Source organism: Flagellimonas lutimaris (assembly GCF_003581615.1).
GTDB lineage: Bacteria > Bacteroidota > Bacteroidia > Flavobacteriales > Flavobacteriaceae > Flagellimonas > Flagellimonas lutimaris.
The window spans coordinates 980415-1023214 of sequence record NZ_QXFH01000070.1 but is presented as its reverse complement, the minus strand read 5'-3'; the positions used below and the strand labels follow the sequence as shown (position 1 = coordinate 1023214).

Here is a 42800-nt window from a genome sequence, read left to right as displayed (position 1 = left end):
CCGATGTCTCGTTCCCCGTGCCGATTGGGTCCTGGTCGATCGTCACACTGTAGCCCGAAGGGGCCTGCCCAAATCCTAATCCAATCCCAAAAAGAAAGAAAAGAACAAAGAAAATGTTTCCGCGACCAGAAGTGGTCTGCGTTCGATTTGAGGGATTTTTAAATAAGGTCGACATCACCAATATAAATAGTTTCAGTTGGGTTAAACGCAAAGCTAAAGTAGGTGACTTGGGAGCCTCCAATATTACAAAAAAGGCAAGGAAGTTCCTTGCCAATTAGTTTAAATCTCTATTTATTCGGATAAACTGTTTTTCTTTTTTAAGAAACTACAGCAGAACTGGTTTCGGCCTCGCGGTGGATTTTTTTCACCAAACCTTGCAACACCTTGCCCGGCCCTACTTCCACAAAGGATGTTGCCCCGTCTTTTACCATTTGCTGTACGCTTTGCGTCCACTTTACGGGGGCGGTCAATTGCAGGATCAAATTCTTTTTTATTTCCTCGGCATCGGACACCGCCGTGGTGGTCACATTTTGGTATATGGGACAACTCGGTGTCTTAAACTCCGTGGATTCTATGGCCGCGGCCAATTCTTCACGAGCAGGCTCCATTAATGGAGAATGGAAAGCTCCTCCTACGGGCAACAACAATGCTCGTCTGGCTCCGGCTTCCTTCATTTTTTCACAGGCTATGTTCACAGCATCAACGTCACCAGAAATAACCAATTGCCCTGGGCAGTTATAGTTCGCTGGAACCACAATACCTTCAACCTCAGCACAGATTTTTTCAACTACCTCATCTTCCAGACCTAAAACGGCAGCCATAGTGCTAGGCTGGATTTCACAGGCCTTTTGCATAGCAAGTGCACGTTGTGAAACCAATTTTAAACCGTCTTCAAAATTCAAGGTTCCATTGGCAACCAATGCAGAGAATTCACCCAAAGAATGGCCAGCAACCATGTCTGGTTTAAACGTATCTCCCAATACCTTGCTCAAAATTACAGAGTGTAAAAAGATAGCTGGCTGGGTCACCTTGGTCTGCTTTAGATCTTCAGCGGTTCCTTCGAACATGATATCCGTAATGGAAAACCCAAGAATTTCATTGGCTCTTTCAAAAAGTTCCTGTGCTTCGGAATGGTTTTCGTAAAGGTCCAAGCCCATACCCACAAATTGAGCTCCTTGTCCTGGAAAAATATATGCGTTCATAATTGTCGAGTTTTTTTGAGTGGGACAAAAATAGGGAATATTCTTCGATAGCTTTTTGGATGGTTGGATTGTTGGATTGTTGGATTGTTGGATTGTTGGATTGTTGGATTGTTGGAATATTAAATTATTTGAATTCCTCACAACCTCAAATCCATTACTCTTCTTTGAACCAACTGGAATATTTCACATAATTGTTGGCAATCCTATCTATTTCCCCAGATGATAGTTCGGGACTGATGTCCTTTATTTTCTTAGCGGGCATACCGGCATAAATACTCCCGGCCTCTACATGGGTTCCCGTAGTAACCACAGCTCCAGCAGCGATAATGGAGTTGCTTTCCACCACACAACCATCCATAATAATGCTTCCCATACCCACCAATACATTGTCTTTTAGGGTGCAACCATGCACTATGGCATTATGACCTATGGAAACATTATTGCCAATAGTAGTCGGAGACTTCTGATAAGTACCATGAATTACCGCACCGTCCTGTACATTGACCTTGTTGCCCATTTTAATAAAATGGACATCGCCACGCACCACGGCGTTAAACCATACACTACATTGGTCGCCCATGCTCACCTCGCCTACGATGGTGGCATTTTCGGCAATAAAACAATCTTTTCCTATTTGTGGAGCTTTGCCCCTCACGGGTTTGATAATCATTCTAATGTATTTTGAGGTTTTTGTAAAATCGCACTCGACCTTGGTCAATGTGACAATTTATTGAAAATACGACAATAGATCGGCTTTTTTGGAAGCAGAAACGGAAAGTTCCTTGCCATTGGACAGCACCACGCTGCCACCCTTCCCTTTTTTATACTTTACCACTTCGGTTACATTCACCAAATAGGATTTATGGATACGGGCAAAGGAATAGGGCTGTAATACCTCCTCAAAATATTTTAAGGTCTTGCTTACCACTATTTTTTTCTTTTCCAGATAGATTTCTGTGTAGTTGTCATCTGCCTTGCAGAAATAGATATCCGATACATCCAACACTTGGAAACCATCTTGTTGGGGCAGTGTTATTTTTCCTTCTGCCCCCATATGTCTGGCTTGGAGCACTTGCCCTTCCAGAGCATTTTCTTTTTCTTTGATGGCCCGAACATAATCCACTGCTTTGATCAATTCATCAATATTGATGGGTTTCATTAAATAATAGGCAGCATGATGGTTCAAAGCATCCATCGCATATTGATTATAAGCCGTCACAAAAATAGTTTCGAAGGTTCGGCCCGGTATTTTATCCAACAGGTCAAAAGCATTGCCAAAAGGCATTTCCACATCCAAAAGCACCAAATCTGGTTGATGCTTTTTGATTTCCTTCAAACCCTCTTCAATGGTTGCTCCTTCACCAAGCAAGGTGATGTTTTCACAATATTTCGCCAAATAGTTTCGAAGGATTTCCCGACTATTGGCTTCATCTTCCACAATGACCGCTTTTAGTTCCATCATTGTTTTTTAAGTTTTAGGGATACTTTGGTTCCTGTTTTGTCCTCCTTTAGGTCAGCAATGGATACTTCCACTCTATTCTTATACATATCGTTCAAGATTTGGATTCGCTTTTGAATATTGCCTATTCCCTTGGATTTTTGTTTACGCTGATTAGTAGTTTTTAACTCAGCTGACTTTTTCCTTCCAATACCATTGTCCTCAATACAGATTTCAAGCATATCGTTTGTCACTTGCCGGACCTTTATTTTTAAAAATCCTTTTCCCTCTTTATAACGCAGGCCGTGCCAAATGGCATTTTCAATATAAGGTTGCAGCAGCATCGGTGGGATTTGGAAGGCATCAATATCGATTTTACCGTCCACATCAATTTCATAATCAAACTTGTCGGAGAATCTGGAATGTTCGAGTTTCACGTAGAGCTCCAATAGTTCCAATTCTTTGGCCAGCGGTATAAAATCCTCTTCGGAATTCTCGAGTACGCTTCGCATCAACACCGAGAACTCGCTCAAAAAACGGTTGGCACTCCGCTCGTCGCTTTTGGCGATATAATTGTTTACGGAATTGAGGGCATTAAAAATAAAATGAGGATTCATTTGAGTACGCAGCGACTTCAATGCCAGAAGATTGTTGGCCAGTTTTTGCTGTTTGTTACTTCTATAATAAAGAAATGCAGTTAGGGCCATCAATGCTATTCCAAAAATGAGCGAATAGATGATCCATTTTTGACGTTTACTGGTCTCTTCGTACAGCTGCTGTTCGGTTACCGCCAAACTATACTTACTCTGGCTGAGTTCTCTTTCCTGCTCCAAACTTGAGATACGGTTTTGGGTATTCGCAATCTCACGATTAAAACGGGCCGCTCTAGATATTTCTTGCTCTTTTCGCACATACAAACTATCTACCACGGCCACATAATCTTGGTAGGACTCCAAAGCTTTGGTATAGTCGCCCTTGTTGCGATACACTTCGGATAATTTTCGGGTCGCATCCTTTTGCACCACCAAATCATCGTCTTTATCGGCCTCAACAATACTTTTTTCCAGGTAAGGAATGGCCTCGTCCAATTTATCCTGGGCGATATAGGCATTGGCTATTTTATAGTTGATGCGCTGTGAGGTTACCGTATCCCTAGTGGAAATGCCTTGCCTGGCCGAGGCCACAGCATTTCTAGATAATTGTTTCAACTCGTCCAAATTCTTTTTACGCAGTTGGATTTCATCGTCATAGCGATTCTTTTGGTTATAAAAATCCGCCACCTTTTCACTTTCCTGAATCAATCTTTCCGGCGCCACTTTTTTGGAAAGGTTCAATGAATTCTGATAAAAGCCTTCTGCCTCAATTACTCGGTCCTCACTAGCAAAGGCATCAGCTATTTTAGAACTTAAATCTATTTCCTTTGGAGATATCTGATTTTTTTCTGCGATAAAAAGCCCCTCTTGATAATAGTGTTGTGCTTCTTTAAGATTCGACAATACTCTATTGGCGTCGCCCAGTGTTTCGTAAAGTTCCACTCGTTGGTAAGGCACCATGTTTTTTACTTCAACCAATGGCTCCAAAATGGAAATCCCGCTTTCATAATTGCCATTCCGTACATACGCAGTACCCAACAGCAATTTGGTCCTGTTGGATTCTTGAGCGGCCAGGGCATCCTTGAAATTGGTGATAGCCAAATCATACTGTTCATGGTACATATAAATTTCACCAAGGGTTCGGAGCGAGGATGACAGTTCTCGCTTGTTTCCTGTACTTCCGAGAGGCTCCATGGAACGGGCGATAAAATCAATGCTTTTCTCGAAATCCGTTTTTTTATAAAAGTTGGCCGAATCCAAAAAGCGCTGGTGATCCATCAGTGCACTTCTTGAACTGGAAGCTTCACGCTTTTGCTTTTGGACAGATCTGGAACTACCATAACCTTCAACCAATACATCCACATCTTCATCTGATTTGATTCGGTAACGCACCGTTTCCAGTTCCGGCCCCTCAACAATTAGCATATCACCTATGGACGCCTTAATGGTGAATTCCCCTAGACCGTTGGTTCTGGTATATTGTCCCTTATCGGTAGAAACCTGAACCCCGGAAATGGGGACATGGCTTTCCTTTCCCTTAACGGAACCCTTGATTTCCATTTGCCCTTGCGCATTTCCAACCTGCGCCCATGTGCTCAGGGAGGTCATCAATACCAATACTATTATGTAGGCCTTGTGAATCATAACTTAGGTAAACATACTGCTTCCCAAGCATTTTAAAAAATAGGACGTTGCCTAATCACCTTGAAAAACAGCATGATTTTACCTCCTTACGAAGTAATCGGGCAAGGTTACTCATTTAAAGCACCGTGTTGCTCATTCTAGGTTTTTATTGATCAAAGTTGCAGATACATTTACCTCAACATTAAAAATTATTGCATCATGAAACATATGAATTACATATTCGGTACAGCGCTCCTATTATTTATAACAGGAACAAGCTATGGTTGCAACCTAAAGGCCCACACCAAAGAGAAAACAACATTAACAACCACCTATGCCGGCAAGAAACCAGCAGAGCAATACGTTAAAATCGCCTTGCTCTTGGACACAAGCAACAGTATGGACGGTCTCATCAATCAGGCCAAAACACAATTATGGGATATTGTAAATGAATTTACCCATGCGAAATGTGGTACCAATATTAGACCTTCCCTTCAAATTGCACTTTATGAGTACGGGAACGACAACCTTTCATCACACGAAGGGTATATTAGACAGGTTTTGGGTTTCAGTAATGACTTGGATGAGATTTCCGAGAAACTTTTTTCCTTGACTACCAATGGCGGTGAAGAATATTGCGGACAAGTAATCCATACTTCATTAAAACAATTGGATTGGGGCAAAAATGCCGATGACCTTAAAATGATTTTTATTGCAGGCAATGAACCTTTTACCCAAGGAAAATTGGATTATAAAGATGCTGCCACCAATGCACAAGAAAAAGATGTAATCGTAAATACCATTTTTTGTGGCAATTACGACCAAGGCATCTCTACCATGTGGAAAAAAGGCGCTATGCTTACCGGAGGTGAGTACATGGCCATTGATCACAACAGGCAAGTGGTTCATATCAACACGCCTTATGACGATATCATTATTCAATTAAATTCTAAATTGAACAACACCTATATCTCTTATGGTTCTATTGGAAGGCAAAAGAAAGCGCTTCAATCCATGCAAGACGCCAATGCCGCTGAATTGGAAGAGGTTGTAGTCGTAAAACGTGCTGTTAGCAAAAGCTCCAGACTGTATAAAAATTCTCAATGGGATTTGGTGGATGCAGCAGAGGACGACGAATCCATTATTTCAGAATTGAAGGAAAAAGAACTACCTGAGGAACTTCAAGGGAAATCCGAAAACGAGATCAAGGTCTACGTAAAAGAAAAGAAAGCAGAGCGCCAAAAAATCCAAAAAAAGATACAGGAACTCAATGCCAAACGCGAGGTTTACATTGCCGAGCATCAAAAAGAAGAAACAGGAGAGCTTGAAAATGCCATGCTATCGGCCATAAAGACCCAGGCTTCAAAGAAAAACTTTACTTGGGATTAGGTTTATTTTAAACAGCTAATGCTACATGGTCCATCATTAAAGGTGGGCCATTTTAATTATTGGCCGCCGGGCAATAACAATCGTAGCGCTTACCTTGATCACTCTGTCCAAATTCGTAACCCAAGGTAATTTGATGAAAACCGCCATTATCAAAACGAATATCCCCTGATTGGTAGGAATAGTTATAAGAGAACAAGAATCTATTCACATTCACCCCTATTATCGGAGTAAACAACTGTAATCGTTGTTCTCCAAACTGGCCATTGGATTGAAATTGTGCCCCGTCAAAACTACGTCGGTATGACAATCCGGCCCAAACGGTACCAAAACTCACATCGCGATATACTTTTGCATTCAAATCCACTGTTTTCTCTTTGGTAAAATCCGTCATCTGGAACAAAATGGAAGGCTCTATTCTTGTTTCTCTACCAAAAACGTATCCTACGGAAAACAAATAACGTCTTAAGTTATCAAACTCAGCAGCAGTATATAAATCACGGCCACTGCCCAAAACATTTAAAATGGCGGCATGGGCGTAAAATTCAAATAAGTTATAAGATACTCCAAGGTCTACATTAAAATAGCTTGTGGTGTTTTTCACTCCGGTTACCACGGGATCAGGAATTACCGATACAAATTCACTTTCATCCAAACTGCTCAAAATGACACCTGCGCTCAAACCAAAGGACAACTGATTAAGGGTTCTAAAATCTCCTCCCAATTGCAAATGATGCGCATAGGTTGCTTTAAATCCTGTTTGTGAGTGGTAGCCGTTGGAGTCGTTAAAAAGTATGCCCCCTATTCCACTACGCTCACCAACCCTGGAATTAATGTTCAAGGTTTGCAAGCTTGGTGCCTCGTCCACATTAAACCATTGTTTCCTAGCCGTAAGACGAATTTTGGTGCCCTCCGAAATCCCTGCCATGGACGGGTAAACCAAATAATAGTTATCCGCCAAGTAGTCAAAGTATACTGGAATACCTTCTTGTGCCTTGGCCATGGACCCAAAAAACAAGGTTATAATAATCGAGGTTAAGATACGTCTCATGTGACGATTGGGGCTAATGGTTATTGAATACAATAAAACAATAACATAACGGAAACCACAATACATTATTATAATATTTTGCTACGCATCTTAACTATTGGTATTTTTGCAGCAAAGATTCAATGATGAAAGAGTTCCATATTACGGTTGTTCCCACCAACAACACCAAGATCATTAAGTTCGAGACCAACCATTTTTTGGTCAAAGGCAACTACGAATATAAAAATATAGATGAGGCCAAAGAATCCCCTTTGGCACAACAACTTTTTTATCTGCCCTTTGTCAAAACCGTTTATATTGCCAGTAATTTTGTGGCTTTGGAACGTTTTGACATTGTGGAATGGGACGATGTAAAAGACGAGGTCGCCCAGCAACTGGTCGAATACCTCAACGCTGGGGAACCGATTGTAAATGAGACCGACATTAAAAAGAAGCAACCCATTACGGTATATGCAGAGGTGACTCCCAATCCTGCGGTAATGAAATTCGTTTCGAACAAAAAAATCGTTCCCAACACCTATGAGTTCAAAAATATTGATGAAGCCAAGGACTCTCCTTTAGCTATTGAACTCTTTCACCTACCTTTTGTAAAAGAGGTTTTTATGGACGAAAACTATGTTTCCGTTACCAAATACGAGGTTGCTGATTGGGAAGAGATCAACATGCAATTGCGTGAATTCATCAGAGATTATTTGGCTGACGGGAAAGATGTAGTGACAGCGGAAGCCATACAAAAAAGCAAAGAAACTGTTGAGCAGAAAACCACTGGCACGGATTACGATGACACATCGCTTCAGATTATTGACATTTTGGAAGAATATGTAAAACCAGCCGTTGCCGGAGATGGAGGAAACATTCTATTTCAATCTTATGAAGAGGAAAGCGGAACTGTAAGCGTTATTCTTCAAGGAGCCTGTAGTGGCTGTCCATCGTCCACCTTTACCCTTAAAAATGGTATAGAAACCATGCTTAAAAACATGATGGGCGAAAAAATCAAGGAAGTCGTTGCTCTAAACGGATAATTAACGCTGTTTTACTGCCGAATTCCCATCAAAATTTGTTAAATTGAAAGGAATCATAAAAACATTGACCATGGCAGTTTTAAAAGTTATTGAAGTATTGGCGAATTCCAGCAAAAGCTGGGAAGATGCAACCAACAAAGCGTTGGAGCAAGCCTCAAAATCTGTAAAGAACATTCGTTCCATCTATATCAACGAGCAAAGCGCCACGGTAAAAGATGGAAAGATTGACGACTACAGGGTGAACGTAAAGATTACCTTTGAAGTTCATTAAAAAATTAATGAAATGAAGATGCGTCCCAAAATGGACGCATTTTTTTATGCGCAAAAATGCTCTCCTGATGAAAAAAGTGCTTTTCTATTTATTAATTGCCGCAGCGGTCCTAAGCTGCAACCAAAAACCTAAAGAAGTGACCCACGAATATACCAATGCCCTAATAGAGGAAACCAGCCCTTATCTGCTACAACATGCCCACAACCCCGTAAATTGGGAAGCATGGCGCCCAGATGTACTCGAAAGGGCCCAAAAGGAGGATAAACTTTTACTCATTAGTATTGGGTATGCCGCCTGCCATTGGTGCCACGTTATGGAAAAAGAGTGTTTTGAAGATGAGGAAGTAGCCCGATTAATGAATGAGAATTTCATAAACATTAAAATTGATAGAGAGGAACGTCCCGATGTGGACCAAATTTATATGGATGCCATCCAGATGATCAATGGGAATGGTGGGTGGCCACTAAATATTGTCGCCTTACCAGACGGGAGACCTTTTTGGGGCGCTACTTATGTTCCAAAGGACAATTGGATAAAATCATTGGAGCAGCTTGCCACCCTTTATAAAGAAGATAAACCCCGAGTAACAAAATACGCCTCGGATTTAGCGGATGGACTCCAAGCTATCAACCTTGTAGAAAATGATGAGGACAGCGACCTCTATTCTTTGGAGCAATTGGATGCATCTGTACAAAATTGGACCCAATATTTTGATACGTTTTTGGGCGGGCATAAACGTGCTCCAAAATTTATGATGCCCAACAATTGGGACTTTTTATTACACTATGCCACATCGACCGACAATGCCGAAATTATGGAATTTGTGGACACCACGCTCACCCGAATGGCATATGGTGGCGTTTACGACCATGTAGGCGGTGGATTTTCCCGATATGCCGTGGATACCAAATGGCATGTACCCCATTTTGAAAAAATGCTGTACGACAATGGGCAACTGATAAGCTTATACGCCAAGGCCTACGCGGTAACCAAAAATGAATTGTACAAAAATGTGGTGACGGAGACCATTGATTTTACCGAAGAAGAACTTTTGGATGAAAGCGGTGGATTTTATTCCTCCTTGGATGCAGATAGCCTTGATGACAACGGCAATCTGGAGGAGGGCGCCTATTACGTTTGGACAAAAGAGGAACTCACCCAACTATTGGGTGATGATTATGAGGTTTTTCAGGACTATTTCAATATTAATTCCTATGGACATTGGGAGGAAGAAAACTATGTCTTGATTAGGGATAAAAGCAATCAAGATGTTGCTAAAAAGTTCAATATTTCGATACCTGAACTGAAGATCAAAATAAACAAGAGCCTCACCATACTCAAAGAAGAAAGAAGCAAACGTCCCAAACCACGATTGGACGACAAAATACTAACTTCTTGGAACGGTTTAATGTTGAAAGGGCTTGTAGATGCGTATCGCTATTTTGGCGAAAAAAGATACTTGACTTTAGCCATTAAAAACGCAGAGTTTATTGAACGTGAAATGATGAAACAGGATGGTTCGCTCTACAGAAACCACAAAGAAGGTAGAAGCACCATCAATGCCTTTTTAGATGATTATACCACTGTGATCGATGCTTACCTTTCACTCTACGAGGTTACTTTTGATGAAAAATGGCTCAATTTGGCCAAAAACCTGCTCGAATATTCCAAAAAACACTTTTTGGATGAAGAATCAGGTATGTTTTTTTATACTTCGGATGAAGACCAATCCTTGATCAGAAGAACCATAGAAGTTGATGATAATGTGATCTCATCTTCCAACTCTATGATGGCCATCAATCTATATAAATTTCATAAACTGTATCCAGATGAAACCTATGGGGAAACCGCCAAACAAATGCTCAAAAACGTTCAAAAGGATTTTGACCGAAGGGCCCAAGGATTTTCGAACTGGCTGCATTTGGCGCTATACCTTAACCAAAACTTTTACGAAATAGCCATAGTTGGCAAAGACTACAAATCCATAGGACAAGAAATCAGTAAAGTCTATGTTCCCAATAGCATTTTGGTGGGCACCCAAAAAGATGCAAACATTGAACTATTAGAAAACAGGGACGTGCCCGGAGAAACACTTGCCTATGTATGCATTGAAGGCGCCTGCAAACTACCCGTATCAAACGCTGAAGAAGTTCTAAAACAGCTAGCCAATTAACATTTGTTTAAAAACCTTTTTTTTTATTTCATTTGAATATTAATTACGTTGCTATTTAAACTAAAAACCATTATGGAAGAATTAGAAAATTATCAAGATTACATAGACCAAGCTGTAGAATGGTCCTTTAGTATATTGCCCAATCTTATTACGGCCATCATTACTTTTTTTGTGGGTGTTTGGGTAATCCGATTGATCAATAAAATGGTGCGCCGATTTTTTGCTAAAAAGGATTACGATGAAACCCTGGAATCATTTTTACAGAGTTTTATAAGTGTTATCCTTAAAGCTCTAGTATTTGTTTTGGTAGTAACGCAATTGGGCGTCAAAACCTCATCATTGGTTGCCTTGGTCGGTGCCGCCGGTCTTGCCATTGGTTTGGCCCTACAAGGATCCTTGGCCAATTTTGCCGGAGGGGTACTCATTTTAATCTTTAAACCTTTTAAGGTGGGTGATTTTATCTCTGCCCAAGGAGTGGACGGAACCGTAAAGGAGATTTCCATTTTCAATACAAAACTGAGCACGTTTGGCAACCAAATTGCCATTATCCCAAATGGACAGCTTTCCAATGGGAACGTAATCAATTATAATATGGAGAATACCCGAAGGGATAAATTTGATGTAGGGATTGGATATGGATCCAATATTAAAGAAGCCAAAGAAATTCTTTTAAAGATATGTGCCGAAAATCCCAGCATCAATACCGAACCTGCTCCAGAAGTATATGTGGGCGAATTGGGTGATAGTTCCGTAAATCTTACACTCCGCTTTTGGGCCAATAACGATGTTTTTTGGCCAGCGCATTTTTATGTAATAGAGCAAACCAAACTACGTTTTGACGCCGCAGGAATTGAGATTCCATTCCCACAACGGGTGATGCACAAAGCTGTAATGGATTAATTTTTTTTCTTCTTTTGTTGAAGAACAAAATCTTTGAGGTAATAAGGTTCAAAATAGGCCACATCCTCAAATTGTTTCGACTCAAACTTTTCAAAAGCCATCGAAACCATATCCTCGGCTGAAGGAACAACAGATTCATCGAAAATAAAATTGGGGTGTTGCAAGACACCCCTACATTTTTCTGCCCCACTACCTACTACATACACCTCGTTCTCGCCAAGGTATTCAACAAAGGATTCCTCATTAATTATCTCCGCACGAGTTTCCCGTACTTCTTGATAGTTGTTATTATAAACACAAGAATACACCTCCATACGTCGGGCATCGAGCGCTGGAATCACCAACTCCCCAGGTTTTAAATCCACCTGACGTGCCATACTCTGTAAAGTGGGTATCGAAATCAACGGTATATCCAAGGAAAAACAAATTCCTTTTGCCGCTGACACCCCAATACGGAGTCCCGTATAGGAACCTGGACCTTTGCTTATAGCAACGGCATCCAAGTCCGAAAATGACAAAGAAGCCTCTTTCAAGGCTTCTTTTATAAATACGTGCAATTGTTCCGAGTGCGAATAACTCGCTGCGTTATTCTCTTTTAGGACAACGATTTCATCATCCTTTGAGATGCTCACAGAGCAATTGGTTGTTGCAGTTTCTAAATGTAGTATTATGGTCATAGCGGCCACAAAGATACTAGTTTAAAGCAATGGGTATACCAAAGTAGAACTCCAATATTTTTAATCGGAAAATGTAGTTGTACTTGGTCCTAATTACATCGGCCTGGGCATTTTCCAGCCTAGCTTGTGCTTGACTGTATTCGAAGGCATTCATTAAACCAACATCGTAACGATCCTTGGCATACTCGTAGGACAAACGTCTAGCTTCCAGTGTTTTTACTGCAGCTTCATAGGCCTTTTCAAATGTATTTACGTTTACATAGGCTTGCTGAATAGTACTTTCTAAAGCCAACTTATCCTGCTCCAGCTGCAATTTGGCTTTTTCCAAACTGATTTTAGATCGCATAACGTTGTTGCGCGTACTCCATCCATTAAAAATGGGAATGTTCAACTGGGCCCCATAACTAATACCATCAAAAATCCATAATTGATCGGTAAAATTAGGAGTATATGGAACTCCGTTTCCATCAGGTATCTGGGTAACATCGGAATACCGTGTACCGTATTGGAAGAACCCCGACAAAGTCGGCAAGTAAGCCCCCTTGGCAATCTTAAGATCTTGCTCGGCCAACTCTACATTGGTTTCAGAGAATTTAATGTCATTTCTAAAACCTAATGCTTTATCAAAAATAACCTTTGGTGAGTTTTTAAGAATATCGGAAGGTGGTATAGAGAATTCCTCTTCTGCTATATCAAAGTTTTCGTAATCGGTTATCTGTAGCAATTGTGCTAGACTTACTCTTGATATAATTACAAGACTTTCACCATTGATTATCTGCTGTTCTTGATTGGCTGCGGTAGCCTCAATTTCCAAAAGATCACCTCTTGGCACAACCCCGGATTCCACCAATTCCTTGGTTCTTTTCAGGTCTTGTTCCGTAACGGCATATTGCGCTTTAAAGGTTTTAAGCTGTTCTTTATTGGAAACCACATCCAAGTAAGCGTTTGCTACGTTCAACCGAATATCGTCCTTTAAATTATCCAAACGGTATTGACTGGCAATAGCACTCATTTTTGCGCGGTGCAGCCGGTTTATGTTCCTCAACCCATCAAATAGGGTTACGTTGGAACTTACCCCTCCACTTACGTTAAACGCAGTGCTATTCGTTGGTAAGTTGTTTGTTGGATTGATGGAAAAACCTGTATTACTTGAGGCCGAGGCGGACCCGTTTAAGCTAGGAAGAAGATTTCCTATGGCATCGGATTTATCAATTTGAGCATTCTCCAAATCCAGTTCAAATTGTTCTACGGTCAAGTTGTTATCTACTGCATATTCCACACATTCCTGAAGTGTCCATTTGCGCATTTGTGCGCTGGAAAAGGTAACGGCGAACAACAGTAATACTATCGTTATGCTATTTTTCATTCGTTTTTTGATTTTGGTTGTTAAAATGATGGTCAGCATGGCTTAATCTTCATCAGATTTTTTCTCAAGCTTGTTCCAAACTTTGATTTTATCGTCTTCACCAATACCTGAAACTATTTCGACATCTATACCGTCACTTACACCCAACTCAAGATCTCTACGCTCAAACTCGTTCTCTCCCACTTCAACCTCTACGTAAGGCTTTTCCGTTTCTTTGTCAAATTGAAGCAAGGCTTCTTTTAAGGAAAGTACATCTTTCTTCTCCTCTAAAACAATGGAGGCATTGGCACTGTAACCTGCTCGAACATATGAAGTACTATCGGTATCCTTAACAGCTAAATCACCTTCGATTTTAAACTGAACAGCCCCTTCTTCCTCTACACCTTTTGGTGCAATAAACTTAAGATTGGCATCAAATTTTTGTGCTTCCAAAGCTCCCAAACTAATTTCCAAAGGCATTCCAACATGTAGTTTTCCAACCTCGGCTTCGTCCACTTCTCCTTCAAATATCATTTTGGACATATCAGCGATAGTGGCAATAGTGGTACCCTCGTTAAAGTTGTTACTTTGGATTACCTGGTCCCCCTCTTTTACAGGAATCTCCAAGATAGTTCCGGAAACAGTGGCCCTAATATTGGTATTTGCACTCGCTGAACCTCCAGCAGAACCTTTTCTAATAATCTGATAATCGGCCTGTGCATTTTTCAACTCTTGCAAAGCTTGTTCGTAGGTCAATTTCAAGTTGTTGAAATCTTGGTTTGAAATCACCCCTTTTTCAAACAATGTTTTGTTTCTATCGTACTCCAACTTGGCATTGCTCAACGCCAATTCGGCATTGCGAACCCTACCTGCGGCCTGGTTCATGGATTGCTCATTGGGAACTACTTTAATTACCGCAATAAGGTCTCCTGATTGTACTCTCACCCCTTCTTCCAAAAGGATTTTATCAATAATCCCAGATATTTGAGGTTTGATATTAATTTCATCTTCAGGAATAACCTTTCCGGTAACAATTACCTTATTTACTATATCCTTCCGTTCAGCTGTTTCGGTTTTATACAGCTCTACAGGAGTACTGTTCTGCTTTAAAAAGTAGACTACCGCGGCCAAAATACCTATGACCACTACCCCTATCAATCCGTATTTTACATACTTGTTCATTCTTGCTTATTTGATTTCGTTATTTAAATTGTATTGATGATTATTCTTCTCTTAATGCATCTATGGGTTTAATTCTTACAGCTCGGTTGGCTGGCAATAATCCTATGAGTACGCTCAGCCCTACCATTAAAACAAATGATACGATGAATTGCGATACACTAATCATTGGTTTTACGAATGGGAAATCATCCCCACTACCAAACATAGCGTCCAAAATGGACAATATCCCTACCGCAATGGCAAAACCTACTAGGCCAGCAAACGCCGTCAACACTATGGCTTCCAAAACAATCTGACGTTTTACTATCTTGGGTGTTGCACCCAAAGCTCTTCTTACCCCTATTTCTTGTGTACGTTCCTTTACAGTAATCAAAAGGATATTACTTATGGCAATTACACCGGCCAATAGCGTAAAGATTCCAACGAAAAATGAAAATCCTTTCAGAACCGTTGTAAATGCAGTAATATTATTGAATATTTCAGACAGATCAAAACTACCTATGGCACGCTCGTCATCCGGATGAATATCGTATTTAAGCTTTAGAATATCCTTTATTTGTTTTTCAACGACTGGTACCGGAGTTCTTTCTTCCACGGCTATTGCCATCCATCCCATTCTATCCCCAGAATTAAATGCTTTTTGAAAGGTGGTAAAGGGAATAAAAACTGCATTTTCTCCATCAATATTGATGTTATTGTTTGGTTTATAAATTCCAACAACCGAGAAATAAATACCGTTAATACGAATGTCTTCACCTATAGCTTTTTCTCCTTTATCGAAAAGGAGTTTATAGGTTTCCTCTCCAATCACACATACTTTTTTTGAACCTTCAATATCCGTCTGGTTCAAAAACCTACCTTCCACTAATTTCTTTTTGGTGATATTATCTATTTCTGGAAAGTCACCGTATACTGCCGAACCACTGGTTTGGCCATTTCGATAAACGGTTACAACACCTCGATGGTTACCCAATTCAATTCGAGGGGCCAATACCTCAATTTCCGGAATCTGTTTTTTCAGGATGTCCGCATCTTCAAGCTTGTAGCGGATTCTTCTTCCTCGCTCAAAACCTTTGTAAGGTTCTGAGGTTGATTGTCCCCAAACAAACAGACTGTTCGAAGCAGTACCTGCAAAAAGTTTATTGAATCCATTGCTCATACCATTGGCGGAGCCCAATAACAACACCAAGATGATCATAGCAAAGATCACTCCAAGCATGGTGAGGAAGGTCCTAAGCATATTCTTGCCCAGCGTATGAAAAATTTCGATCCACAAGTCCTTATCAAATAACCACATAACTATTTATCACTTAGTGCAACAATGGGTTTTACATTTGCAGCTTTCATAGCCGGCAACAAGCCTGCCAATACTCCTGCAATAATCAATATTATTGTGGCTGTAACCACAACGGAAAGGCTTACCGATGGATCGCTAAAGGCCGGTGTCTGAATCGTAGGACCTATTGCGGCCAAAATCATCCAAGCAAACAACAGTCCAACAAAACCTGAAATCGACGTAATAAAAACCGACTCCAACAATACCAAGTTCACGATTTGACTAGGTCTTGCGCCGAGGGCTTTTCGCACCCCAATTTCTTTTGTTCTCTCCTTAATAGTAAACACCATGATATTTCCGATACCCACAATCCCAGCGATGAGTATCAAAAACCCAACACCAATACCAATTGCTTTCAATACAGATGTAAAACTGTTAATATTATCAAAGGCCTCAGCATAGTTAAATATATAAAGGCCTGATTGGTCGTCCGGGTCAATTTTATGTCGTCTTTTCATTAAATCCTCCAATCTACTCGAAAACTCCAATGATGTAGCAAGGTCGTAGGTTGGATTGTATGTAAGAGCAATCATATTGATATTGTTGGTATTCCCATAAATACGCTGATACGTGCTTACAGGGGCATATATTCTTCTTTCGGCATTATCATCTCCATCATCTGTAAAAATGCCAATTACCCTAAAAGGCAATCCATTGAATTCGACAAATTTCCCTAATGGATCTTCATCCTTAAAAAGGTCTTCTGCAACCTTTCTACCGATTACGGCAACTTTGGCCTTGTTGATGATATCTGCTTCATTGATATATCTACCAGCAACCACCAGTGTTTTTTCTATCGCCTGATGATCTGGATGTGTCCCTTGCACGGAATACGAACCTGTTTCACTTTTATATCTAGCGGTTGTATTGGCGTAATATCTTGCGCTTATATACTCGACATCTTCAGGAAAACTTTGTTTGATGTACTCTAAATCATCATTTTTCAATTGGATACGTCTGCCGGCCTCAAAACCTCCATATGCTTTGGATGTAGTTCCTGGACGAACAAAGATGGAATTGGTGGCATCATCGTTAAACTGACCAGTAAAACCGTTTTGCATACCGTTTACCGAAGCTAGGAGCATAACTAAAATAAAGATGGCCCATCCCACGGAAAAACCCGTCAAAAAGGTTCTCAATTTATTAGTCTTGAGCGTATTGAATATTTCTTGCCAAACGTCCCGATCAAACATACTGTTCTGCCCTTACTTGTTCGACTTTTTTATCTTCTACAATAACACCATCTTTTAGGTGTACGATTCGTTTGCACATATGTGCAATATCTTCTTCGTGGGTCACAACCAAAATGGTATTCCCATCATCGTTAATTTTTTGGATAAGGTCCATTACCTCATAGGAAGTTGTACTGTCCAAAGCTCCGGTTGGCTCATCTGCCAGCAAGACTTTGGGTTCTGCAGCCATGGCCCGTGCAATGGCCACCCTTTGCTTTTGTCCACCGGAAAGTTCACTTGGCAAGTGGTCGGCCCATGGTTTTAAACCCACCCTTTCCAAATATTTCATGGCTTTTTCTTGGCGTTCCTTTCTAGGTACCTTTTGGTAATACAATGGAAGCGCCACATTCTCTAGAGCACTCTTGTAATTTATAAGGTTGAAGGATTGAAAGATGAATCCCAGAAATTTATTCCTATACTGGGCTGCTTTGGTTTCACTCAGGTTTTTGATTGGCACACCATCCAAGGTATACTCACCGGAATCCGCCCCATCCAACATTCCTAAAATGTTCAACAACGTGGATTTTCCCGATCCTGAAGACCCCATAATGGCCACAAGCTCTCCTTCTTCAACTTTAAAATTTATCCCTTTTAAAACATGAAGGGAATTGCTCCCCATTTTATAGGACTTATGAAGATCTTTGATTTCTATCATGATTGGTGATGTTAGCTATCTTACTTTTACCTCTGCTAGTAAGACATATAAGTTGTTAAAATGTTACAAGATTTTTTACTTTTTTTTCTAAATAGTGGCTTTGGCAGGCTATTCCTCGGCTAGAGCGTTCCAGACTTTTACTTTGTCAGTTGCCACTATGCCCGATTTTACCTCAACAAAGATACCATCGCTTACACCCAGCTCCACATCCTTTCGTTCAAATTGCTGATCAGCTGTTTGTACCTCTACATAGGGTTTTTTGGTGTCATCATCAAATTGCACCAAGGCTTCTTTTACGGCCAAAACACTATCAGCTCGTGCCAGAATAATAGAGGCATTGGCACTGAGACCTGCCCTGATAAATACCGTATCGTTCTTTTTTAAAGTTCCCTTAATTTCAAATTGGATAGCCCCGTTCTCTTCTTTCCCTTTTGGTGCGATATAATCCAATACGGCATCAAAAACACGGTTTTCAATGGCACCCACGGTAATTTCCAAAGGAAGATCTTCTTTTATTTTTCCAACTTCGGATTCATCTACCTTGCCTTCAAAAATCATTTTGTCCACATCGGCAATGGCCGCTATAGTTGTTCCCTCGTTAAAGGTATTGCTTTCAATGACCTGGTTGCCCACCTCTACGGGTACTTCGAGCACCATTCCACTTACTGTCGCCCTGATCATGGTATTGGCCGAACTGCTCAACCCACTTGTTGTTCCTGTTTTTACAATATCGTAGCGTTTGTTGGCCGCAGCATAGGACTGCTTTGCTTGGTCGTAAGAAACTTGGGCCCGCTCCAAATCTGTTTTGGGTATCACACCCTTACCAAATAAGATGGACTGACGTTCGTAGTTTCGTTTTTGATCATCCAGGTTGATTTTTGCCTCATCTATGGCATTCTTCGCATCGTTGAGGGCAGATAAATTGGGGACTACCTTGATTTTGGCCAATAGGTCTCCCGATTTTACATAATCTCCTCCTTCTACATAAATTTCCTCTATCACCCCGGAAATATTGGGTTTGATCAACACTTCTTCCAAAGGAAGAATACTCCCCGTCGCCACTGCCTTTTTTACAATGGTCTGTTTGGAAGGTGTTTCCGTTTCATATACCACTGGGTCTTCAGAATTTTTCTGGTACAGGTAATACATGGAGCCACCGAAAACTATTACGATGAGCAACAAGATGACAATGGTTACCGATTTTTTCATTTTAATTGATGTTATTGATTGATTCTTTACTTATTATTCTGTTCGTAATGCTTCAATAGGGCGCACCCTAATAGCGCTTTGCGCCGGTATAAAACCAGCCAAAAGACCTGATACCATTAAAATGGTCAGGGCTCCCGTTACCACCCCTACGCTAACACTTGGACTCATGAACATATCCACTGGCCCTACACTATCCAATAAGGAGTTGATTCCAAAAATGACCAATGATCCCAATATGATGCCCACCATTCCCGAAATTAAAGTCAGGAAAATGGATTCCATCAAAATTTGTTTTTTTATGGACCATGGTTGTTCGCCCAATGCCCTGCGTATTCCAATTTCCTTGGTACGTTCCTTTACTACGATGAGCATAATGTTACTCACTCCGATAATTCCGGACAGCAACACCATTATTCCCACGATATAGGCTACTGCCTTTAATGCCCCAAAGAGACTTTCCACTCGATTGTATTGTTCGTAGAGATCAAAATAACCAACGGCCCTTGTGTCTTCGGGATGCACTTTGTGACGTTTCTTCATTACATCGACAATTTTATCCTTGAGTTGGGAAATGGAACTACCATTGTTTGCCGTAATGGCCATCCAACCCACATCTTCTCCCCGATTAAATGCTTGGGAAAATGATGTAAAGGGAACAAATATTTCCTTTTGCCCCTCTTCTCCGCCACCACTGCTGTTCTTTTTATAAGTGCCAATAACCATAAAGTTTACCCCTTGTATTTTGATATAGGTCCCGAGCGCATCCTCATCCTTATCGTAAAGGTCATTTTTCACTCCTTGGCCAATTATGGCTACTTTTCTTTTTTCGTTAATGTCGTTATAGTTCAAAAATCTTCCCGAAGTCACCGCCATAGGATCTTGGTTGATAATTTCGGGGTAATCACCATACACATTGTAGGCTCCCGTTCTAATACCCCGAACCACATTATTGTTTCCCCCAAAACCGCCAAGTTGGTTCCGTGGGGAAATAAACCTGAGGTTGGGCACATTATCGCGCAATGCGGCTACATCATCAATCTTAAACTCAAAGCGTCTCCCTTTGGGAAGACCTTCGTAACCCTTGGTCGTTGCCCTGGTCCACATAAACATGGTATTGGTGGCAATATTTCCAAAATCTTGCTTAATACCATTCTCCAGTCCCTTGCCAGCGGCCAAAAGTACAATCAGAATAAAGATGCCCCAGCACACTCCGAAAGCCGTAAAGATGGTACGCCACACATTGGTTGTGAGTACTTCAATAATTTCCCGCCATCTATCTTTATTGAACATATCAGCTTATGGGTTATTCATCTCTAAGAGATTCGATTACTTTCACTTTTGCAGCTCTATACGCAGGCACAAAACCTGCCAGGGTTCCAGCGACTATCAAAACAATTACAGTGGAAAAGGCCACATTAAAGTTCACGGATGGGTTCATAATGTAATCTACTTCAACATTGGGACCCACTATCTCCAAAAGGGCCATACTAAAAATGAGCCCTCCAAAGCCAGAAATTGCAGTTACGAAAATAGCTTCGTGCAGAATCATTCCAATTATTGACCATGGTTTTGCTCCCAACGCTTTTCTAATTCCTATTTCGCGGGTACGTTCCTTGACCACGATCATCATAATATTGCTTACGCCCACAACTCCAGCTATAATGGTACACACTCCGACAAACCAGAAAAATAATTTGATATTATTCGTTAGACCATAATAGCGCTTGGCCTCTTCCATCGCGCTCCATACCTCGATAGCTCCAGTATCATCTGGGGCGATGGTATGGGTTTGTTGCAGATATTCCCGGAGTCCATTTTTAAAATCAATGGCCTGTGCCACAGCTTCGTCAAAATTTTCCCGAGGTGGTAAGGTAAAAGACAAGTTGTTGAGTCTGTTTCCGCCATTAAAAGTTCGCTGTGCTGTTGTTATTGGTATGTAGATACGTTCTTCTTCGCGGTCTTCCATCTCCTTAAACACACCAATCACCTTGAATGGTATCCCTGAGATATCAATAAACTCACCAATTGGGGTATCTACTTCTCCAAAAACATCTTTTTTTATTTTGTTTCCGATGATGGCCACCTTCCCATTGGAGACTTCATCTTGGTAATTGATAAACCTGCCCTCCACCATTTTGGCATTCTCTATAAACTGAAAATCGGAAGCTACCCCTTGCACTCCATAAATCAATGCTTCCTTTCCGTAGTTAACACTTATACCACGGACAAATATTCTGGCAGAACCATATTCAATATCGTCATCGAACATGGCACTTGCTTTATCGTAATTTTCATTGACGAGCTGAATACGCCTTCCGGGATTGAGACCTTTATATTCTTTTGAAGTTACTCCGGGCCACACCCAAACACTGGTAGATGCATCTTGTTTGAATTCGTTTTCGATACCATTTCGCATGCCTTGCCCAAACCCAAGTAGTATTACCAAAATGAAGATACCCGAGGCTACGGAAAGCCCGGTTAAAAAAGTGCGGAGTTTGTTCTTTCGTATGGTGTCAAATATCTCTTGCCACCTTTCCAGGTCGAACATGGGTTAGCGATTTTGATTGATGAGTGACGCGAGCGTACACTAATAAGACAATTAAACTCGCTGAATGTTACAGTTTGAGGTAAAATATCTTCGGAAAGATTAATTTACCCTCTCATTTTTCTATAAATAAAGTAAAATAAACCTGCCACAAGAACATAAGGGACAGCCATGAGGTAAACAATGCCATTATTGATTGCTTCTGCTGTTTTTCCATCAGATTCGCTTTCTACCACTGCGCGGCACATGGCACATTGGGCTTCCGATACGGTTGGAAAAACCAATAAAATAAGTAATATGATGATTAGTCTTGCCTTCATGGAATAATCAATATGGATAGTATGGTGAAATCATAATATAGACCAAAACTCCTGTTATGGCAACATACAACCAAATTGGAAAAGTATATTTTGCCCATTGTCTGTGAGCTTCAAAATCATCGAGATATACTTTTGAATAAGTAATCAATACCAATGGAATCACAGAAATAGACAGCACAATGTGCGTCATCAAAATAAAATAATATATAAACTTTATGGGGCCCTCATCTCCGAAAATAGTAGTTTCGGATGTCATGTGATAGGCCACGTACATCACTAAAAATAATGCCGACAGTATAATGTTAGTGGTCATTAACCTTTGATGTATCAATTGTCGTCCATTTTTGATCGCCACAACGGCAGCAATCAATAAAATTGCGGTAAGACCATTTATTCCCGCATATATTGGCGGTAAAAAGGATAACGGTTTAGCGTTTGGAATCTTGTAACCAAACAATAGGGCAACCACCAATGGGATTGCTATAGAAATTACGGTTATCAACTTATTGAACCGCTTTTCTTTTAAAGAAATTTCCTCGGTCATTCTGCCAACAATTTTTTAATGTCCTCTTTTAAAATGGTAATCTGCTGAGTTTCTCCATCGGCATTTACCTCTTGTTCTTCAGTAATTGTGCCCCGATAATAAATTAGCGGGTTACCAAATTCATCTTCACGGGAACGAATATACCCATTTTTATCAACCAATGCGAACATGCCGGAATGCTCAAAACCACCCGGAGCCGCTTGATCCTCACTGGCAAAAATATAAAACCCTTCTTGGGCCAATTGATATATTTTATCCTGGTCACCTGTCATTAAATGCCAATCTTTATCCGTAATCCCATATTTTTCAGCATACTTTGTCAATACAGATGGTGTGTCATACCTTGGGTTGATTGTAAAGGATGCTACTCCAAAATTTTTATCATTTTTAAAGGCATCTTGAAGTTCCACCAAGTTTTTCGTCATTACAGGGCAAATGGTCGGGCATGTGGTAAAGAAGAAGTCAACCACATAAACTTTCCCCAAATAATCCTTATTGGTGACCAACACGCTGTCTTGATCATAAAACGAAAAGTTAGGCACCCTTCTCTTTTCTCCTTGGTTTACCACAAAACCTACTTTGGCATCTTTGGAACTTACACTCATGCGGTCGTTTTCGACAACTGTGCCTCCCTTGACCCGCTTTGTGATTTCGTAAACAGCAAAAATTCCGAAAATCAAAATAATTGCTGATACCCAAATATAGGTGTGCTTCTTTTTGTTATTTGCTCCTGTTGGCATTGTTCTTTTTTAAGGCCAAGCGATACTCCGCCAAGATTATCTTGACATCGTCCACCATTTTATTGTTCAATTCTGCTACGGAAGAGGTGTCAAAACCATATTTAACACCCTCATCCTCATCATCGGTTCTTCCCCTAAGCTTAAGGTCCTTGTCTATTATAAAAACATTGGGAGTGAATAACTCTTCATCCAAATCAATATTTGACTTCAAGGAATTGAAGAGTTCCTTTATTTCAGCATCGGAACCAAAGGCAAAATGCCATTTATCCACACTGGAGAGCTTACCCAACTCATTCTTCAATTCAACTACCTGTTCCTCATTTCCCTTGGGAACCACCATGACTATCTGAAAATCATTGAACTCCCCGAACCTTTTGTAAATTTTTTGGTTGAGATTGAATGCATTGCCTTGTTTAGCACCAACATTGTTTCCCAAAAAACCTAAAATGGTAATTTTATCTTTAAGTTGTAAATTAGGGTCTAATGTGGAAACATTGGATACATTTTCACTTAGCACGGGCAGTCGCCCAAAATTATTTACCCCTGAAGCAAAAAATAAATAAACCACCACAGGGAGAATAAAAAGTACTCCTAATACGATTTTCTTTTTCATAGTGTCTAAACCGTACAAAAATAAAAAAAGACGGTTGAAAAACCGTCTTTTAAATTTGTTAAATGCTTTCTTAGAAATTCCAAGTTATGAACCCATCCTTGTAAACATTGTAAATATAATCTGCTTCGAAGAGCAAAATAAATATCAAATAACAGATTAGGAACACGGGAGTCCACACTATCACCCTTCGCAACGAAGTTTTCTCATCCCTGAGGTGCATAAAGTCCCATGCAATATAATAGGCCTTAACCAAAGTTAAGATGATAAATATCCAGTTAAGCAGTTTCATCCCCAAAAAGTAGCTATGGGTAAGTGCTCTAGGTTTAACGATACCCAATGCAACTTCAACTGTAGTAACTATAGAAAGGAAAATAAGTACCCCCCAAATTTTTTGGGTGTTGGACTTAAATTTTAAAAGTCCTCTGAAAATCTCAAGTTTATGCTCGTGTGCCATTTATAAACAATGTTTTTATACCAAATAAAAGAATGTAAATACGAATACCCATACCAAATCCACAAAGTGCCAGTATAGCCCAACTTTTTCTACCATCTCGTAATGACCTCTGCGCTCGTAGGTGCCAAGAATCACATTAAAGAAAATGATAACGTTGATGACTACACCGGAGAACACGTGGAATCCGTGGAATCCTGTGATAAAGAAAAAGAAATCGGCAAATAATCGGTGACCGTATTCGTTATGAACCAGGTTTGCACCTTCCACCACTTGTTTGGCTTCCAATATTTTTGCCAATGATTCTTTTCTATCAAAGAGGGTTTTTTCACCTTCTTCGTTCAGTTTCTCGCCACGGACAAGGATATTTGGCGTCGCTTTAAACCCTGCCACAACTTCGTTCAAAGAGTAAGAAGTCTTGTAACCCTCACCTTGGAACCATATACCTTCGTTAGATTGATGCTTTACCCTTTCTTCCGGTAACGTTTCTGCAAAATCCGCCAAAGCAATTCTTTTACCAGTTTCTGCATTCACAAACTGAAGGATTCTGCCTGAGTTGGTTTCAACGGCTCCGTAATCACCTTTTATAAAAGTTGCCCATTCCCAAGCCTGTGACCCAACGAAGATAGCACCACCGATAATGGTAAGGAACATATAAAGGATAACACTTTTTTGTTTCATTTTATGACCTGCATCCACTGCCAACACCATGGTCACCGAGGACATAATCAAAATAAAGGTCATAAATGCTACATAATACATGGGTGCTTCTACACCGTGCAAGAACGGAAAGTGAGTAAACACCTCATCGGCGATAGGCCAAAGTTCTATGAACTTAAATCTTGAGAAACCATAGGCTACCAAAAACCCGGAAAAGGTCAAGGCATCCGACATGATAAAAAACCACATCATCATTTTTCCATAGCTAGCGCCAAGGGGTCTATTCCCGCCTCCCCAAACGCTATCTTCTGTACCGGTACTTACCGTTGCATCCATATAAAAGGTCGTTTTATTAAAACTTTCACAAATTTACATTTTTTGATGTATTGTAAAAGACAAACTTGAATGAAAACTGCTCCAATCAAATTTTATTTTACGAAATACATGAATAGAATTAGATATACCCAGATAAAATCCAAAAAATGCCAGAAAGTGGCACCCAATTCCATCCCCAACATATTTTCCGGCGTATATTTATTTCTAAGTTGCTGAACCAAAACTACCAATAGGGTAATTAAACCAGCTACCACGTGCGCAATGTGCACAGCTGCCAACAAAAATACATAGGACATTTTTATATTACTGGTAGGACCGGTAAAATAATATCCGCTCTCCAACATTTGCGAAAAACCAACAAATTGCAATGAGATAAAAGTAATTCCCAGAGCCAATGTGATGAGCAAAAATATAGTTCCCATCTTTTGGTTGTCTTTACCCACTGCCTTTTTTGCTGCAAAATAGGCAATACTACTTAAGATAAGTATGACCGTGCTGATAAAGAATGCGCTGGGCAACTCTAAATCGCTCACCCAATCTTCACGCTTACTGCTTACGATATAGGCACTGGTCCAACCGGCAAAGCCCATGATCAAACTCACTATACCAAACCAGAGCATCATTTTTTTTGCCCGTCTGTTCTTTTCCTTTGCTGTCCCTTGGGTTAAATCCATTTTAGCTTATAAACTTATCTATTACGTATACTATTTGAATCAATGATATATAGGTAACACTGGCCAACATCAATTTACGTGCTGATGAATTGTCCCTATTTTCATATAATTTGAATGCGAAAAACAACATTGTCAATCCAGACAACAATACAATAACGGCAGCTGGAATGGAAAGATGCAAACGTCCTGTAAAACCGAACACCGGTATTATGGAGATAACAATCATCCAAATGGTGTAAAGGATAATCTGCATTGCAGTGCCTTTATCCTTATTACCGGTGGGCAACATTTTAAAACCTGCTTGTTTATAGTCTTCATCCAACATCCAACCAAGGGCCCAAAAATGAGGGAACTGCCAAAAAAACTGAATCATGAACAATGTTCCAGGTTCTATCCCAAAATCATCTGTTGCCGCAACCCAACCCAACATAAATGGGATGGCACCTGGAAACGCACCAACAAAAACCGAAAGTGGGGATTTTGTTTTTAACGGAGTATATACGCTGGTATACAAAAAAATAGATATGGCTCCGAACATAGCTGTTTTAGGACTAAGTGCCAATAGCGACAGAACGCCTAAAACGGTCAAAACAATGGCTATGACCAATGCAGTTCTTACGGACATTCTCCCTGAAGGGATGGGTCGGTTTTTGGTACGCCTCATTAGAGCGTCCAAATCTTTTTCTATAATTTGATTATAGGCATTGGATGCGCCCACCATGCAATACCCGCCAAACATCAACAACAACAAAGACACCAAATTAATCTGATAGGCACCAAGCAAGTATCCGGCAATGGACGAGAAAACTACGCTAATAGCCAATCTAGCCTTTGTAATTTCCTTAAAATCAGAAAATAGCAAGGAAAGGGTGTTGTTTTTTACAGAACCTACGGCAGACTTCATCCACATCTTTATTGGCTGGCAAAGATAACGCCAGTGTATATCTTTTGCAACCAAAGACAAGGTTTTATGATGGTTACCTTAAAAACCACAAAAAAAGCCCGAATGAACATCATCCGGGCTTTTTCCATTCCTGCCTCAACAGGAATTATATAAATCTTATTGCAATTTAAACGTAATTGGAATACTAAAAGGTACTTTTACTGCCCTACCTCTTTGTTTTCCTGGAGTCATTTTTGGTAGTTTTTGAATAATACGCATTGCCTCGGCTTCTAAATTCTTGTCCGGTCCGCGCATTCTAATATTACCAATGCTTCCGTCTTTTTGAATAACAAAAATAACACTCACCCTACCTTGAACACCCATTTCTTGAGCAATTTCCGGGTAACGGAAGTTTTTACGGATATGTTTCTGCATCATTTCTTGGAAACAAGCTTTCTTATCACTAGCTCCTTCACAACCTGGAAATACAGGAACGTCCTCAATCACAGCAAAAGGAACACTAATATCCTCTTCTACTTCTTCAACTTCAACTTCCTCGATTTCGATTACCTCTTCCTCTTGACTAGTTTCAGTAGACTCGATAACGGTCTCTTCCACTTCTTCTTCATCTTCTACAACCTCGATTACTTCGGGGGCAGCAGGTGGCGGTGGCGGTGGTGGAGTCTTAATTTGCTCGGTCATAGGAACTTCTTCGTCCAATTGATCTTCAACATTCATAGAAATGTCGTAGTTATTGACCTTGTCATATTTTTTCCACTCCATGGCTCCGTAGACCAAAGCCAAAACAGCAGCTAATCCTATAACAAAGTACAGTGCACTGTTTCTACCTACGTCCGCTTTCGGGTTCTTTTTTGGTTCCATCCTTTTCTCCTTTTCTAAATTTAGTGTTTGCTAATTTAATTATTAATTGGTTAAATAAACAATTAAAATTTCCATTTTAACGGGTTTTTCTTAGAAAAAACCCACCGAATCAGTCCAATTCCTGCAAATGCTCCCAAAACATTTGCTAAAACGTCACCAAATTCGGCCATTCGATCAGTAGTGATCGTATACTGTAATATCTCAATAATTATGCCATAGGCAACAGCTGAAATCACAACGATTTTAACAGTTTTAATAAGACCTAAAGCTCCTTTTGTGCGTTCACGAAAGCACAAAGAACCCAAAAACCCAAACCCTAAATAAAATACAAAATGGATGATTTTATCTGCATATGGAATATTTAAGTTTCCCGTATTCAAATCCATACTTGAAAAAGAAAATAAGCTGAGCATTGTTATGAACATTGCCCAGCTTACAAATAATAAGGTATATGCGTAATTTTTAAGCACCAATCAATGCCTTGTAATCTTCAGCACTCATCAGGTCATCAGCCTCGGAGGCTTCACTCATTTTAATTTTGATCATCCAGCCATCACCGTATGGGTCGGAGTTTACTTTTTCAGGCTCATCTTCCAAGGATTCGTTAAACTCAACAATCTCTCCGCTTAGTGGCAAAAAAAGATCGGAAACTGTCTTTACAGCTTCAACGGTTCCAAATACTTCCTCTTTATCCAATGTTTCATCCAAAGTTTCCACTTCCACATAAACTATATCCCCTAGTTCACTTTGGGCGAAATCCGTAATACCTACGGTTGCGATATCTCCATCTATCTTGACCCACTCATGGTCCTTGGTATACTTTAATTCTGATGGTATGTTCATTACTATTTGTTTGAATTAGTAGATGGACAAATGTAACAGATTGCTGAAAGCTTTTCAAAGAAACTTTATGACAAAATGCAAGAAAAGTGTATTAATTGCCAAAGTTATACCTCAGCGTAAAGCCAGCATTGATCGTTGTTTGTGGAAATGCAGTGGAAACTGCAAATTCTGAGAACGAATGGTCGTAGAAGAACAGGGCATTCAAACTTTTGCTCAAAGCATAATCGGCAGTAAACTTTATGGACATTAATTTTTGACCTGATGTGATTTGATTATTGTCGATATCCAAATTGCGGATTATCGTAATGTTGTCCCGGAGCGAAAGGTCTGCTTTTAAATTCAGGTCTCCTTTTAAACGCGTTTTCTCACCTCCAATGTTGGTCACAAATTTTACATCCTTAAAACGATATCCAAGACCAAGAGTATATTCATTTCCGTTGATTTCGGTCAAAAGATTGTTGTCAAAACTCAAGGACAAGGTTCTACTGGTCCTTACTTCTGCCAAGAAGCTGAATGAGTTCTGCATTTCAAAATCCACCCGCATCAAAGGACTGAATTCATCCGTAAGCACCACGTTATTAATAAGGGTCTTAGGAAGTAAATCATTTGTTTCTGGATCAAATGTGGTATTCTGACGTTCCAAATTGGTTTGGAAAGAGTTGACACTATATGCTGCACGATATCCATGGCTCAGGGAAAAACGCTTAAACTTCTTTTTAAACCATCGATTCTTCATTAAACCGGTATACTTTAAATTCCAGTTTGGAATTGGAATATCTCTAAAGGCGTCCATATTCACACGTTCAACATCTTGCCCTGTATATGCTGCAAAGAACGCTGGAAGTAATACATCTTGCTGTGTTTTTCCATAACGCTCCGGAAAACCATCTTCATCGAGTTCTCCAGGATTTTCTCCCCTATCGGCCACCAAACGGTTTGCAATTGTGATTCTATTTTGTTTGAATTGCTCAAACGTCTCGGAGTCGAATTCGTCGCTTTTATTGAATACTGTTCCGATCATTACTGTGGAAATACTAAAATTCCCCATTTCATTGATCAATCCATCTTGTCCGTTCATCCATTCTTCGGGACTGTAACTTTCTTGGGAGGAGCTCATATAATTCCTGTCAGCACTCAAATCTATGGTCAAATCCTGAGTTGGTTGAGCCGTAGCGGTAATGTTCAATTGTTTATTCGTGTTTTGCATAAACTGCCTACTGTACTCGGGATAATCCGTCAACCATCCATTACGGGCTGCTTCAAAACGCACATCGGCTTGACTTCCAAAGACAAAGCCCAAAGTTGGGCGAGTTGTACCTATAAATCCTATGGACTGTGTATATCCGGGCAGTACAGTCCCCCTGTTCTCACTATAGTTTACGTTAACCCGCTTTACCATGGTAAGAATATCTACCAATGTATTGAAACCTTTACTTGTTTTTCGAGGACCATTGTCACCAGTATCATCTGCAGGGTTACCAGCCTTGTCCCTTCTCACTGGAGCTTGATTGGCATTTACTTTGCCACCACGTTTTTTGAGTCCCAAAAAGTCATAAAAACGCTGCATGCTCATATTGGCCGTTAAATTATGCGTGCTTGCATTTTGAACCGTGTTGATGTCTATACCGGCAACCTCGCGCAATGCATCGCCACCTCGTTGCCAATCAAAATTACTTGTGTAGGTATACTGCGCATTTATAAAATTGAGGAATGGAATCTTGCTAAAAGGCAGTTCGTAGTTCAACTGCATTTGCTGCGCATGTCTATTGGGCTCTCCAATATCAAAAAATCCATCCCATAGACCCAGTTCCTCATTGATGCCAGAATCGGGATTTTCGTCCACATTAAAATAATTACGGACAATATTATTGTTGGAGGCAGTCAGGTTCAACCTCAAAGATTTGGTAATACTATAATTGAGTGCATATTGCCAATTGAACAGGTAATTACGTTGCTGAAGCAATGGTAGCTCCAATGCATCCACCCCTGGCTCTAAAACATCCCGATACCGTTGTTGGTTAAAGGAGCGATTGTAGTTGGCATTTACCGAAAGACTTGTGGGCAATGCATTAAAGTTCAAATCTTTCAACCATTGCCAATACTTCCCTGTGAGCATGGAATCCTTTTTGGCGAAAGGCGCTACGGGAGCTGGTTTAAAATTATGATTGTAAACAAATCCAGTGGAAACATTTTGATCTCTAAGCTCAGCTACTTCAAAATCCCTATGATCTGTCTCATTATAAGAATAGTTGAAAGTGAAATTTTCCACGTCAAAGAAATTCTCTTCAGCTTCCTCTCCCCTATTTTTTCGCACACCTATCAAGTTGATGCTAGTGCGCTTGGTGTAATCCTCCGCCTGCTCTTTTATAGTCTCTGCCTCCTCGGCAGTTGCTGCCGCTGCAATCCTATCATCCAATCTTAAATCGTCATATACAGGATCGAACTCCGGAGTGATCAGGGTTTCAGAGATTCCGTAATTAAAAGGTAGCTGCAGATTCCATTTCTTTGGAAACAACTGCCCCACATTTACATTGGTCACTACATCATAAGAGATGGCATCTTCCAAGGCACGTTCTGTCGGGGTCTGGTCTATGGAACCAAAACCTGAAGTACTTCTGCTTCCTGTTGCCGTAACATTGGCAAAATCGGCCATATTGGCATCCAAAGCAGCCGTAGCGGCCCAACCTCCATTATTTTCGAGACCGGCCAAGCGAAGCTCATTAAACCACACTTCACCCCGGGCTGGAATATTGTCAATGTTTTTGATACCGACCATCATTCCACGTATACTCCCCAAGGAAGGATTACCTCGAATTCCGATTCGAACTCTACCCAAAGTACGTGGAGCAAATTCATCCACTAGGACAGCTTCACCATCCACAATTTCATAGTAATTGATTTCATCCAAGGTCTGATCGGATATTCCTTTTGACTTTACTTTGTTCAAATCGCTAAGTGCTACATCAATCTCGTTTACATCTGGCCAAATTTCATCTGGCGATGAGGCTCCAAAGGAAGTAAACTGAAGCGGCAACTCTATCTGATAAAAATTTTGGGAGAAATCGGTTCCAATTCTAAGGAATCCGACCAATGGTGTATCACTATCAGAATAATCGGTATTGAATATTTTTTCGGCGTGCATGAACATTTTTAGACGTTCGTACTGGCGAACATCAATGTTCACATTTTTAAACACTCCACGAGAATCCTCAGATTCCAAATTTTCTACTACGAAAGATAACGACTGTTCGTTCTGGCGGATAATGGTATTATTGTTATTCAATTGTTCTCGCACCACTCCAGGAGGCAGTACATAAGGTATGGGTTGCCTTCCGTAGTTCTCTTCAATGTTTACTGTATTCACATCGGTTACGGTAGCATCATCCGTAGGGTCATTGTCCACGTTGGGTTCCAAGGAGTTGGTATATGTCCTCCAATCGCCGCGTACCAAATCCAAGGTAGCAAAACGAAGGACCACATCATCCGAAAACCCGGTGAGGTACATTCTCATAAAGCTGATGGACCTAAAATCGGAGATTCCCCCTACGGCATCGGTAAAATCACTCAATGGAATTTTATACTGAATCCATCTACGGTTTAATTGTGTTCCGTTGGGCAATGTTGGGGTTTGTCCTTCACGGATATCAGTTACGTACTGATCATCTATTGTTGTGTTGGGTTTGATTTGAATTCGGTATTCATAATAGCTGTTTACCGTATTCATGGTCAAGTCCCTGTCAATGTCCTCAACATCGGGCAAAGTAGTGGAGCCCCTATTTGTATCTGTTACTGCAACCGGAGAGTTTCCTTCGGTATTGTTAAAATCCAAATATCTTTCCAAGACACCTCCCTCTCTGTTCAAATAGTATTGATAATTGTCCAAGGCAGGATCCTCCGCTGGACCGTTATAAATGGTTTGTTCCTCAGCATCACCATACCCATCCAAACCAAGGTCTTGTGCCGATCTATTCGCCTCATCCGCATCAAAAGCGTACACCAAAGATTGTGTAGATGGTACCTGACCCCAAATAGTTTCCCTTGGCACTTCGTTGTTGGTGCTTGCAGGCAGACCGTTTTCATATTGCTTTCGGCCATCTTTGAGGATATCCTCTGAAATATTACCCAAGTTGAGTACAAGTTCTCCCGCATTTGCATCGGTCGTTTCACCATCAATGTAAGGATCCAAGACCCAAAACTGAACAAATTCTACGTTGGATTGTTCAAAATTGGTACTGCTCAAGGGCCGCATTATACCCCCCCATTTGGCATCAGGTGTTTCGGACTCAAAACTTGGGTTGGCGTTATAAGGCCCTTTTTGATTGGGATAGTAAACGATATCCAAAGTACTTTGTACTTGCGTCTGTCCTTGAGCAATATCGGTCTCGGTAAACACCTCATCAATAAATACCCTACGGGTCGAGTTCAAGGAAATATCGTTGTCCGACATTCCCGCCGGCCTTTGGTTAGTATAAAAGATTGGGTCGATGGTATACCAGGCCATTTTTGCCCTTTCGTAACCTACATCAATACCTGTCCTATCTTCCAAAAATTCTACTGGTGGACTTGCCAATGTCCAACCTAAAGAGGATCGGATATCAATTAAAGCCTGCGCTCCTTCAAAGTCATCCAAATAAGTGGTTGTTTCTCCCCTAAAATCCGCGTTTTTTGGAGAATTAGGCCTTAAAAATGCTACTTCACCACGCAAAGAAAGATTGGAGGGCACATCGGTATCTATGTTCGGTAATTTGTTTGCTAATCTTGTCAGAAATGGTATTTCCGTGCTGAAGTTTCCGTTCAGTCCAAAAATAGTATTGTTGACAGGTTCTATTCCGTAATTGGATTTTTGGGTCAGAGGTCGCTCATTTAAATTGAGCAATGTCCCGCCCAAAACAAATTTATCGTTGAAGTTATGCTCTACGTTTACCCCGGCAAACCTTCTTGTTTGCTGACCAAAAACCGCATTGTTCTCCACTGAAATGTTGATAGGAGTATTGGAAGCTTCCAAACTTGGATCCAAAAGTTGGACCGTTCCAGCCTGATAGTTCACCGTATAATCTATTCCTTCCTGCAATTGACGACCACCAGCAGTAACCGTCACGGAACCTTGCGGCACGTTGAAGGCCCCTATTGGTATTCCATTACCGGATTGGGAAGTATACTTACCTTTTATCTGGAACCGATTCTTTTCGGCATCTTGTAAAGAAGCTGCCTTGGTCTTGGCATACATATTTCGGAACACATACCGTTCCTGGTTAGGATTATACCCTTGATCATTATCTACATCATACACACCACCTCCTAAAAGTTCAAAAAGATACTCCCCGAATGGTTCTACTTTTGTAAAAATAATACGACCTGATTGTGAATCAACGGTTATTCCTTCTACGTAATCAAAAAATCCGTCACCACCAGCTTGTACATCATTATAAGTATTCAATCGGTCTAAATTAAATACATTGAGCAATATCTGGTCCTGTAAACCTGTTGGCCAACCTGCATTGGGATCCACTGGAGTGATGTAGTTCCTTGGTGTTGGATCGGAATAAAGAATATTGAGTTTAAAATCTTCTTGATTTAATTGATAGGCCCCCGTAGAATAGATATTCTTCATCATCAAATCCCAAATAGGGTCTTGCACATTGGTAATGTTGCTCTTCAGTAGTTTTAAAACCAACGAGTTGTTTTCAATAAAGCTCGTATCTAAGGAAACTGATGTCGCATCGATACCTCCATTGGCAAATTCCCCCACCTGAAACACCTGACCATTATAGGTGTACTGAAAAGCAACACCTAGAACTTCATCATTGCTTAAACTTTGGCTCAAGGAAATATATCCTAGCTGGGAATCGAATTCATAGTCTCGACCCGGTTCAAGTTTTCGGGCATTTTCCAGGATAGCATAGTCAAAACCTTGGTTTACGGTATATCCGGGAATGTTAAATCCCGATTCTACCGTAGCGATATCGCGAATTGATTGAGTTAGCGCTCCAGTTCCAATTTGATTCGGATCATAAGCATTTGCCCCATTTTGAGGCAGCCCTGTTGCCACTGCGGATGCATTGAAAAACCCTGCTGGATCACCATTATTAACTCCGATACGGGTATTATCGGAAATGGCCTCACCCAAATCCTGAATGGCGACAACATTTCTAACATTTTGTGTTTGCTGATTTCGGTTGGTTACCCAAACCTCCAAACGAGTAATTTGCACTTGAGTTTGGATAAAGGGATAAAATTCCAATGCTCGGTCGTAATTATCACGGAAGTAATGCGCTAAGAAAAAGTGTCTATCCTCGTCATAATCCAAGGCTGTGAGAGCGAATTCATTTACCGTTCCACCACCTTGGGCAACTACGGTATTATTTTGTGATCGCTGTTCGGAGAAAACCGCGGTTACAGTAGTTTTACCGAACTGAAGCTGTGTTTTTACACCAAACAAGCTTTGCGCACCCGTAATCAAAGAACTGTTGAGCGGCATGCTCACATTACCGATTTCTATTTTCTGAATGATATCGTCTTCTGTTGGAGTATAATCAAGTTTTACTAAGTTTTGAAAATCGAAGGTGGCTTCGGTATCATAGTTGGCGGTTACCTGCAAACGCTCTCCAACTTTTCCCAATAAGCTCAAACTAATACGTTGATCAAAATCAAAAGAAAGGTTGGTTCTGTTTCTGGGCGATAGTGCCGGATTATCATTTTTTTGCCATAAAATCCCCAAATCCATCGCAACGGAACCTTGTGGAATCACCTCGATGGTGTTTCCCCCGAAAATGGTTTCAAAAAAGTTGTTGTTTACATAAAAATTGGGCAGTAGATTTTTACGCGCCTCCTCGCTTCCTTCTTTTTTTCCCGCATAGGCATCTGCCTTTTGCTTAAAGTAGGATTTCATCTGCTCCTTTTCGACAAGGTCGTAGTATTGTTCCGGAGTAAGAATTACAGGGTAGTTGACGTTAAAATCACCAATGCTTTCGGTATAAACGTAAGTGTTGGTTTTTGGGTCGTAGGTATATTTCGCAACAATGCTATTGGGGTCTTCCATTATAAGGCGACCAAGCGCAATTCCTGTCTTTACAGAATCCTGAACCTGCTCGTTGGTCTCCTGTGCCATTATTGTGGATATGGACAGCAAACAAACAACAAAGAAAATGTACTTAAAACGTGTTGGTTTAAGTATTGGTTTTGCCCCTCTTTTCAAACTAGTTACAAATTTTTCAGCGCCCGTTTAATAATGTTCTCTACGCTTAGTGAAGTGTCTTGGGAAAGTACCTTGTCAACTACCTTTTCAGATTGCTTTCTGGTAAAACCAAGAACCTCTAATGCAGATAACGCTTCTTCTTTATTTGTATTGTTTGATTGTTGTGAAACTTCGCCTATGTCGTAGACTTTTAAAATCTTGTCTTTTAAATCCAAGATTACTCGCTGTGCTGTTTTAGCTCCAATGCCTTTTACAGACTGTATTGTAGGGACATCTTCATTGGCAATGGCATCCCTTACATCGGATGGGGACAAAGAGGACAACATGGTACGTGCCGTGCTAGCACCAACACCCGAAACTGATATTAACAATCGGAAAACTTCTCGCTCCGATTTTTCCGCAAAACCAAATAGCGTATGGGAGTCTTCTTTGACCAGTAAATCTGTATAAACAAAAATGTTTTCCTCATCAGAAAGCAAGGAAAAAGTGTGTAGGGAAATGTTTAAAAAGTACCCCACTCCATTGCATTCTACAATAGCGTATGTTGGATTTTTCTCCACCAGCTTTCCTCTTAAATGGGTAATCATAAATTACAAATTTTGGTTACTCACCTTGCATTTTTGCCTTTCTCCTTTTTTCCCGCTCCTGGGCATCTATCACCGCTACAGCAGCCATATTCACCATTTCGTCTACACTGGCACCCAACTGTAAAATATGGGCGGCACGTGTTAAACCTACCATTATAGGGCCGATGGAATCTGCATTGTTCAGGCCTTTCAGCAATTTATAGGTAATGTTCGCGGATTCCAGATTAGGAAAAACCAAGGTATTTACTTTCTTCCCGGATATTTTGGAAAATGGAAAGTTATTATTGCTCAATTCTGGGTCCAATGCAAAATCGGTTTGGATCTCCCCATCCACTACCAAATCAGGATTTCTTTCGTGTAAAATCTTGACGGCCTCTCTCACCTTTTGTGCATTGGGATGACTTGATGATCCAAAGTTGGCATAAGAAAGTAGTGCCATAACAGGCTTAAAACCAAAGGTTTTGGCCACATTGGCCGTCATCTGGGCAATCTCCGCCAATTCTTCAGCATTGGGATCAATATTAATCGAGGTATCCGCTAAAAAAAGTGGTCCGCGATCTGTGATCATGATATTTACCGTACTGGCGTTTTGTACATTTTTGGCCCTGCCCAAGACTTCGAATACAGGTCGCAGTACCTTTGGATAAGCTCTAGAGTAACCGGATATCATACCATCTGCATCTCCCTCTTTAAGCATCATGGCCCCAAAATAGTTGCGTTTGCCCATATTGACCCGAGCACTATACTTTGTTTCCCCTTTTCGTTTTCTTAATTCCCATAGCTTCAGTGCATATGTAGCCCTCATTTCCTTAAATTCATCGGAACGAGGGTCTATTATAGGAACTTCGGCATCAAATTCGAGTTCTTCCTTTAAATTTTCAATAGTTTCCTTGTTACCAAGGAGTATGGGCTTGGCGATACCTTCATCATGTACAATCTGGGCTGCTTTCATCACATCCAGTAACTCAGCTTCTGCAAAAACAATACGCTTAGGGTTCACTTTTGCCCTATTGTGCAATAGCCTAACCACTTTATTGTCGTTGCCAGACCTTTGGTAAAGCTCCTCTTCATATTTTTCCCAATCCTGGATAGGCAATCGAGCCACTCCACTTTCCATAGCTGCTTTAGCTACTGCGGGTGGGATTTTAGTAATTAAACGGGGGTCAAAAGGTTTTGGAATGATATAATTTTTGCCAAAAGTCAACCTTGTGGCATCGTAGGCTATATTCACCTGCTCTGGAACAGGCTCACGAGTAAGGTCTGCCAATGCCAAAACGGCGGCTTTCTTCATTTCCTCATTGATCTTAGTTGCCCTAACATCGAGTGCACCCCTAAAGATGAAAGGAAAGCCCAGTACATTATTGACCTGATTAGGATGGTCGGAACGACCAGTCGCCATTATTATATCCTTTCTTGTCTTACAGGCCAAACTGTACTCAATCTCCGGATCAGGGTTGGCCATAGCAAAAACAATCGGTTTTTCAGCCATGGATTTCAGCATTTTCGGAGAAACAATATCTGCAATGGAAAGCCCAATGAACACATCGGAATCATTCATCGCATCTTCCAAAGTATCAATCTTTCTATCGGTTGCAAATTCTTTCTTTTGGGAGGTAAGATTGTCTCTATCGCTCCGGATAACTCCTTTACTATCCAGCATCACAATATTTTCAGCTTTTGCCCCAAAAGATTTATATAATCGAGTGCACGAAACTGCTGCTGCTCCTGCACCACTCACTACTATTTTGACCTCTTCTATTTTTTTACCTGCAATCTCCAACGCATTCAGTAAAGCTGCCGCTGAGATAATGGCCGTTCCATGCTGATCATCGTGCATTACCGGAATGTCAAGTTCTTCCTTTAATCTGCGTTCTATCTCGAATGCTTCGGGAGCTTTAATATCCTCAAGGTTAATACCTCCAAAAGTTGGGGCAATGGCCTTAACGGTCTCTACAAACTTATCCACATCGGTGGTATCAAGTTCAATATCAATTCCATCGATATCCGAAAAGATCTTAAAGAGAAGACTTTTACCCTCCATCACTGGTTTTGATGCCTCCGGCCCAATATTACCCAAGCCCAAAACTGCAGTTCCATTGGAAATTATTGCAACGATGTTCCCTTTTGCGGTATACTTGTACACATCGTCCTTGTTCTTTTCGATTTCCAAACAGGGTTCTGCAACCCCGGGGGAGTATGCCAATGCCAAATCCCTTTGGGTGGAATAAGGTTTTGTTGGTACAATCTTTATTTTTCCTGGCTGTGGTTTTGCGTGATATAGTAACGCTTCCCGTCTTTGCTTTTCCTTGCTCATATCGTCGAAAATGAATTGGTAAAGTTAGGGTATTCGCTGCTTTTATCTTAAAGTCTTAAGGATCAATTTCAACTATAGATAAAACCAGAAAAGTAAATTCCTAATGCACTGCTGTCGCATTGATTATGAATCCAATGGATACTCCTTTTTTGCCTTGGTTACATTAAGTCGCATGGCCAAAACAGCTGCAATCGCAAAAAATACAGCTGCGAACAACATTGCATTTACTGAGTTGGCGCCCAGTAGGTTTTTAAATATAGGGCCAAAAGACAATGTTTGAATCCCCATCGGGATAACAATCATCATATTCAAGATTCCCATATAAACCCCTCTCCGTTCTTGGGGCACAATTTTCGAAACCATGCTGTAAGGAATTCCCATCATGGCAGCCCATCCAATACCGAACAACACCATGGGAAATAAAACATAAACTGGATCTTGAATATAAGGTATGGTAAATAATGCTGCTGCTGTCCCCAAGAGGCTCAGTGCGTATACCTTTTTACCCCCAAATCTCATGGTTAACGGCACCAAAACCAGTGCCACTACTGCGGTAACTACATTGTAAGTTGTGCTCATTTTTGCAGCTTGAGCGGCGGCCTCGGAAGTGTCGTATCCCAAAGAAACCCTAAACAACGGGGTAATAAATTGCCAATACACAAAAAGAGCATACCATTGAAACAGATATACTGCTGATAGCTTCCACATAAATTTGGGCATTTCTTTTACGGCATGTGCAATTTCCACAAAAGGCACCTTAAATCTTTCAGCAAAGGGGAGTGCTTTATGTTTGTTGATTTCCGCCAACTCCTCATCGGTTGGAGGAATTTCAGGTGTTTTTAAAACTGACCATAAAATAGTGGCTACAGAAAGGAACGATCCAATAAAAAAGGAATAATACAACCATTTGGGGACGGTCCCCTCTACTTCTTGCCCTCCACCAAACCAATCTTGGAACAAAAATATGGAGGCATTGGCCAGAAGGATACCTGCTCCAACAAAAAGGCTCTGCATCTGATACCCAATACTGAATTGTGATTCGGGTAATTTATCTCCCACAAATGCCCGATACGGTTCCATGGCCATATTGTTCCCAACATCCAAAATCCACAATAAACCTACTGCAAACCATAATGCCGGGCTCAAAGGAAACGCAAACAAACACAAGCTTCCCATTAACGCACCTATTAAAAAGAAGGGTTTTCTTCTTCCCCAACGAGGGGACCAGGTTTTATCTGAAATTGCACCAATTATTGGTTGCACAATCAACCCGGTTATAGGTCCGGCTATATTTAAAATTGGAAGTATTTCTTCTTTTGCACCCAAAAAAAGAAAAATCGGGTTTATAGCACTTTGTTGAAGCCCAAAACTATATTGGATTCCAAGAAATCCAACATTCATATTAAAAATTTGCCAAAAGCTTAATTTGGGTTTTTTGATTTTAATCATCCTGTTTGTTTAGCTAGTCATCAATATAGTCCTTGAAAAAATGTGATTCTTACAAGAATATTGCTCAATATAATGTTTTTTCTCCTCGGGTAAAACAATAGGCATGTCTCGAATTCTTGAAAATGCAGCTATTTCTTCAAAAAATCGATGTTTCGCTTCAATCCTGACAGTTTTGTTCTTTTTACTGCAGATTTTTTAAATACTTTTTTAAAGACATCTTGGGTAATTTCCTCCCAATCTTTTTTTGTGAATGCCAACAATTCTGGGTTGGGATTGAAAAGGGGTTCATTATGTGATTTTGAAAAGCGGTTCCAAGGGCATACATCTTGGCATACATCGCAGCCAAACATCCAATCGTCCAGTTTTCCATCAAATTCAGAGGGAATTTCATTCTTGAGCTCAATGGTGATGTACGAAATGCATTTGCTCCCATCCACCACGTAGGGCTGTACTATGGCGTCTGTTGGGCAAGCATCAATACAAGCGGTACAAGTACCACAATGGTCTGTGACAGGAGTGTCATATTCTAGCTCTAAGTCCACAATTAACTCGGCCACAAAATAAAAGGAACCCACTTGCTGAGTCAATAAATTGCTGTGTTTTCCAATCCAACCGAGTCCACTTTTGGCAGCCCAAGCTTTATCTAAAACAGGAGCGGAATCCACAAATGCCCTTCCATGCACTTCCCCTATTTCCTCTCGAATGAAATGGAGCAAAGTTTTTAGCTTATCCTTTATCACAAAGTGATAATCTGTACCATAGGCGTATTTGGAGATTTTATAGGAGTCAGAGTTTTGTTCCTCAGAAGGAAAATAATTCAACAATAATGATATAACCGACTTGGAACCTTCGACCAGTTTTGTTGGGTCCAAACGTTTGTCAAAGTGGTTTTCCATATACTGCATCTCCCCATGCATATTTTGGTTGAGCCATTTTTCCAGACGAGGAGCTTCCTCTTCCAGAAACTCAGCTTTGGAAATACCACACGACAAAAAACCGAGGCGTTTGGCCTCGGTTTTTATCAACTGCGTATTTTTTTCGGCATTCATGCCATAAAGTTAACCCATAATTTTTCAATTTTTAGCATATGGGCTATTGGGCTTCTTTGATATAGCCCCAGCCTTCTTTTTGTTTCATGATGATTTCATAAATACCATCGGGTACCGAACCTACTCCAGGAATAAGGCCGTCCATGGTCATTTTATGCCTTTTCATGGTCTGTTCGCAAATCACTATGGCCACATTGTCCCTTTTAACAATATCTGTCAAAGTTTCTCCGGCTACGGATGATTTCCTGTCTACCATTTTATAGGCTCCGCTATATATCACTAATTCAAACTCCGATTGCGGATAGGCTTCAGCCATCAATCTTAAATGTTTGGCCGCTGTCCTATGTACATCGGGATTGCTACTAGTTACATCAAATACTACTTTGATCGGTTCGGTTTGTGCCAGCATAATACCCGACACCATTAACATAAATAATACGATTAGTTTTTTCATTGTTTGCCGTTATTCTCCTGCAAAAATGTAACCGCATCCTTCTTCTTGTGCTCTACCCAAGGCCCATACTCCAGAGGGCACTAACTGAATTCCGGGCAGCACAGCATCTTTCCACTCTTCGTAAACTTCAGTTGGATCCTTTTCCATTTGTTGGGCAACTGCTCCACTGTAGACATTCAGCGCCAGATTACAAACGCAGAACATGGCACCTCTACTTTGCATGTCTTTAATCCCTTGAATCATTGGAAGCGGAAAATCGCCTTCTTGTGGCTCATAAAATGGATTACGATCATACGGGGTTCCATCTGCTTTTTTAACGTGGAACATTTCACCCAAGGGATACTTTTTCCAAAGGTCGTCGTGCAATGCGAAGGGAATTGCATCATGTCGAAGCACGGTCATTGCCGTAATTTGATCATCCGCAGAACCCATTTCGTTGTTGGATAGATAGTATGCCCAGTTCCAAATTATTGGAAATCCTTTGTGCGGATAATTCCCATCATAAACCACCCTATGCTTTCCCTTTATTGTTTTCATCCAGGACTCGGCATCGCCCATTTCTAAATCTGTAAAATCGGTCATTCCTGCAAATGCAGTACTGGTAAAAGCCGACAATGTGGATGCCGTTGCACCCAGCATCATCGCTCCCATAAAATTTCGTCTCGATGTTGTTTCTGTTGTTCTCATTGTGATTGTGTTTATTTGGTTTTACGCAGTTGATGTTCCTTTTGGTAGTAATCCATAATAGGCTGGAAAGGTCCTAACTGATGTTGTTCTTCAGTAAAAGGATCAATGTAGGGACCATAGGGAGTGGATACGGGCTTTTTGACCAGATCGGGAAAGTCTGCCTCTCTATTGGGCTTTGTAGGTCGAAGTTTTTGGTTGATGTAGCCTGCTACATCATAAGCCTCCTCATCGGTAAGTGTAGGGTTATCAAAGGTGATACCGAAGGGCATATTTCCTTTG

The 42800-nt window shown here is 40.7% G+C and carries 39 protein-coding genes (1 of these 39 only partly in view); 5 read left to right on the top strand and 34 right to left on the bottom strand.

Annotated features, from left to right (window positions below; genetic code table 11):
• The 5 genes from D2V08_RS17490 to D2V08_RS09010 all read right to left on the bottom strand — a co-directional run.
• The coding region (locus tag D2V08_RS17490) for a hypothetical protein (RefSeq protein ID WP_220473390.1) at nt 1–274 on the bottom strand (274 nt) is incomplete at its 3' end.
• 43 nt (nt 275–317) lie between these two features.
• On the bottom strand, nt 318–1202 hold the full coding sequence (gene fabD / locus D2V08_RS09025) for an ACP S-malonyltransferase (RefSeq protein WP_119607696.1): 885 nt from the start codon (nt 1200–1202) through the stop codon (nt 318–320).
• 154 nt (nt 1203–1356) lie between these two features.
• Nucleotides 1357–1872, bottom strand: a complete 516-nt coding sequence (locus tag D2V08_RS09020; protein WP_119607695.1) for a gamma carbonic anhydrase family protein — start codon at nt 1870–1872, stop codon at nt 1357–1359.
• 57 nt (nt 1873–1929) lie between these two features.
• Entirely contained in the window at nt 1930–2661 is a 732-nt protein-coding gene (locus D2V08_RS09015; RefSeq protein WP_119607763.1) for a LytR/AlgR family response regulator transcription factor, read from the bottom strand.
• Nucleotides 2661–4877 (bottom strand): tetratricopeptide repeat-containing sensor histidine kinase, encoded by a 2217-nt coding sequence (locus tag D2V08_RS09010; RefSeq protein ID WP_119607694.1) that lies wholly within the window; start codon nt 4875–4877, stop codon nt 2661–2663. Before D2V08_RS09010 ends, D2V08_RS09015 begins: the two co-directional genes overlap by 1 nt.
• A 198-nt stretch (nt 4878–5075) precedes the next feature.
• Between D2V08_RS09010 and D2V08_RS09005 the strand changes: the two genes are divergently transcribed.
• Nucleotides 5076–6245 (top strand): vWA domain-containing protein, encoded by a 1170-nt coding sequence (locus D2V08_RS09005; protein ID WP_119607693.1) that lies wholly within the window; start codon nt 5076–5078, stop codon nt 6243–6245.
• Nucleotides 6246–6297: 52 nt separating this feature from the next.
• On the opposite strand, the gene D2V08_RS09000 is transcribed toward D2V08_RS09005, so the two are convergent.
• Nucleotides 6298–7293 (bottom strand): PorP/SprF family type IX secretion system membrane protein, encoded by a 996-nt coding sequence (locus D2V08_RS09000; RefSeq protein ID WP_119607692.1) that lies wholly within the window; start codon nt 7291–7293, stop codon nt 6298–6300.
• A 125-nt stretch (nt 7294–7418) separates the two neighbouring features.
• Between D2V08_RS09000 and D2V08_RS08995 the strand changes: the two genes are divergently transcribed.
• From D2V08_RS08995 to D2V08_RS08980, 4 genes are all read left to right on the top strand, one after another.
• Nucleotides 7419–8315 carry a NifU family protein gene (locus tag D2V08_RS08995; protein WP_119607691.1) on the top strand — a complete coding sequence of 299 codons (897 nt, stop codon included), beginning with the start codon at nt 7419–7421 and terminating at the stop codon, nt 8313–8315.
• A 70-nt stretch (nt 8316–8385) separates the two neighbouring features.
• Nucleotides 8386–8586 (top strand): dodecin family protein, encoded by a 201-nt coding sequence (locus tag D2V08_RS08990; RefSeq protein ID WP_119607762.1) that lies wholly within the window; start codon nt 8386–8388, stop codon nt 8584–8586.
• 67 nt (nt 8587–8653) lie between these two features.
• A complete protein-coding gene (locus D2V08_RS08985; protein ID WP_119607690.1) occupies nt 8654–10759 on the top strand; it encodes a thioredoxin domain-containing protein in 2106 nt (701 codons plus the stop codon).
• A gap of 72 nt (nt 10760–10831) precedes the next feature.
• Nucleotides 10832–11659 (top strand): mechanosensitive ion channel family protein, encoded by an 828-nt coding sequence (locus D2V08_RS08980; RefSeq protein WP_119607689.1) that lies wholly within the window; start codon nt 10832–10834, stop codon nt 11657–11659.
• Here D2V08_RS08980 and tsaB read toward each other — a convergent pair.
• The 28 genes from tsaB to D2V08_RS08840 all read right to left on the bottom strand — a co-directional run.
• Entirely contained in the window at nt 11656–12336 is a 681-nt protein-coding gene (gene tsaB, locus D2V08_RS08975; protein ID WP_119607688.1) for a tRNA (adenosine(37)-N6)-threonylcarbamoyltransferase complex dimerization subunit type 1 TsaB, read from the bottom strand. The genes D2V08_RS08980 and tsaB overlap by 4 nt on opposite strands.
• A 16-nt stretch (nt 12337–12352) precedes the next feature.
• A complete protein-coding gene (locus D2V08_RS08970) occupies nt 12353–13702 on the bottom strand; it encodes a TolC family protein (RefSeq protein ID WP_119607761.1) in 1350 nt (449 codons plus the stop codon).
• Nucleotides 13703–13744: 42 nt separating this feature from the next.
• Nucleotides 13745–14863, bottom strand: coding sequence for an efflux RND transporter periplasmic adaptor subunit (locus tag D2V08_RS08965; protein WP_119607687.1), 1119 nt, complete (start codon nt 14861–14863; stop codon nt 13745–13747).
• A gap of 40 nt (nt 14864–14903) precedes the next feature.
• Entirely contained in the window at nt 14904–16103 is a 1200-nt protein-coding gene (locus D2V08_RS08960) for an ABC transporter permease (protein WP_245980548.1), read from the bottom strand.
• A 59-nt stretch (nt 16104–16162) separates the two neighbouring features.
• Complete coding sequence (locus D2V08_RS08955) at nt 16163–17338, bottom strand: ABC transporter permease (RefSeq protein WP_313790102.1); 1176 nt, start codon at nt 17336–17338, stop codon at nt 16163–16165.
• 46 nt (nt 17339–17384) lie between these two features.
• Nucleotides 17385–18086 (bottom strand): ABC transporter ATP-binding protein, encoded by a 702-nt coding sequence (locus D2V08_RS08950; protein ID WP_119607684.1) that lies wholly within the window; start codon nt 18084–18086, stop codon nt 17385–17387.
• Between the two features lie 108 nt (nt 18087–18194).
• The gene (locus tag D2V08_RS08945; RefSeq protein ID WP_119607683.1) at nt 18195–19295 is read right to left on the bottom strand and encodes an efflux RND transporter periplasmic adaptor subunit; all 1101 of its coding nucleotides are present in this window, start codon (nt 19293–19295) and stop codon (nt 18195–18197) included.
• A 33-nt stretch (nt 19296–19328) separates the two neighbouring features.
• Nucleotides 19329–20585 carry an ABC transporter permease gene (locus tag D2V08_RS08940; protein ID WP_119607682.1) on the bottom strand — a complete coding sequence of 419 codons (1257 nt, stop codon included), beginning with the start codon at nt 20583–20585 and terminating at the stop codon, nt 19329–19331.
• Nucleotides 20586–20598: 13 nt separating this feature from the next.
• The gene (locus D2V08_RS08935) at nt 20599–21843 is read right to left on the bottom strand and encodes an ABC transporter permease (RefSeq protein WP_119607681.1); all 1245 of its coding nucleotides are present in this window, start codon (nt 21841–21843) and stop codon (nt 20599–20601) included.
• 104 nt (nt 21844–21947) lie between these two features.
• A complete protein-coding gene (locus tag D2V08_RS08930) occupies nt 21948–22160 on the bottom strand; it encodes a hypothetical protein (RefSeq protein ID WP_119607680.1) in 213 nt (70 codons plus the stop codon).
• Between the two features lie 7 nt (nt 22161–22167).
• Nucleotides 22168–22704 (bottom strand): DUF420 domain-containing protein, encoded by a 537-nt coding sequence (locus D2V08_RS08925; RefSeq protein WP_119607679.1) that lies wholly within the window; start codon nt 22702–22704, stop codon nt 22168–22170.
• Complete coding sequence (locus tag D2V08_RS08920; protein WP_119607678.1) at nt 22701–23444, bottom strand: SCO family protein; 744 nt, start codon at nt 23442–23444, stop codon at nt 22701–22703. The genes D2V08_RS08925 and D2V08_RS08920 overlap by 4 nt, the downstream gene beginning before the upstream one ends.
• A complete protein-coding gene (locus D2V08_RS08915) occupies nt 23425–24057 on the bottom strand; it encodes a hypothetical protein (protein WP_119607677.1) in 633 nt (210 codons plus the stop codon). Before D2V08_RS08915 ends, D2V08_RS08920 begins: the two co-directional genes overlap by 20 nt.
• Before the next feature lie 70 nt (nt 24058–24127).
• A complete protein-coding gene (locus tag D2V08_RS08910) occupies nt 24128–24511 on the bottom strand; it encodes a cytochrome C oxidase subunit IV family protein (protein WP_119607676.1) in 384 nt (127 codons plus the stop codon).
• 15 nt (nt 24512–24526) lie between these two features.
• Nucleotides 24527–25504 carry a cytochrome c oxidase subunit 3 gene (locus D2V08_RS08905; protein WP_119607675.1) on the bottom strand — a complete coding sequence of 326 codons (978 nt, stop codon included), beginning with the start codon at nt 25502–25504 and terminating at the stop codon, nt 24527–24529.
• A 92-nt stretch (nt 25505–25596) separates the two neighbouring features.
• Nucleotides 25597–26178 (bottom strand): cytochrome c oxidase subunit 3, encoded by a 582-nt coding sequence (locus D2V08_RS08900; RefSeq protein ID WP_119607674.1) that lies wholly within the window; start codon nt 26176–26178, stop codon nt 25597–25599.
• 1 nt (nt 26179) lies between these two features.
• Entirely contained in the window at nt 26180–27082 is a 903-nt protein-coding gene (gene cyoE, locus D2V08_RS08895; RefSeq protein WP_119607760.1) for a heme o synthase, read from the bottom strand.
• Between the two features lie 156 nt (nt 27083–27238).
• Nucleotides 27239–27943: an energy transducer TonB gene (locus D2V08_RS08890; protein ID WP_119607673.1), complete on the bottom strand. Its 705-nt coding sequence runs from the start codon at nt 27941–27943 to the stop codon at nt 27239–27241.
• Between the two features lie 62 nt (nt 27944–28005).
• Nucleotides 28006–28368 carry a VanZ family protein gene (locus D2V08_RS08885; RefSeq protein ID WP_119607672.1) on the bottom strand — a complete coding sequence of 121 codons (363 nt, stop codon included), beginning with the start codon at nt 28366–28368 and terminating at the stop codon, nt 28006–28008.
• A gap of 37 nt (nt 28369–28405) precedes the next feature.
• On the bottom strand, nt 28406–28786 hold the full coding sequence (gene gcvH, locus D2V08_RS08880) for a glycine cleavage system protein GcvH (protein ID WP_119607671.1): 381 nt from the start codon (nt 28784–28786) through the stop codon (nt 28406–28408).
• 91 nt (nt 28787–28877) lie between these two features.
• Nucleotides 28878–35981, bottom strand: a complete 7104-nt coding sequence (sov, locus tag D2V08_RS08875; RefSeq protein WP_119607670.1) for a T9SS outer membrane translocon Sov/SprA — start codon at nt 35979–35981, stop codon at nt 28878–28880.
• Between the two features lie 5 nt (nt 35982–35986).
• Nucleotides 35987–36568: a Holliday junction branch migration protein RuvA gene (gene ruvA, locus D2V08_RS08870; protein WP_119607669.1), complete on the bottom strand. Its 582-nt coding sequence runs from the start codon at nt 36566–36568 to the stop codon at nt 35987–35989.
• Between the two features lie 16 nt (nt 36569–36584).
• Nucleotides 36585–38882, bottom strand: coding sequence for an NADP-dependent malic enzyme (locus D2V08_RS08865; RefSeq protein WP_119607668.1), 2298 nt, complete (start codon nt 38880–38882; stop codon nt 36585–36587).
• Nucleotides 38883–39005: 123 nt separating this feature from the next.
• Nucleotides 39006–40331, bottom strand: a complete 1326-nt coding sequence (locus tag D2V08_RS08860) for an MFS transporter (RefSeq protein ID WP_439108275.1) — start codon at nt 40329–40331, stop codon at nt 39006–39008.
• A gap of 128 nt (nt 40332–40459) precedes the next feature.
• Nucleotides 40460–41380 carry a tRNA epoxyqueuosine(34) reductase QueG gene (gene queG, locus D2V08_RS08855; RefSeq protein WP_119607667.1) on the bottom strand — a complete coding sequence of 307 codons (921 nt, stop codon included), beginning with the start codon at nt 41378–41380 and terminating at the stop codon, nt 40460–40462.
• A 43-nt stretch (nt 41381–41423) separates the two neighbouring features.
• Entirely contained in the window at nt 41424–41834 is a 411-nt protein-coding gene (locus D2V08_RS08850) for a DsrE family protein (RefSeq protein ID WP_119607666.1), read from the bottom strand.
• 9 nt (nt 41835–41843) lie between these two features.
• Nucleotides 41844–42521 carry a Tat (twin-arginine translocation) pathway signal sequence containing protein gene (locus D2V08_RS08845; RefSeq protein WP_119607665.1) on the bottom strand — a complete coding sequence of 226 codons (678 nt, stop codon included), beginning with the start codon at nt 42519–42521 and terminating at the stop codon, nt 41844–41846.
• Nucleotides 42522–42532: 11 nt separating this feature from the next.
• Nucleotides 42533–42800, bottom strand: partial view of a c-type cytochrome gene (locus tag D2V08_RS08840; protein WP_245980544.1) — the final stretch only. The gene runs 815 nt beyond the window's last position; 268 of the gene's 1083 nt are visible here — the last part of the coding sequence; the start codon falls outside the window, past its right edge; it ends in the stop codon at nt 42533–42535.

Excerpts from the sequence above, each read along its gene's own strand:
- fabD (WP_119607696.1), bottom strand. The coding sequence starts at position 1,202 with ATGAACGCATATATTTTTCCAGGACAAGGAGCTCAATTTGTGGGTATG.
- D2V08_RS09020 (WP_119607695.1), bottom strand. The coding sequence starts at position 1,872 with ATGATTATCAAACCCGTGAGGGGCAAAGCTCCACAAATAGGAAAAGAT.
- D2V08_RS09015 (WP_119607763.1), bottom strand. The coding sequence starts at position 2,661 with ATGGAACTAAAAGCGGTCATTGTGGAAGATGAAGCCAATAGTCGGGAA.
- D2V08_RS09010 (WP_119607694.1), bottom strand. The coding sequence starts at position 4,877 with ATGATTCACAAGGCCTACATAATAGTATTGGTATTGATGACCTCCCTG.
- D2V08_RS09005 (WP_119607693.1), top strand. The coding sequence starts at position 5,076 with ATGAAACATATGAATTACATATTCGGTACAGCGCTCCTATTATTTATA.
- D2V08_RS09000 (WP_119607692.1), bottom strand. The coding sequence starts at position 7,293 with ATGAGACGTATCTTAACCTCGATTATTATAACCTTGTTTTTTGGGTCC.
- D2V08_RS08995 (WP_119607691.1), top strand. The coding sequence starts at position 7,419 with ATGAAAGAGTTCCATATTACGGTTGTTCCCACCAACAACACCAAGATC.
- D2V08_RS08990 (WP_119607762.1), top strand. The coding sequence starts at position 8,386 with ATGGCAGTTTTAAAAGTTATTGAAGTATTGGCGAATTCCAGCAAAAGC.
- D2V08_RS08985 (WP_119607690.1), top strand. The coding sequence starts at position 8,654 with ATGAAAAAAGTGCTTTTCTATTTATTAATTGCCGCAGCGGTCCTAAGC.
- D2V08_RS08980 (WP_119607689.1), top strand. The coding sequence starts at position 10,832 with ATGGAAGAATTAGAAAATTATCAAGATTACATAGACCAAGCTGTAGAA.
- tsaB (WP_119607688.1), bottom strand. The coding sequence starts at position 12,336 with ATGACCATAATACTACATTTAGAAACTGCAACAACCAATTGCTCTGTG.
- D2V08_RS08970 (WP_119607761.1), bottom strand. The coding sequence starts at position 13,702 with ATGAAAAATAGCATAACGATAGTATTACTGTTGTTCGCCGTTACCTTT.
- D2V08_RS08965 (WP_119607687.1), bottom strand. The coding sequence starts at position 14,863 with ATGAACAAGTATGTAAAATACGGATTGATAGGGGTAGTGGTCATAGGT.
- D2V08_RS08960 (WP_245980548.1), bottom strand. The coding sequence starts at position 16,103 with ATGCTTAGGACCTTCCTCACCATGCTTGGAGTGATCTTTGCTATGATC.
- D2V08_RS08950 (WP_119607684.1), bottom strand. The coding sequence starts at position 18,086 with ATGATAGAAATCAAAGATCTTCATAAGTCCTATAAAATGGGGAGCAAT.
- D2V08_RS08945 (WP_119607683.1), bottom strand. The coding sequence starts at position 19,295 with ATGAAAAAATCGGTAACCATTGTCATCTTGTTGCTCATCGTAATAGTT.
- D2V08_RS08940 (WP_119607682.1), bottom strand. The coding sequence starts at position 20,585 with ATGTTCAATAAAGATAGATGGCGGGAAATTATTGAAGTACTCACAACC.
- D2V08_RS08935 (WP_119607681.1), bottom strand. The coding sequence starts at position 21,843 with ATGTTCGACCTGGAAAGGTGGCAAGAGATATTTGACACCATACGAAAG.
- D2V08_RS08930 (WP_119607680.1), bottom strand. The coding sequence starts at position 22,160 with ATGAAGGCAAGACTAATCATCATATTACTTATTTTATTGGTTTTTCCA.
- D2V08_RS08925 (WP_119607679.1), bottom strand. The coding sequence starts at position 22,704 with ATGACCGAGGAAATTTCTTTAAAAGAAAAGCGGTTCAATAAGTTGATA.
- D2V08_RS08920 (WP_119607678.1), bottom strand. The coding sequence starts at position 23,444 with ATGCCAACAGGAGCAAATAACAAAAAGAAGCACACCTATATTTGGGTA.
- D2V08_RS08915 (WP_119607677.1), bottom strand. The coding sequence starts at position 24,057 with ATGAAAAAGAAAATCGTATTAGGAGTACTTTTTATTCTCCCTGTGGTG.
- D2V08_RS08910 (WP_119607676.1), bottom strand. The coding sequence starts at position 24,511 with ATGGCACACGAGCATAAACTTGAGATTTTCAGAGGACTTTTAAAATTT.
- D2V08_RS08905 (WP_119607675.1), bottom strand. The coding sequence starts at position 25,504 with ATGGATGCAACGGTAAGTACCGGTACAGAAGATAGCGTTTGGGGAGGC.
- D2V08_RS08900 (WP_119607674.1), bottom strand. The coding sequence starts at position 26,178 with ATGGATTTAACCCAAGGGACAGCAAAGGAAAAGAACAGACGGGCAAAA.
- cyoE (WP_119607760.1), bottom strand. The coding sequence starts at position 27,082 with ATGAAGTCTGCCGTAGGTTCTGTAAAAAACAACACCCTTTCCTTGCTA.
- D2V08_RS08890 (WP_119607673.1), bottom strand. The coding sequence starts at position 27,943 with ATGGAACCAAAAAAGAACCCGAAAGCGGACGTAGGTAGAAACAGTGCA.
- D2V08_RS08885 (WP_119607672.1), bottom strand. The coding sequence starts at position 28,368 with ATGTTCATAACAATGCTCAGCTTATTTTCTTTTTCAAGTATGGATTTG.
- gcvH (WP_119607671.1), bottom strand. The coding sequence starts at position 28,786 with ATGAACATACCATCAGAATTAAAGTATACCAAGGACCATGAGTGGGTC.
- ruvA (WP_119607669.1), bottom strand. The coding sequence starts at position 36,568 with ATGATTACCCATTTAAGAGGAAAGCTGGTGGAGAAAAATCCAACATAC.
- D2V08_RS08865 (WP_119607668.1), bottom strand. The coding sequence starts at position 38,882 with ATGAGCAAGGAAAAGCAAAGACGGGAAGCGTTACTATATCACGCAAAA.
- D2V08_RS08860 (WP_439108275.1), bottom strand. The coding sequence starts at position 40,331 with ATGATTAAAATCAAAAAACCCAAATTAAGCTTTTGGCAAATTTTTAAT.
- queG (WP_119607667.1), bottom strand. The coding sequence starts at position 41,380 with ATGAATGCCGAAAAAAATACGCAGTTGATAAAAACCGAGGCCAAACGC.
- D2V08_RS08850 (WP_119607666.1), bottom strand. The coding sequence starts at position 41,834 with ATGAAAAAACTAATCGTATTATTTATGTTAATGGTGTCGGGTATTATG.
- D2V08_RS08845 (WP_119607665.1), bottom strand. The coding sequence starts at position 42,521 with ATGAGAACAACAGAAACAACATCGAGACGAAATTTTATGGGAGCGATG.